This window comes from Rhizobium sp. KDH_Rht_773_N (assembly GCF_052946295.1).
In genome coordinates, this window is sequence record NZ_JBRFNB010000002.1 from 340746 (window position 1) to 398416 (window position 57671).

50 protein-coding genes, 1 pseudogene, 1 CRISPR repeat array and 1 riboswitch (1 of these 53 only partly in view) are annotated in these 57671 nt (G+C 61.6%); of the genes and pseudogenes, 18 read left to right on the plus strand and 33 right to left on the minus strand.

Annotated elements, in window-relative coordinates:
• Both ACU8HS_RS23520 and ACU8HS_RS23525 read right to left on the minus strand, forming a co-directional pair.
• A protein-coding gene (locus ACU8HS_RS23520) for a TenA family protein (protein WP_447016312.1) crosses the window boundary here: on the minus strand, window positions 1–371 show its 5' portion. The gene continues 274 nt to the left of window position 1, outside the view; only the first 371 of its 645 coding nucleotides appear in the window; it begins with the start codon at window positions 369–371; its stop codon lies off the left edge, out of view.
• Between the two features lie 5 nt (window positions 372–376).
• Window positions 377–1219: a BtpA/SgcQ family protein gene (locus ACU8HS_RS23525; protein ID WP_447016313.1), complete on the minus strand. Its 843-nt coding sequence runs from the start codon at window positions 1217–1219 to the stop codon at window positions 377–379.
• Window positions 1220–1244: 25 nt separating this feature from the next.
• On the opposite strand from ACU8HS_RS23525, the gene ACU8HS_RS23530 reads away from it, so the two are divergent.
• The gene (locus ACU8HS_RS23530; RefSeq protein ID WP_447016314.1) at window positions 1245–2147 is read left to right on the plus strand and encodes a PfkB family carbohydrate kinase; all 903 of its coding nucleotides are present in this window, start codon (window positions 1245–1247) and stop codon (window positions 2145–2147) included.
• 3 nt (window positions 2148–2150) lie between these two features.
• Here ACU8HS_RS23530 and ACU8HS_RS23535 read toward each other — a convergent pair whose 3' ends face one another.
• The 13 genes from ACU8HS_RS23535 to cas3 form a co-directional block, all read right to left on the minus strand.
• Window positions 2151–2921, minus strand: coding sequence for a glutamine amidotransferase (locus tag ACU8HS_RS23535; protein ID WP_447016315.1), 771 nt, complete (start codon window positions 2919–2921; stop codon window positions 2151–2153).
• 29 nt (window positions 2922–2950) lie between these two features.
• A complete protein-coding gene (locus ACU8HS_RS23540) occupies window positions 2951–4021 on the minus strand; it encodes a phosphotriesterase family protein (protein ID WP_447016316.1) in 1071 nt (356 codons plus the stop codon).
• Complete coding sequence (locus ACU8HS_RS23545; RefSeq protein ID WP_447016317.1) at window positions 4021–5025, minus strand: ABC transporter permease; 1005 nt, start codon at window positions 5023–5025, stop codon at window positions 4021–4023. The genes ACU8HS_RS23540 and ACU8HS_RS23545 overlap by 1 nt, the downstream gene beginning before the upstream one ends.
• Window positions 5022–5831 (minus strand): ATP-binding cassette domain-containing protein, encoded by an 810-nt coding sequence (locus tag ACU8HS_RS23550; RefSeq protein WP_447016318.1) that lies wholly within the window; start codon window positions 5829–5831, stop codon window positions 5022–5024. The genes ACU8HS_RS23545 and ACU8HS_RS23550 overlap by 4 nt, the downstream gene beginning before the upstream one ends.
• Window positions 5828–6778 carry an ABC transporter substrate-binding protein gene (locus ACU8HS_RS23555; RefSeq protein ID WP_447016319.1) on the minus strand — a complete coding sequence of 317 codons (951 nt, stop codon included), beginning with the start codon at window positions 6776–6778 and terminating at the stop codon, window positions 5828–5830. Before ACU8HS_RS23555 ends, ACU8HS_RS23550 begins: the two co-directional genes overlap by 4 nt.
• Window positions 6779–6797: 19 nt before the next feature.
• The gene (locus ACU8HS_RS23560) at window positions 6798–7835 is read right to left on the minus strand and encodes a LacI family DNA-binding transcriptional regulator (RefSeq protein ID WP_447016320.1); all 1038 of its coding nucleotides are present in this window, start codon (window positions 7833–7835) and stop codon (window positions 6798–6800) included.
• Between the two features lie 512 nt (window positions 7836–8347).
• A CRISPR array of direct repeats spans window positions 8348–12566; the repeat unit is 32 nt; unit sequence GTTTCGATCCACGCCTCCGCGAGGGAGGCGAC.
• Window positions 12567–12772: 206 nt separating this feature from the next.
• Window positions 12773–13063 (minus strand): CRISPR-associated endonuclease Cas2, encoded by a 291-nt coding sequence (gene cas2, locus ACU8HS_RS23565; protein WP_447016321.1) that lies wholly within the window; start codon window positions 13061–13063, stop codon window positions 12773–12775.
• A gap of 8 nt (window positions 13064–13071) precedes the next feature.
• A complete protein-coding gene (cas1c, locus tag ACU8HS_RS23570; RefSeq protein ID WP_447016322.1) occupies window positions 13072–14106 on the minus strand; it encodes a type I-C CRISPR-associated endonuclease Cas1c in 1035 nt (344 codons plus the stop codon).
• On the minus strand, window positions 14103–14801 hold the full coding sequence (gene cas4 / locus ACU8HS_RS23575) for a CRISPR-associated protein Cas4 (protein WP_447016323.1): 699 nt from the start codon (window positions 14799–14801) through the stop codon (window positions 14103–14105). Before cas4 ends, cas1c begins: the two co-directional genes overlap by 4 nt.
• Window positions 14802–14804: 3 nt before the next feature.
• Window positions 14805–15767 (minus strand): type I-C CRISPR-associated protein Cas7/Csd2, encoded by a 963-nt coding sequence (cas7c, locus tag ACU8HS_RS23580; RefSeq protein ID WP_447016324.1) that lies wholly within the window; start codon window positions 15765–15767, stop codon window positions 14805–14807.
• Window positions 15764–17524 carry a type I-C CRISPR-associated protein Cas8c/Csd1 gene (cas8c, locus tag ACU8HS_RS23585; protein WP_447016325.1) on the minus strand — a complete coding sequence of 587 codons (1761 nt, stop codon included), beginning with the start codon at window positions 17522–17524 and terminating at the stop codon, window positions 15764–15766. Before cas8c ends, cas7c begins: the two co-directional genes overlap by 4 nt.
• Window positions 17521–18219, minus strand: a complete 699-nt coding sequence (gene cas5c, locus ACU8HS_RS23590) for a type I-C CRISPR-associated protein Cas5c (protein ID WP_447016326.1) — start codon at window positions 18217–18219, stop codon at window positions 17521–17523. Before cas5c ends, cas8c begins: the two co-directional genes overlap by 4 nt.
• Window positions 18220–18524: 305 nt before the next feature.
• Window positions 18525–20813, minus strand: coding sequence for a CRISPR-associated helicase Cas3' (gene cas3, locus ACU8HS_RS23595; protein WP_447016327.1), 2289 nt, complete (start codon window positions 20811–20813; stop codon window positions 18525–18527).
• A gap of 537 nt (window positions 20814–21350) precedes the next feature.
• On the opposite strand from cas3, the pseudogene ACU8HS_RS23600 reads away from it, so the two are divergent.
• Window positions 21351–21602 (plus strand): annotated as a pseudogene (locus tag ACU8HS_RS23600) (MOFRL family protein); the annotation flags it as partial.
• Between the two features lie 34 nt (window positions 21603–21636).
• Here the strand turns inward: ACU8HS_RS23600 and ACU8HS_RS23605 are convergent.
• Window positions 21637–22494, minus strand: a complete 858-nt coding sequence (locus ACU8HS_RS23605; protein ID WP_447016328.1) for an urea carboxylase-associated family protein — start codon at window positions 22492–22494, stop codon at window positions 21637–21639.
• A 143-nt stretch (window positions 22495–22637) separates the two neighbouring features.
• On the opposite strand from ACU8HS_RS23605, the gene ACU8HS_RS23610 reads away from it, so the two are divergent.
• Window positions 22638–23507 (plus strand): LysR substrate-binding domain-containing protein, encoded by an 870-nt coding sequence (locus tag ACU8HS_RS23610; protein WP_112758268.1) that lies wholly within the window; start codon window positions 22638–22640, stop codon window positions 23505–23507.
• A gap of 8 nt (window positions 23508–23515) precedes the next feature.
• Here the strand turns inward: ACU8HS_RS23610 and ACU8HS_RS23615 are convergent, their stop codons facing one another.
• Both ACU8HS_RS23615 and ACU8HS_RS23620 read right to left on the minus strand, forming a co-directional pair.
• Complete coding sequence (locus tag ACU8HS_RS23615) at window positions 23516–24022, minus strand: diguanylate cyclase domain-containing protein (RefSeq protein ID WP_447016329.1); 507 nt, start codon at window positions 24020–24022, stop codon at window positions 23516–23518.
• A gap of 84 nt (window positions 24023–24106) precedes the next feature.
• Complete coding sequence (locus tag ACU8HS_RS23620; RefSeq protein ID WP_447016330.1) at window positions 24107–25090, minus strand: PAS domain-containing protein; 984 nt, start codon at window positions 25088–25090, stop codon at window positions 24107–24109.
• 425 nt (window positions 25091–25515) lie between these two features.
• Here ACU8HS_RS23620 and ACU8HS_RS23625 point away from each other — a divergent pair, with 425 nt between their 5' ends.
• From ACU8HS_RS23625 to ACU8HS_RS23645, 5 genes are all read left to right on the plus strand, one after another.
• Window positions 25516–26541 carry an ABC transporter substrate-binding protein gene (locus ACU8HS_RS23625; RefSeq protein WP_447016331.1) on the plus strand — a complete coding sequence of 342 codons (1026 nt, stop codon included), beginning with the start codon at window positions 25516–25518 and terminating at the stop codon, window positions 26539–26541.
• 37 nt (window positions 26542–26578) lie between these two features.
• Window positions 26579–27457 (plus strand): ABC transporter permease, encoded by an 879-nt coding sequence (locus tag ACU8HS_RS23630; protein WP_447016332.1) that lies wholly within the window; start codon window positions 26579–26581, stop codon window positions 27455–27457.
• Window positions 27433–28173, plus strand: a complete 741-nt coding sequence (locus ACU8HS_RS23635) for an ABC transporter ATP-binding protein (protein WP_112755151.1) — start codon at window positions 27433–27435, stop codon at window positions 28171–28173. Before ACU8HS_RS23630 ends, ACU8HS_RS23635 begins: the two co-directional genes overlap by 25 nt.
• A gap of 20 nt (window positions 28174–28193) precedes the next feature.
• On the plus strand, window positions 28194–29570 hold the full coding sequence (locus tag ACU8HS_RS23640; RefSeq protein WP_112755149.1) for an LLM class flavin-dependent oxidoreductase: 1377 nt from the start codon (window positions 28194–28196) through the stop codon (window positions 29568–29570).
• 94 nt (window positions 29571–29664) lie between these two features.
• The gene (locus tag ACU8HS_RS23645; protein ID WP_447016333.1) at window positions 29665–30738 is read left to right on the plus strand and encodes an LLM class flavin-dependent oxidoreductase; all 1074 of its coding nucleotides are present in this window, start codon (window positions 29665–29667) and stop codon (window positions 30736–30738) included.
• 68 nt (window positions 30739–30806) lie between these two features.
• Here the strand turns inward: ACU8HS_RS23645 and ACU8HS_RS23650 are convergent, their stop codons facing one another.
• Both ACU8HS_RS23650 and ACU8HS_RS23655 read right to left on the minus strand, forming a co-directional pair.
• Window positions 30807–32396, minus strand: a complete 1590-nt coding sequence (locus ACU8HS_RS23650) for a DHA2 family efflux MFS transporter permease subunit (protein ID WP_113497332.1) — start codon at window positions 32394–32396, stop codon at window positions 30807–30809.
• A 23-nt stretch (window positions 32397–32419) separates the two neighbouring features.
• A complete protein-coding gene (locus tag ACU8HS_RS23655) occupies window positions 32420–33628 on the minus strand; it encodes an HlyD family secretion protein (protein ID WP_447016334.1) in 1209 nt (402 codons plus the stop codon).
• A 135-nt stretch (window positions 33629–33763) separates the two neighbouring features.
• Here ACU8HS_RS23655 and ACU8HS_RS23660 point away from each other — a divergent pair, with 135 nt between their 5' ends.
• Entirely contained in the window at window positions 33764–34411 is a 648-nt protein-coding gene (locus ACU8HS_RS23660; protein ID WP_112570577.1) for a TetR/AcrR family transcriptional regulator, read from the plus strand.
• A gap of 151 nt (window positions 34412–34562) precedes the next feature.
• Here ACU8HS_RS23660 and gfa read toward each other — a convergent pair whose 3' ends face one another.
• The 5 genes from gfa to hppD all read right to left on the minus strand — a co-directional run bounded on the left by gfa (window position 34563) and on the right by hppD (window position 39584).
• Window positions 34563–35135 carry an S-(hydroxymethyl)glutathione synthase gene (gene gfa, locus ACU8HS_RS23665; RefSeq protein WP_112570579.1) on the minus strand — a complete coding sequence of 191 codons (573 nt, stop codon included), beginning with the start codon at window positions 35133–35135 and terminating at the stop codon, window positions 34563–34565.
• 208 nt (window positions 35136–35343) lie between these two features.
• Window positions 35344–35976 (minus strand): maleylacetoacetate isomerase, encoded by a 633-nt coding sequence (maiA, locus tag ACU8HS_RS23670; protein WP_113413318.1) that lies wholly within the window; start codon window positions 35974–35976, stop codon window positions 35344–35346.
• Window positions 35969–36997, minus strand: a complete 1029-nt coding sequence (locus ACU8HS_RS23675) for a fumarylacetoacetate hydrolase family protein (protein WP_113413319.1) — start codon at window positions 36995–36997, stop codon at window positions 35969–35971. Before ACU8HS_RS23675 ends, maiA begins: the two co-directional genes overlap by 8 nt.
• A gap of 47 nt (window positions 36998–37044) precedes the next feature.
• Window positions 37045–38406: a homogentisate 1,2-dioxygenase gene (hmgA, locus tag ACU8HS_RS23680; protein WP_112570582.1), complete on the minus strand. Its 1362-nt coding sequence runs from the start codon at window positions 38404–38406 to the stop codon at window positions 37045–37047.
• Window positions 38407–38474: 68 nt separating this feature from the next.
• The gene (gene hppD, locus ACU8HS_RS23685; protein WP_447016335.1) at window positions 38475–39584 is read right to left on the minus strand and encodes a 4-hydroxyphenylpyruvate dioxygenase; all 1110 of its coding nucleotides are present in this window, start codon (window positions 39582–39584) and stop codon (window positions 38475–38477) included.
• 128 nt (window positions 39585–39712) lie between these two features.
• Here hppD and ACU8HS_RS23690 point away from each other — a divergent pair, with 128 nt between their 5' ends.
• On the plus strand, window positions 39713–40213 hold the full coding sequence (locus ACU8HS_RS23690) for an Lrp/AsnC family transcriptional regulator (protein WP_112755135.1): 501 nt from the start codon (window positions 39713–39715) through the stop codon (window positions 40211–40213).
• Between the two features lie 28 nt (window positions 40214–40241).
• Here the strand turns inward: ACU8HS_RS23690 and ACU8HS_RS23695 are convergent, their stop codons facing one another.
• Entirely contained in the window at window positions 40242–40703 is a 462-nt protein-coding gene (locus ACU8HS_RS23695) for an Lrp/AsnC family transcriptional regulator (protein ID WP_112703350.1), read from the minus strand.
• Window positions 40704–40822: 119 nt separating this feature from the next.
• Here ACU8HS_RS23695 and ACU8HS_RS23700 point away from each other — a divergent pair, with 119 nt between their 5' ends.
• Entirely contained in the window at window positions 40823–41614 is a 792-nt protein-coding gene (locus tag ACU8HS_RS23700; protein ID WP_112570586.1) for a phenylalanine 4-monooxygenase, read from the plus strand.
• A 38-nt stretch (window positions 41615–41652) separates the two neighbouring features.
• Here the strand turns inward: ACU8HS_RS23700 and ACU8HS_RS23705 are convergent, their stop codons facing one another.
• Genes ACU8HS_RS23705 through ACU8HS_RS23725 form a run of 5 tightly spaced genes read right to left on the minus strand, consistent with a single transcriptional unit; the run spans window position 41653 to window position 48190 of the window.
• Entirely contained in the window at window positions 41653–43269 is a 1617-nt protein-coding gene (locus tag ACU8HS_RS23705) for an ABC transporter substrate-binding protein (RefSeq protein ID WP_112755133.1), read from the minus strand.
• 32 nt (window positions 43270–43301) lie between these two features.
• Entirely contained in the window at window positions 43302–44414 is a 1113-nt protein-coding gene (locus ACU8HS_RS23710) for a mandelate racemase/muconate lactonizing enzyme family protein (RefSeq protein WP_447016336.1), read from the minus strand.
• Window positions 44415–44436: 22 nt separating this feature from the next.
• A complete protein-coding gene (locus tag ACU8HS_RS23715) occupies window positions 44437–45915 on the minus strand; it encodes an NAD-dependent succinate-semialdehyde dehydrogenase (protein ID WP_447016337.1) in 1479 nt (492 codons plus the stop codon).
• A 2-nt stretch (window positions 45916–45917) separates the two neighbouring features.
• On the minus strand, window positions 45918–47168 hold the full coding sequence (locus tag ACU8HS_RS23720; RefSeq protein WP_377312693.1) for an iron-containing alcohol dehydrogenase: 1251 nt from the start codon (window positions 47166–47168) through the stop codon (window positions 45918–45920).
• A gap of 20 nt (window positions 47169–47188) precedes the next feature.
• A complete protein-coding gene (locus ACU8HS_RS23725; protein ID WP_447016338.1) occupies window positions 47189–48190 on the minus strand; it encodes an Ldh family oxidoreductase in 1002 nt (333 codons plus the stop codon).
• An 83-nt stretch (window positions 48191–48273) separates the two neighbouring features.
• Here ACU8HS_RS23725 and ACU8HS_RS23730 point away from each other — a divergent pair, with 83 nt between their 5' ends.
• The gene (locus ACU8HS_RS23730; protein ID WP_113497351.1) at window positions 48274–48972 is read left to right on the plus strand and encodes a GntR family transcriptional regulator; all 699 of its coding nucleotides are present in this window, start codon (window positions 48274–48276) and stop codon (window positions 48970–48972) included.
• Window positions 48973–48994: 22 nt separating this feature from the next.
• Here ACU8HS_RS23730 and ACU8HS_RS23735 read toward each other — a convergent pair whose 3' ends face one another.
• Window positions 48995–50020, minus strand: coding sequence for a substrate-binding domain-containing protein (locus tag ACU8HS_RS23735; protein ID WP_112703345.1), 1026 nt, complete (start codon window positions 50018–50020; stop codon window positions 48995–48997).
• Between the two features lie 302 nt (window positions 50021–50322).
• On the opposite strand from ACU8HS_RS23735, the gene ACU8HS_RS23740 reads away from it, so the two are divergent.
• The 6 genes from ACU8HS_RS23740 to ACU8HS_RS23765 all read left to right on the plus strand — a co-directional run bounded on the left by ACU8HS_RS23740 (window position 50323) and on the right by ACU8HS_RS23765 (window position 56524).
• Window positions 50323–51588, plus strand: coding sequence for an ABC transporter substrate-binding protein (locus ACU8HS_RS23740; protein WP_112570601.1), 1266 nt, complete (start codon window positions 50323–50325; stop codon window positions 51586–51588).
• Window positions 51589–51673: 85 nt separating this feature from the next.
• Window positions 51674–52660 (plus strand): carbohydrate ABC transporter permease, encoded by a 987-nt coding sequence (locus tag ACU8HS_RS23745; protein WP_112570603.1) that lies wholly within the window; start codon window positions 51674–51676, stop codon window positions 52658–52660.
• Window positions 52660–53490 (plus strand): carbohydrate ABC transporter permease, encoded by an 831-nt coding sequence (locus ACU8HS_RS23750; protein WP_447016339.1) that lies wholly within the window; start codon window positions 52660–52662, stop codon window positions 53488–53490. Before ACU8HS_RS23745 ends, ACU8HS_RS23750 begins: the two co-directional genes overlap by 1 nt.
• Before the next feature lie 12 nt (window positions 53491–53502).
• Window positions 53503–54531, plus strand: a complete 1029-nt coding sequence (locus tag ACU8HS_RS23755; RefSeq protein WP_447016340.1) for an ABC transporter ATP-binding protein — start codon at window positions 53503–53505, stop codon at window positions 54529–54531.
• A 74-nt stretch (window positions 54532–54605) separates the two neighbouring features.
• Complete coding sequence (locus ACU8HS_RS23760; RefSeq protein ID WP_447016341.1) at window positions 54606–55391, plus strand: ThuA domain-containing protein; 786 nt, start codon at window positions 54606–54608, stop codon at window positions 55389–55391.
• A gap of 11 nt (window positions 55392–55402) precedes the next feature.
• Window positions 55403–56524, plus strand: coding sequence for a Gfo/Idh/MocA family protein (locus tag ACU8HS_RS23765; protein WP_447016342.1), 1122 nt, complete (start codon window positions 55403–55405; stop codon window positions 56522–56524).
• Between the two features lie 60 nt (window positions 56525–56584).
• Here the strand turns inward: ACU8HS_RS23765 and ribB are convergent, their stop codons facing one another.
• Entirely contained in the window at window positions 56585–57211 is a 627-nt protein-coding gene (gene ribB / locus ACU8HS_RS23770; RefSeq protein WP_112759157.1) for a 3,4-dihydroxy-2-butanone-4-phosphate synthase, read from the minus strand.
• 115 nt (window positions 57212–57326) lie between these two features.
• Window positions 57327–57472: riboswitch (FMN riboswitch) on the minus strand.
• Window positions 57473–57671: the final 199 nt, after the last annotated feature.

Sequence of the window (57671 nt, forward strand, 5' to 3'; positions counted from 1 at the left end):
CCGCCGTCGCGAGCAATTGCCAGCATGCCTTCGCGGAAGGAAGCGACATCGGCCCGACCGGTATCATAGCGGGAGGGATCTATGCCGCGTACTGCAAATGTCTTTTCGAAATAGGCGACCTGCCGGTTTGCAAGCGCATCCAGAACGCCGATCAGCCAACGCTTCTGGGCGATGGTTTCGGCTTTGGCTGTGGCGTAGGAGAAGATCGCGATCGCCGTGTCGACGAAGGCCCCTTCGAAGACCAGGTATCGCTCGAACGTCTCGTTCGAAAGGCGGTCAGCCTTGATATCCTCGACGAAACGATGGTTCACCATGGCTTCGAAGACCTTACGGTTTTCGTCGAGCATCTGTTGCGAGAGGCTCCAGCCCATGATCGCTACACCTCCAGGCCGGGTTTTGCAGCTTCGACGAAGGCTGCCACGCGTGCCGGCTCCACGGGGTTCCACCAGACGCCGCCTTCCTTGAGCGAGGAGGCGACGATGACGCCGTTGGTGCGCTTCAAGATATCGACGATGTTGTCCTTGGTCACGCCGGAGCCGACGAGCAGCGGCAGATGGGTGGCGGCGCCGATTTCCTCGATCTCTTCCATCGTTGCGCTGTTGCCCGTTCTCTGACCGGTGGCGATTACCACATCCGCATCGAAGAATGCGAGATCGCGGGTCAATTCGTCGATCGTGCGATCGGCAGTGATGGCATGCGCGCCATGCTTCACATGGCTGTCTGCAAACACCTTGACATGCTCGGCGCGCAGAGCCGAGCGATAGCGCATCGCCTCGGCGGCCCGACCTTCCATGAAGCCTTCATTGGCGACATAGGCGTTCGCCCACTGGTTGACGCGGATGAAGCGCGCACCGCCTGCCATTGCGATTGCGAAGGCCGGAATCGGTGCATTGGCAAGCACGTTGATCCCGAGTGGCACGCCGGCGGCGCGCGCGATGCGGTCGGTCACGACCGACATGAAGGCTGCGGTCTCGTGGCCGATATCCTCGGGCTTGGAAAAGGGGATATCGCCGTGATTTTCCACGATCAATCCGTGGATGCCGCCTTTGACGAGCGCGTCCGCGTCACGCATGCACGCATCGTAGATCGTCTCCATCGCCGCGCTGCGGTAGCGTGGGGCACCCGGGAAAGGCGGGCAATGGATCATTCCGATCAACGCCTTGTCAGTGCCAAATATTTCCCGTATGGCGCTTGTGGCCTTATCCGATATCTGCTGCATTTTCTTTCCTTTCTGAAAGCCAGCCATGCGTGCCTATGTCATCGGTAACGTCGCCGTCGACGAAACCATTTCCGTAATGTCCATGCCCGAAGCCGGTGCCTCGATCCTCGGTCGGGAGGAGACCCGCGACCTTGGCGGCAAGGGCGCCAATCAGGCCGTCGTGATGGGCCGCACGGGCCTTCCCACCACACTCGTCACGGCTGTCGGCGAGGATTTCCGCGCCCAGACGATCCGCGACCAGCTTGCCGGCGAGGCATTGGATGCCCGTCTGTTGGGCAGCCCGAACCGGACCAGCGATTTCTCCATCATCTTCACCACGCCGGACGGCGAAAACGCCATCGTCACCACGACGGAATCGGCCGAAGCCTTGACCCTGTCGGAGGCGCTTGCCCCGCTTGGCGATGCCGTCAGCGGCGACCTCGTCGTGCTGCAGGGCAATCTCAGCGAAGACGTCACCCGCGGCATTCTCGCCGAAGCCAGACACCGTGGCCTCAAAACCGCCTTCAATCCCTCGCCGCTGCGCCCCTACTTTGCCGAACTCTGGCCGCTTATCGACGTCGCCTTTCTCAACAGGGGCGAGGCTGAAAGCCTGACCGGTTCCTCCGGCGAGGCCGCCATCCGCCGCCTGGCGGAAGCCGGAGTGTCACAGACCGTCCTGACGCTCGGTGGCAGCGGCGCTATCCTTGCAAGCGGACACGAAGTGCTTGCAACCGTTCCCGCCCGTGCCACAGAGGTCGTTGACACGACCGGCGCCGGCGACACGTTCATGGCGGTGGCACTTGCCTCGGCCGCGCTCCGCTCCACCGCACTCGACGCCAAAGCCATCCATCACGCAACCGCGGCCGCCGCCATCACCGTCAGCCGCCGGGGCACGCGCTCGGCCTTTCCGAGCAGGGCAGAACTCGCCGGCATCCTTGCCGGCGAGTAACGGCTATTTCGCCTCCGTCAGCCAGCCGAGGATGTTCTTCCAGAGGCGCCCGTAGCCCTCCCATTCGCAGAAGGCGGGTGAAAGCCAGTGCGGACCGATATCGGACGTCCATGCGGCTGTCCTGCCCTTGCCGAAGCGGCCAGTCACCAGGAGCGGGTGACCGCCCTCCTCTTCAGGCAGGCGAGCGATGACTTCCACATCGTCACGCTCGCGCACGTCCACCTCGTTGACGCCAAGAAGCAGTGGCCATTCGCCTGAGAGGCCGGCGACGGTCTCGTGACCGGACTTGACGAGGACAGGTGTCGTACCTTCGGGGACTTCGACCCGGTCGTCATAGGGAAGGCAGGTGACGGGCAGAACATCCTCGACCGGCGTGCGGCGCCAGCGCGCCTTGCCATCGATACCCTGAAAGGAAAAATAGCCGCCGACCATCAAGAGGCCGCCCCCCTTCTCGACCCAGGCCTTGATAAGTTTCAGGCGGTTCGGAACGGTCTTCGACTGCAGCCAGACCGCAGGCGGAAGAAGCAGCGAATTGGCGCCGATATCAGACAGGATGATCGCGTCATAGGCATCGAGCCTGGCGATATCGAAAGGGAATTGTTCAACCGCTTCGTGGGCCGGCATGTAGGTGAGATCGAACGCGCTACCCTTGAGCGCCTTGACGAGCGGTTCGGCGCCGAGATGGAAGGTGACGCTGCCGAACTGATCGAAGCCCTTGTAATGCGTAGCCGAGCTGACCCAGCTTTCGCCGACGAGAAGAACCTTCTTTGTCATGATGTTTCCATTTCTTTTTATGTCTGCAGTCAGGCGCTCGCCTGAAAGACCGATTGCGGATTGGCGCGCATGAAAATATCGAGCGTCGCGTCATCAAGTCCGTGACGCTTCAGGCGCGGCAGGAAGTGACGCAGGATGTAAGCGTAGCCGTTGCCCCCGTAATACTTGAGCATCATCTTCAGGAACACGTCGTGGGACAGGAGAAGACGGTCGGTATGTCCCATCTCGACCAGCTTGACGAGCGCACGCGCCGCTTCCTCGTCGCTCGGGCATTGCACCTGCTGGTCCGCATAGAAGAAATCCATGCCGATCATGTCATATTCGAGAAATGCGCCGCGAGCGGCGAGTTCCGACTGGTAGGCGAGATCGTCATGTGAGGGGTTCATGTGGCAGAGCACCGTGTGCCTGAGATCGCCGCCTTCGGAGGCGATGACATCCAGAACCCTGTGCCCAAGGCGGAACCAGCCCGGAAGATGGACCATCAGGGGCAGGCCGGTGCGTACCTGTGCCTGTGCGGCACCCCGCAGCGATTTTTCCTCCTCCGCAGTGAAATCCGACGATACCCCGATCTCGCCGATCAGGCCGATCCTGACATCGGTGCCATCAGCGCCGATTACCGCCTCAGACACGATCTCATCGGCGATCTGCCCAACCGACATGCTGGCAACCTTTTGCGGATGCGAGGAGCCGAGATAGAAGCCGGCTCCCATGACGATATTCAGTCCCGTCGCCTTCGATATTCGTCGCAGGGCGAGCGGATCGCGACCGATGCCCTGGCATGTCGGCTCGACGACCGTCTGGCCGCCAAGGCCAGCAAAATCCTTGAGCTCAGTGACAGCAAGCTTCTCGTCGTCGAGCGTGATGTTGTGCCTGTTGACGAAAGGATCCTGCCTGAGTTCACTGAGGATTTCCATGCAGACGAAACCTTCGGCAAGATATTGCCGTTCGGGTTCCTTCGGCGCGTGCCACCAGCAACGGCAATCATTGAGGATATGCTCGTGCATCAGCGTGATGCCGATGTCCGACACCGGTATCGGCCCCTGGACCGTCATCACATTGCCGGAGCGTAGGTGACCGGGCGATAGCTCGTTTGCCGCCATCAGCTCTTCCTCCTGGCTGCCAAGCGGAAATTGGCGGTGAAGATGCGGGTATTCAGCCAGATGGCGATCAGGATGATCGCACCGGTGACGATCTGGGTGAAGAAGGGTGAGATATGCATTAATATCAGGCCGTTGCCGATGACGGCAATAGTCATGGTGCCGAGAACGGTCCCGATCATGGTGCCGCGCCCGCCCATCAGCGAGGTGCCGCCGAGCACGACGGCCGCGATGACCTGCAATTCGAAGCCGACGGCCGCATTTGACGAGCCGGAGCCGAGACGCGCTGCGATCAAAAGGCCTGCCAGCGCCGAGGCGACCCCGGATACGAGGTAGACCGAGGCGACGATCCATTTTGCGGGCATGCCGACCCGGCGTGCGGCCTCCATGTTGGACCCGACCGCCACGATCTGCCGTCCGTATTTGGTAACGGCCATCACGACATATCCGACGATCGCGACCAGGATTGCGATGAGCGCCGGAACAGGAAAGCCGGCCAGTTCGCCGCGTCCCAGATAGAAGAAGCCGGGCTCGTTGTTGATCGGGATGGAATAGCCCTGTGTCAGATAGAGCGCCACGCCGCGCAGGATGGAAAGCCCGGCAAGGGTTACGATGAAGGCGGGAATATTCTGATAGGCAATGAACCAGCCCTGAAGAAGGCCGACAATGCCGCCGAGGGCAAGCATGCCGAGGCAGACGACCGGCCAGGGAATGCCGGTGGCGAGCGCAATGGCGGCAACGGCATTGATCAGCGCCAGCATCGAGCCGACCGACAGATCAATGCCACCGGTTACGATGACGAGCGTCATGGCGACCGCAACGGCGAGGATGGGCGCAGCCTGACGCACGATGTTCAGGATGTTTCCTGCCGTCATGAAGGTGGTGGTCGTCAGCGAAAAGAAGACGAGGCATGCCAGAAAAAAGAAGGCAATCGACAGCACCTGGGCGTTTTCGCTCAGGAAGTCGGCCATCGGCGAGCCCTTGGCGCGTTCGGTGTAGACGGTCAATGTCTTTCTCCCCCGACGATGAGCTTGACGAGATCCTCGAGATTGGTCCTGGCGATATCGCGCTCGGCGACCTTCGTACCCTCGTACATGACGGCGATCCGGTCGCAGACCCGGAACAAGTCCTGAAGACGGTGGGTGATGAGGACGACGGAAACGCCCTTTGCCTTCACCCGGTTGATCAAAGCGAGCACGGCTTCGACTTCGGCGACCGCGAGAGCCGAGGTCGGCTCGTCCATGATCAGGACCTTGGGGTTAAACGATGCGGCTCGGGCGATCGCAATCGCCTGGCGCTGGCCACCTGACAGCTTCTCCACCTTGGCGGAGAGGCGCGGGATGCGGATCTCGAGGGCGTCCAGCATCCTGCGCGCCTCGTTCATCATTTTCTGACGGTCGAGAAACGGACCTCTGGTGAGCTCACGCCCGAGAAACAGATTGCCAACAACATCGATGTGATCGCACAGGCTCAGATCCTGGAAAACCATTTCGATATTGCGATCACGAGCATCCGCAGGCCCGGAAAAGCGAACCTCTTCGCCGTTGAGCGAAATTGTCCCCTCGTCCGGCAGATAGGTTCCGGAAATGATCTTGGTCAGCGTCGACTTGCCGGCAGCGTTATCGCCGACGAGACCGAGGCACTCGCCCGGGAAGAGATCGAGGTCAACGCCGCGCAGCGCCTGATGCGAACCGAAGGTCTTGCGAATACCGCGAAGCGAGACGGCAGGTATTCGCGCGGACGAGCCGGAGGAATGCGGGGAGGCTTGCGCCTCCCCGGCTCCGGCATAAACAGGCCGGTTGTCACTCATCATTTGAAGACGGCCCGGTACGGCTCGACATTGGCCTTCGTCACGATCGTGATCGGGACGGAGATGCTTTTTTCGACGCTCTGACCTGCGGTCAGCTTGGCGAGCGCCTCGACCGCCGCCTTGCCTTCACCGGCCGGATCCTGCTGAACGACAGCAACGACATAGCCATCGTCGATGCCGGAGATCGCCTGCGCGGTCAGATCCCAGCCGAAGACCTTGATGCTGTCCTGCTTGCCTTGGCTCTGAACGGCGGCGATCGCGCCAAGGAGAGCTGGCTCGCCGGTTGCGTAGATCGCCGTCATGTCTGGATTGCCGGTGATGAGGTTTTCGGCCGCGGCAAGTGCGTTGTCCTGAATATTCTGGCCGTCGACGACCCCTGATGTCTCGATGCCGTCGCTCTTGATGGCATCCTCGAAGCCTTTCTGGCGAAGGTTCTGAATGTAGGAGTTCAACGCACCGACAATGCCGACCTTGGCCTTGCCGCCCATGTTCTTCTTCACATAGTCGAGAAAATAGACGCCCATGTCGGTGCCGGCCTTGCCGTTGTCGACACCGATCTGCGACTTCTGAGGGCCGTCCGGCAGGACCGCGTCGATGGCAACGACCGGAATGCCGGCATCCGACGCCTGCTTGACGGCCGGCATGATGCCGTTGACGTCGATCGCCACGACGATCAGGCCATCGACCTTCTGCTGGATGTAGTTTTCGATGGCGCTGTTCTGGGCGGAAGCGTCATTGTTGGCGTTGAAGATGACCAGCTTGTCACCGGATGCATCGGCCGCCTTCTGGGCACCTTCGTTGATCTGGTTGAAGAAAAGCGCCTGCTGGTTGATCTGCACAAGCGCATAGGTCTTGCCGGCGGCCTGGGCAAGAGACGCTCCGAGTGTGGCGCCGGCGAGCGCGGTAAAGGCAAGAGCGGCTGTAAACGCCCGACGTTTGATCTGTTTCATGTTCTCATCCTCTGGTTCGTTATCGTTGCTTTTTATGGGTCGTCGGCGGCGCAACGGAGTTCCGCACGACGATTTCGACTGGCACGAGTTCCTCGGTGGCGAGCGATTTGCTCTCCTGCCAGTTTGTTTCGAGAAGAAGAGCCAGGGCGCGACGGCCGATGGCACGCACCGGTTGCCTGATCGCGGTCAAAGGAGGCGCAAAGAGGTGAAGCGGACTGACGTCGTCAAAGCCTATGATCGACAGGTCATCAGGGATCGAGATCCCCCTTTCCCGAAGGACTTCGATCATGCCAATTGCGATTTCATCGGAGCTGGCAAAGACGGCCGTCGCCGGCATGCCTTCGTCCAGGAACCGGTGTGCCATATCGCGCCCGCAGGCAATCGTATACTCGCCGCTGTAGCGTCTGATTGATATGTCGTCGCCAAAGCGTTCTCGCAGCCCTTCGCGCAATCCGTTGAAACGCCGCTGGGTACTGATCATGGCGTCAGGGCCACCGACGTAGAGCACCTGACGATGGCCAAATTCAGCCAGATGACGGCCCGCCAGATGCCCCCCTTGGAAGTTGTCGCAGAAGAGCTTGGGAACAGCGGCAAGCGGTACGTCTTCGTCGACGACAATGACTTTGCCGGTCCGATTGATAAGAGCCGCCAGATCGCCGCTATCGGGATGGTTGGTAACGAATACCAGCCCATCGACGTGATTGTGCTCAATCAGCTTGAGATAGGCGACTTCGCGACCGGTCCTGTTGAGCGTCGCATAGAGTGAAACGGCAAGACCTCGATCATTCGCCTCCTCCTCCACAGCCGCCACCATGGTCGCAAAGAACGGGTTGGCAATATCGGGAACGACGAGGCCGATCGTGTCGGAACGACCGCGGCTCAATCGACGCGCATGAGGGTTCGGCTGGTATTTAAGCGAGGCGATCGCATTTTCGATGCGCTGCTTGGTGAGAGCGGGGAGATCCAGTGATCCATTCAGCATGCGCGAGACCGTCGTCACCGAGACGCCGGCGGCTTTCGCCACATCCTTCAATCCTGGGGTCCGATCTTGCGCCATTGAGCTTGTAAACCGCTTTAGTAAACCGCTTTACTCAGCCTTTCCGACCAAGGAGAAACTGTCAAGAGCCTCGGCGAAGGTTTCTCCAATCGACCCTCGCAAAAATCTTGCATTCTCGGATTTCGTCGGAACCGAAAGTGAACAGCCGAGGGCGCCACCGGCAAAATCGTGTCCGTATTGCAAAGTCGTCGCCGTCACAATCGATGATGATCCCGGCGACGATATCGCGGACCGCTTCGACACCATCGTCGGCAAGAGTGCCGCGGATCGGTGCAAGGCAGCGGCGGCTCAACGGGTTTCTGAAGCGGCGCTGGAGCCTCCAACAGCGAGGACTTCTGTGGCGCCCCAAGAAAGTAAGCGACTTCCTCAGCCTGGCGTGCAGCTGGCCGTGCGGGCTGGATAGACATTGCCGCAGTATTCGGCCTGCGTTTGATGATCTGTGCTGGCTTTGGCACGCCTCCGCTGGGGAGGCGACGCCGCCCCGCCGTTGCCGCGGTGCCAGCCATGCTAGAGTTTCGATCCACGCCTCCGTGAGGGAGGCGACCGCCATCCTTGACGGCCTTGGCCTGCTGCTGCTGTTTCGATCCACGCCTCCGCGAGGGAGGCGACCCGCGGCCGCAAAGCCGCACGGTGATGATGCGCAGTTTCGATCCACGCCTCCGCGAGGGAGGCGACGGATCCCCGAAGGCCCTGCTGCGCCAGTCAGGGTGTTTCGATCCACGCCTCCGCGAGGGAGGCGACCGAAGCCTGGGCCAATCGCATTGCCGGGTGGGCGTTTCGATCCACGCCTCCGCGAGGGAGGCGACACGGCAACGCTGTTCGCGAACGATCAGCGCGTTATTGTTTCGATCCACGCCTCCGCGAGGGAGGCGACACCGCCTGGGCCTTTTTCATTGCGCATATTGGCGTTTCGATCCACGCCTCCGCGAGGGAGGCGACCACCGGCAATACCGTCTTCGGCTCGCAGCTTATTGTTTCGATCCACGCCTCCGCGAGGGAGGCGACTTGACACGTCATCCCAGTCCGGAACGACGTACTTGTTTCGATCCACGCCTCCGCGAGGGAGGCGACCCTCATTTCGCGGCCCCCCTCTCTCCAAGGTGACGTTTCGATCCACGCCTCCGCGAGGGAGGCGACTGATATTGTCGACCTGGGCGGTGGCGTCAGTGCGTTTCGATCCACGCCTCCGCGAGGGAGGCGACCAAGGCCTCCGGGCCACCAAATAAGGCAGGCCCCGTTTCGATCCACGCCTCCGCGAGGGAGGCGACCACTCATTCGCTCCTGTTTTGGTCGAGTGTCAGTGTTTCGATCCACGCCTCCGCGAGGGAGGCGACCGATCCGCCGCGCAGGCCGAGGTCGTTAAGCAAACGTTTCGATCCACGCCTCCGCGAGGGAGGCGACACGTTGCCAGTCGCGATATTGCGGATGGCATAGATGTTTCGATCCACGCCTCCGCGAGGGAGGCGACAAGGTCACGCGCATATAGGCGGCGTCGTCTCTCAGTTTCGATCCACGCCTCCGCGAGGGAGGCGACGCATCAATCCCGGCAAGCGGTCGGACGAGACGCAGTTTCGATCCACGCCTCCGCGAGGGAGGCGACCCATCGGCAACGATCTTGACGCCCAGGGCGCGGGTGTTTCGATCCACGCCTCCGCGAGGGAGGCGACGAGTACCGGCCGGTGAAGATCCCGGCAAACCTGCTGTTTCGATCCACGCCTCCGCGAGGGAGGCGACCGTCCGCTCTGTTGCCAACCGCACCGCCGATCTTGTTTCGATCCACGCCTCCGCGAGGGAGGCGACGGCTTTCCATCCCGCCAACGCGGTCGCAAACGGTGTTTCGATCCACGCCTCCGCGAGGGAGGCGACTGCTGGTGGATCTGCCCCGCCGGCCGCGCAAGAAGTTTCGATCCACGCCTCCGCGAGGGAGGCGACTTTGGCTTTCGCCTTGGCGATGCGGCTGGTGTGTTTCGATCCACGCCTCCGCGAGGGAGGCGACAGCTGCCAAGATCCACGGTCTTCGTCAACGCGGTGTTTCGATCCACGCCTCCGCGAGGGAGGCGACGCTTTTTCTCTTCCGGCTTTTCTTCCGGCTTGGCCGAGTTTCGATCCACGCCTCCGCGAGGGAGGCGACGAGTGGTTGCGTCTGGCGTCCTTCTCGGCTGCGTCGTTTCGATCCACGCCTCCGCGAGGGAGGCGACACTGCCCGACTGGCTGCAGGGAGCTATTGCTTCGCTGTTTCGATCCACGCCTCCGCGAGGGAGGCGACACCCGCGTCTGTTTTTCTTTCGGCGGCTCGGGAGCGTTTCGATCCACGCCTCCGCGAGGGAGGCGACCGACGGCAAAGCCGGAGACGCCTGCACCGAGAAGGTTTCGATCCACGCCTCCGCGAGGGAGGCGACGCCCGAACTCGGTTTTTATCGTATTGGATATAAAGTTTCGATCCACGCCTCCGCGAGGGAGGCGACGATTTCGCCGGCCGGCGCGCGATCCTCGTAAAGACGTTTCGATCCACGCCTCCGCGAGGGAGGCGACGGGATCGACCCGACCGCACCGGCGACCATCGTATTGTTTCGATCCACGCCTCCGCGAGGGAGGCGACATCGGCGCGGCGATCGAGGCGGCGCGCCTCGGCACGTTTCGATCCACGCCTCCGCGAGGGAGGCGACGCCTCGATATCCTCTTTCGATGGTGTCTTGGCTTGGTTTCGATCCACGCCTCCGCGAGGGAGGCGACACGGTGGGCCGGTAATCCCGGACCACAAAATAAGAGTTTCGATCCACGCCTCCGCGAGGGAGGCGACACTTCCGCCTCATCCGACTTATGCATGATCTGGTTTCGATCCACGCCTCCGCGAGGGAGGCGACGGTTCGTAGGAGCCTACGTCGCGGCGTTTTACGCGTTTCGATCCACGCCTCCGCGAGGGAGGCGACGCTGCGGATATGCGGCCTCGATCATTTCGTAGTAGTTTCGATCCACGCCTCCGCGAGGGAGGCGACCGTGGATCGCGTTTGAGCTTTTCCTGACGCGGGAACGTTTCGATCCACGCCTCCGCGAGGGAGGCGACAGGGCTGGGTGGATACGGCGATAGCCAACACCTTGTTTCGATCCACGCCTCCGCGAGGGAGGCGACAGGATGATTTCTACTGCAATCTGCGCCAGGGCGGCGTTTCGATCCACGCCTCCGCGAGGGAGGCGACAAGGTCCCGGTTGGTGGCCGGACAGCCTTGCAAGGTTTCGATCCACGCCTCCGCGAGGGAGGCGACCAGTAGCCGAGATCGGCGGCGGCGTCGGCAACGTTGTTTCGATCCACGCCTCCGCGAGGGAGGCGACGCAAGGCGAGTAGGCCGAAAGCGCCCATTATGGCGTTTCGATCCACGCCTCCGCGAGGGAGGCGACAAGGTTATCGGCGACCTGCAGAACGACCGCGAAAAGTTTCGATCCACGCCTCCGCGAGGGAGGCGACATGTATTCCCTGTCTCGCTCCTTCAGGGTGCGGATGTTTCGATCCACGCCTCCGCGAGGGAGGCGACTGCGTTTCAGCCCATGTCCAGAGCGGCCTTGCCTTCGGTTTCGATCCACGCCTCCGCGAGGGAGGCGACTTCCACGATCCGCGCCGATTTGGTCAGGTCGCAGCAGTTTCGATCCACGCCTCCGCGAGGGAGGCGACTCCGGCTTGATAAAGCCGTCGTGGCCCGTCATCTGTTTCGATCCACGCCTCCGCGAGGGAGGCGACTCCGGGCAATGCTCATGATAGCGCTCGACCATGCCGTTTCGATCCACGCCTCCGCGAGGGAGGCGACCGCTCACGTTTGCAGCGCCTGTCGTTGAGCGACAGTTTCGATCCACGCCTCCGCGAGGGAGGCGACGGCATCTATGCGCTTATGTCGCCATTCGTCAGTGTTTCGATCCACGCCTCCGCGAGGGAGGCGACTTGCGCTGCTAGCCGGCTGGAAAGAATGGCTCGGGAGTTTCGATCCACGCCTCCGCGAGGGAGGCGACCAACCAGGATATCACGGCGCGCTCCATGCCGCTGTTTCGATCCACGCCTCCGCGAGGGAGGCGACCCGCAGACGCCGCACGGTACGCCGCATGGGCCGCCGTTTCGATCCACGCCTCCGCGAGGGAGGCGACCCACGCCACGCGGTGAGCGACACCGCTTATTAGAGGTTTCGATCCACGCCTCCGCGAGGGAGGCGACAAGTGGTCAGGCGTATCGCCAGCCTCTCCGCAGTAGTTTCGATCCACGCCTCCGCGAGGGAGGCGACTTCACGAAATTGAGCTGGAATATTCCGCATGGAGGTTTCGATCCACGCCTCCGCGAGGGAGGCGACGTCCTGATCTTGAGGCACTTGCTGGCGTAATGCGGGTTTCGATCCACGCCTCCGCGAGGGAGGCGACGCCCGCGTCTGTTTTTCTTTCGGCGGCTCGGGAGCGTTTCGATCCACGCCTCCGCGAGGGAGGCGACAGGGGACCGCCATGCTGAAGGTATCCTATCACCCTGTTTCGATCCACGCCTCCGCGAGGGAGGCGACCTCCGCATTCGTTCTCGCGGCTATGTCGGCATGGTTTCGATCCACGCCTCCGCGAGGGAGGCGACGCGCGCAAAGGAGTGTCAAGGATGAGTAGGCTCAAGTTTCGATCCACGCCTCCGCGAGGGAGGCGACGAGGCCGGACAGGACGGCGGCGGCGAGCATGAACCGTTTCGATCCACGCCTCCGCGAGGGAGGCGACTGTCCCACAGCTAATTGGTTGCGGCGCTTCGGAAAAGACCCAATCTTTCGCGAAGCCATCCTGAAATCCCGGGCAGCAACGGCAATGGCCCGACGGCGACGGAAAACAAGTAAACAATGTCAAAGAGCTGCGGACGGTGCGAACCTGGCAGGGTTGGACAGCACGCTTGCGGTTCGCACCGGAATGTCGAAGGGATATGCCATGTTTCAGACGATCAGCGTTCCACCGAGATCGGTGGTGGGCTTTGCGCCGACATGCTCTACCTTTCGCTGCCAGTTGGAGCCGAGATAGTAGTATCGGAGGCTGTCGATTTGCGGATTGATGATACTTTCGAGCCGGGTCTTCAGTTTGACCCATTGCGCTGGATCGACTTCGATTTCGAAAACGGAATACTGCACCCGCTGGCCGTAGTCACGGCAAGCCTTCGCCACGCCGCGCAGGCGTGCTGCGCCCTTGCCCTCGATCGTGTTGACGTCATAAGTAACCAGAACAAGCATCGCGGGTCCTATTTCCAGAGCCAGGGCGGATAGGCATCGAGATCGCCGCGCAGATGCCGCGCCAGCATCTGCGCCTGCAGGTAAGGTGTCAGCCCCAGCGGCGCCTTTTCCTCCAGGAAGGGATGCAGCCGTTCGTCCTTCTTGCGCTCCTGCCATGCCGTCAGTACCAGCTTGCGGGCATCGTCCGACATCATCACGGCACCGCCGTCGCGGATCTCGAAATCCCTGGCCCGCAATTGCCTGCGGTTGATCAGCGACAGCGCCAACCGGTCGGCCATGACCGGGCGCATCTCCTCCATGAGGTCGAGCGCCAGGCTCGGACGGCCGGGTCGGTCACGATGCAGGAAACCAACGGCCGGGTCGAGGCCGACGCTCTCACAGGCGCTGCGGCAATCATGGGTCAAAAGCGTGTAGAGAAACGATAGGAGTGCGTTGACGGGATCGAGCGGCGGGCGGCGGGAGCGACCCTTCCAGCGCATTTCCGCATCTGGGGAACGGATCAGGTGATTGAAGACCGAGAAATAGAGATTGGCCGCCTCGCCTTCCGAACCACGCAAAGCATCGAGCGTCTCGTCGGAAAGTTCGACGCGGCGGACGATGCGCGCCAGCCGCTCCGTCACCGCGACGATCGCCGCCCTGTCCATGTCCGAAAATTCCGGACCATAGTCGCGGAGCGACCGCATCAGCACGGAACGCTGGTTGGCGATCTTGCCGATGACGATCGAGCGAACGATTTCCTCTGGCCGGTCGGAGGCGCGATATTGCGCCCTGCGCAGCAGCACATTGCCGGTGACGGGTCCTTCGATGCGCGCCTGGAAGCGGCCGTTGCGATCGAGAAGCACGATGGTGATGCCGCCCGCCGCACAGGCGGCCATCAGGGCCGGGGACACGAAGATCGCGCCAAAGACGGCGACCGATGCCAGCATATGCAGCGGCACACGGGCACGTTCCGCTCCCTCCACCTCAGCCACCAGATTTTCGCCATCCTTGCGCAGCGAGGCGTTTTCGGTGGTGACGTAAAGCGTGTTGAGGAGCTTCTTCACGGCACCGCCTCCTCCGCCAGCAACTTCTCCAGCATTCGGCTGCGCCAGACCTTCACGGGCCGCGCCACCGCATCGGGTCGACAGAGTTCCAGAAGCGAGCAAGCGCGACAACGTTCGCGTCGCACCGTGGGTGGCGGCGTGTCGCGGCTGTCGAAGACCACCTGCAGATCGGCGATCACCTGTTCGGTCAGGTGCCGCAGATTCGCATCGAAAGGAATGGTGAGACGGCGCTTGGTTTCGGCATAAAACAGCGCACCTTCCGGCACCGCGCTACTCGTCATTTCCTCTAGACAGAGCGCCTGGGCGCAGAGCTGCACTTCGTCGGCGCGATGCAGTTTCGGCTTGCCGCGCTTATATTCGATCGGAAAGGGCGTCTCAGCCGCCCCCTCATCGTCGGCCGCCGGGTGAAACTCTACGAGATCGGCCACACCGGAAATGTTCAGCCGCTGCGAGGCAACTGGCAGCGCCATGACGCGGCGCACACCGCGTGCCTTTCGCGCGCCGCCCTTGTCGGCCACTGCATGCAGCACATTGCCCTCGGCCGTGAACCGATTGTCGGCCCAGACCCGCTCCACATGGATCAGCGCTGCCTGTCGTAGACAATACACGGCGTGCTGAAGGGCGGACAACGGAATAGGTTCACCCCTCTCCTCGATCGCATTGTCGTCTCCGGCATTCTCCTCGGCCGGCTGCATGGGTCAGATTTCACAGGGATAAAGCACGTCGATGCCTTTTTCCTTCAGGCCGGTCTCATTGACCTCGATAATGTAGTCGCCAAACTTGCGTGCCGGCGGCATGTTGCCGAGCCCCTTGTCGTCGATCTCGCGGAATTTGCCGTCGATATTGCGGCCGATCTTCACGCGGTCGAACAGCTGTCCGGCCGGCGCGTTGCCGAGCGGGTTCTCGTGTTTGAAGACGATCAGCCTGCGGGTGGTCATCTCGCCGCGGGCGGCAGCACGGTCATGTTCGAACATGGTGCCGAGTGCCTCGAACAAGAGGTCCAGATCACTTTCCGAAAAGCCGGTGCGCTCGGCGAACTTGGCCGAAATGAAGCCGTGCGCGACATAAAGGCCATAGGGCACGATATGCTTGCGGCCCATGGTGCGATTGTCGGTACGATCGTCGCTGTCATCACCCTCAGCCTTCTGCTTCTTTTCCGCCTCGTTGGTGGCTGCCATACGGGTGATCGAGATTTCCAACGGCATGATCGGCTCGACCGAGGTGGCAAAGGTCATCTGTACCGGACCCTTGACCTGGCCGGCGTTGATGCCGGTGGACATGACCGCGCCGAAGGTGCGCACATCGAAGAAATTGCGGCACATGAAATCACGCAGTTGTCCGGCCTCTGCATCGTCCTTGGGATTGAGCTTGGTTTCCCTGCCGACCTTCGGGTCATCCGGTCGTAGCGCCTTGTAGGCCTGACGGTGCTTTTCGTTGAGGATCGCGCCTTCCTGAACGTAGATGTGAAACCCGTCCTGCTTCTCGCGGGCAAGCTCCACGTAGTTGCGGATCTTGCGCTTGAGGCTAACGTCGGAGACAAGGCCCTTGTTGGTTTCCGGATCGAGACGCGGCAGGTTGCCAGCGTCGGGATCGCCGTTCGGATTGCCATTGGTCACGTCGAAGATCAGAACGAAATCATAACGGTTGGCAAGCGTGGTCATTCTGCGGTCTCCCCTGAAACCTCGGTTTTCCTGGACTTAAAAAATTCGCTGCGTTGGTGGTAATAACCGAGACCGAACAGAGCCTGCTCCTCGGCGGAAAGCGACGTCGGAAACGGGTCGTCTTCCGGGCTCATGACAGCCATGATTTCGCTGACCTGTTTCTCGAGATTGATCTTCCGGCCAGGCGATTGCTTGCCGATCTTCGAAAGATGGTTGGCAGAACCGGTCTCCAGCATTGCGAAGACCTTGCGAGGTTGTGCGGAGGCCGAGCCGTAAAATTTGTCCTTGATGGTGGCATTGACCTTCGCGCCAAGCGCTGCCGTCTGAATCTGCTCGTAAGTGGCAAACAATCGCCCGAGCAAATAGCCTTTATTCCTGCTGTCCGGGTCAAGCGCCACGGGAGCCTCCGTTTTGAAGTTGCGAACCAGAAGTGCCTTCAGGATGCCGACGCGAAGTGCGTTGATCTCGCCATCGGCGCGAATGCGGGTCAACACGGCCGCCATCAACGTCAGCGGATAGCGGGTTCCGGCAAGGATGGCGCGCATCCATTCGCCCGCCAGATTAGGCGCCACGTTTTCACGTTTTCCCAAAACCGCAGTTTCACCGAGGTAGCGCCATAGCGGCGGATAACCCTCGCGCGGTGGCGGTTCGATCTGCATATCGGCGATATATTGCTGGTAGTTTTTCGCGAGCACACCGAAATCGTCCTCGAAATAGAAACGGATCGACAGGCGGGCTGCATTGGGTGCCAGACCGAGCACGTAGAAGCGAACCCCTTCCGCCAGATCCGGTGCAAAGCTTGCGACCTGCCGCCCTTCCCGGATTTTCTGAAGAATATCGCCGACCTTGTCTGCCTGCATGTTCTCATCGATGCCGGTTGCCGGTCCTTCCAGCATCAGCCCGAAAAGCTGCTCGGCCACCCCAGCTGCCTCCGAATGCGCTTGCGAGGCATCGGCCCAGAACACCGTTGACGCATCACCGATCTGGATGCGATGGCCGCTGTCGCGTTCGAGGAAACGGTTGAGAGCGGTGGTGTATTTGGCTGCGGCCAGTTCCGAGACAGGCGCGTTATCTCCCTGCTCATGGCCGTAGGATGTGAAGGCGTCGAGATTGAAGGAAACGAGTGCCGCCCCGGACGACTGTGCGCCCCAGACACCCTTGATAGAGGGATGCAGCCGCGCTATCGGGCCGGGTTGTCCTGTGACAAGGCAAATCTGATCTTCAATATTGTCCTTGGCCGACAGACTTGCCCAGAGATCCCTTGCCGCCGGTCGATCATGAAGGCGGACATCTAGCCGGCGATCGTCTTCGAGAGAAAAGACGACGTTCTGGTCCTTCATGTCCTCCTGCCACAGCGGCGGGACAAACTGATCCGTAGTCCAGTTGCGCAGGAACAACAGCAGCGCCTTGAGCCCCGCATCCTCCGTGCCGGCGAGATCAGTTTCATGGCGCGAAACGAAGGCAGCATGCTCATCGGCCGTTCGCTTGCCCTCGCCCGCCGTCACACCAAGCACGTAGGATGTCTTGTCCCAGAGAAAATTCGGTGCGATGCCGGCAGTGCGCTTCACCGGTTGCGGCACGAGCATCATCCGGGCAGTCTTTTTCTTGCCGCTCACATCGCGGATGTCGGAGACGCTCGCGACGCTGCCGTCGGCATTCAGCGAGACCAGGACACCAATCTTTTCCGTCGAGAACCCAAACGGGGATGCATCGGGCAGCCGGTCATAAGCCCTTGCCAGCGAAGCGAGAATGCTCATCGGCGGATCTCCGGTGAATGGGGCGGCGGAATGCGGACGACGCCATCCCTGAGCACGGCGCGGAAGAACATTGAGGGGCGGCCCCTGGCCTGATGATCGATGTCCCACAGCATGAAGCCGAGATCTCGCGGCTCGCCATAGCCGAGGCTTGCCGTTCTGTGCTCGGGTTTCGGCTCCGGCAGCGGCTCATTCGGCGGCAACAGTTCGAAATGGGCAGCGAACTCCCGCGTGCCGAGGCAAGGCTGGTTGAAACACTGGCCGCGCTCAGCGCGCCGATTGAATATGTCGAGATGTTTGCCCTCGCTGTCATCCGGTCCGGCCTTTTCTGTCAATTCGAAATGCGCCTCGATCACATAGGCCGGCTTGACGAGAACGGTGGACGCGCGCTGCTGGCGGTCCTCGTCGACCAGCAATTGCAGATCCTCCAGATCGCCGCGCCGCATGGCGCTCTTGATCTTGCCCGCCGGCGCCTTGCCACCCACCTCGTTGCGGCGGATGGACTGAAAACGGATCGGCTCCAGAACATGGATGACATCGACAACCCAGCGGATCGCCGGCTTCCAATGGATCGCTTCGAGTATGCCGCGGATCGCCGAGGGCGTCGGAACATCGTAACTGACCCGCTCGACCTTCATTTCCGGCCGCGTGAACAGGGCGTAATCGCCTGAGATTTTTAGGCGGATTCCATAAGGCAAGATCTAACTCCCCTCATCGCGAAATTCTATTACTTCTCTCTACAAAAATCTGCGCTGGTTGACAACCGAATTTCTGGATCTAGTATGTGCTAGCGAAACGAGGAGAAGCATTTTATGCGCCACCGTCGATATGCCCTCCGGGTGAGAATTGGCCCGCTCAAAATCGAAATTGAACTGCTGCTTGAACCCATATAGTTGCCTATCCGTCGCCTCCTTTTCGGTGGCGTGGATCGAAACTCTCTTCAAAAATCTGACATCAATTTTTCTGTGCGGCGATGGTCTTCAGCGCAAGCCCATCGCCGCGGTCAAATTATCAGGCTGTCCAAGGCGAGATCATCCGCGTCCTCCCACAGCAACCCAACATCCTCCCGATACATGCTGTCAGTCTGTAATATCGCGAACTGATCGCCGCGAATCTCCGGGTTCAGGAATGCCACATGCCCGTTCGCAATCATCAGACTGCGCGCCGCTTCCGTCACCTGCACAACGTATGTTTGCAATTCTCGCGCAATTCGCCCAGATGGAATTTCGGCTATCCGCAGTTTATCCACAGCCTCCTGCGCAGTGGCGTCGCGGGCGATGATCACCGGCAGCATGTTGCTTTCGATCATGCGGAAATCCGCAGCCACGCTTCGATATTGAAAGTCGCTGCCTGTGCTGCCGGGCCTCAATCCGTTGAGGTCGATCTTGAACCGATCGACGATGTCTTTGCTGTCCAGCCCCTTCCTGCCCGCACGCCAATAAACCTCGCCGAAATAGTCTTCGATGGCCGCCGGCGCGAGCAGGTCGTCTGCGTGTTTCTCGACCATCCGCCCCATGTCGCCGATCAGTCCCTTGATCTCGGATGGCGGCGGGTAGTCTGGTGCGGAAAACACCGTCACGATGCTGGCCTCCACCGGCCTTCTGCCTTCGCGATTGCATCGCCCCGCTGCTTGCGCAATGGAATCCAACCCCGCCTGTGCCCGCCACACGCGCGGGAAATCCATATCGACGCCGGCCTCGATCAGGCTGGTGGCGATCACCCGACAGGGTCTTCCATGGTTGAGGCGATCGCGCACATCCGCCAGGATGCCCCGCCGGTGCGCCGCATATTGCCGCGTTGTCAGGTGGACCATGCCCTCCAGTCCCGCCGCCTCGGCCTCACGAAACAGTTCCAGTGCGTGTTTGCGGCTATTGACGATCACGAGGGCCTGCGGCTCGGCATCCAACGCGGCGACGAGATCGGCATTCGTCATGTCTTCCACGCGTCTGATCGTCACCCGCTTCAACCTGCGAGCCAACTCGAGCGGATCCGGCGCCAGTTCGCGGCCTTCAAGCTTCAATCCAGCCGCATGCTTAGGAGTCCCAGGCCTGCCATCGGCGAAATTCCGCTCGTCCAGTGCCGGTTGCGTCGCCGTGCAGAGCACGATCGTGCATTTGTAGTTGCGCGCCAACTCGTCCAGCGCACGTACCGCCGGGGAGAGCAGATGCCGCGGGATGGTCTGCGCCTCGTCGAGAATGATTACCGATCCCGCGATATTGTGCAGCTTTCGCGCCCGCGAGGTCTTGGCCGCGAACAGGCTTTCGAAAAGCTGTACATTGGTGGTAACGACGACCGGCGCCGCCCAGTCTTCCATGGCGAGCTTCAGCTTATCGCGACTCTCGTGCCTTTCCCTTGTGTCGGACTTCTCCTCGTCGATTGCCGAATGATGTTCGAGCACGTGATCTTCGCCGAGAATGTCGCGGAAGATCGCCGCCGTCTGGTCGATGATCGAAGTGAAAGCGATGGCGTAAATGATCCGGTTGTGTCCATGCAGCCGGGCATGGTCCAGCGCGAAGGCCAGCGACGCCAGCGTCTTGCCGCCGCCGGTCGGTACGGTCAGGGTGAACAGGCCGGGCTTTGCCACCGCTCTTGCGCGGACATGGGAGAGGATGTCGGCCCGCAGTCGGTTCAGCTCGGTGACAGCCTCACCCTTAGCCGCGATATGGTCCTCGAAGCCGGCGAGAAAGGCCGGCAGAAGCGCTTGCAGCGGCTGCCAGTTCCGGTCGGCGTCCCGCCCTTCGAGTTCTGCATAGAACCGTTCGGTATCCTTGAAATCGGCGTCCACCAGACACGAGAACAGCATTCGCCCGCAAAACGCCAGCTGGAAGGCCAGACGGTCCTTGTCCCAGGAAAAGGCCGGCGCGAGACCGGAAAGATCAGCGGTCAGTTCGGTTTTCCAGACCGAATCGAGGGTCGTCTCGTCAAAACCGGCGATACGGTCCGTTAACGATGCCTCACTGCCGCGCATGTCCGGAAGACCGGCGTGATGACCGAGGATGACATAGGCAATCAGTTCCGCCATATGGCGATCCGCTGCGCCGATCGCCTGTAATGCCTGCCAGCCGCCCGCCGTCGAATGATCGACCGAGATAGTCGCACCGGTCAAACGTTTCTGGAACGCGCCTGTATATTTGCCGAGATCGTGGAACAGCCCTGCCAGATAGGCCGCTTTCTCAAGCCCGAGCGAGGCGGCCATGCCCGCCGCAAGCGCTGCTACCTGCTCCAGATGCGCTTTGAGCAATTGCCAGTCGCGCGCGTCGCCGGCTTTGCCGGAATGTGCGTAAAATTTCATAGAGTTCCCCTTACCGCATCCTACCCAAAGCGAAACGCCACTCAAAAGACCCTTGTGTATCGGCGAGCAGCCTCACGCCCATGCCGGCACTGGCTGCCACTGGCCTAACATTACAATCGCGTTTTGTGCATTGCCTGAATCTCTAGGCCTCCGTGTCGGCCGGCAACGTACCGGTTCGGCGGGCAAGTTCACCAATTCCCAGATCGGCGTCTTCGCATCATATGTCTCCCGCCGTGGTCATGCCTTCATCGATCGGGCGCCGTCCTCGCACGACGGCGCATTGAACCTTCATCCGTCAGTGTATGGGTCGTTGTGGCAACGGGCGCACCAAGCCGCAGCAAGTCATGCGCGTCCAAAATCAAAAATGCAACTGCAGTTCCAACGCCTCTAAGACCTTTCCCGAAACCAGGCATCGCAAGCCGCGCTGTGGCTGACGAGTTCAGCGAGATCGCGCTCTCAACTGCCGACACCGAGAACCGCGCCCGTTGTCGTGTGGTTACATTGTTGCACGACAAATTCTATGCCAATATGCTGGAACAGGCGATCGACGGTGACGGCGCCATCCATGCGCTCGCCGCCGACACCGACGGCATCGACGGTTCGGAAAACAACGCCGGTGCGTTTGCCGACGGCGGCACCGTCAAACGGCTGCGCGCCGCCGGCTTCGATCCTCGCCGCCTTCTCGACGGCAATGACAGTTATTCCGGCTTCAAGGCGATTGGAGACCTCTTCGAAACCGGCCCGACCGGTACCAATGTCAATGATTTCAGGGCGATCCTGATCCTGTGAGCGCGCCTTTGAAGGGCCGGCGCGGCCCGGCGTTTCAGCGATGCGTTTTCGGATAGGGATTTGGCTCCGGCGGCGTCCAGCTGGCGAGCGTCACGGGATCGGGCTTCCATATCTCGACCTTCAATGGATAGCAGGCGGCCGCATCGCTGGAATGGCTTGCCCCGCAATCACCGCCCGGGCAGGCCGACAGGGCGCCGAGGAGATCGATCTCCGCAAAGAATTCGATGAAATCTCCAGGCCTGACGGGGCTGGCCTTCATGAAATACTGGTGCGTGTCCCTGGTGAAGCCGGTGCACATGAAGACGTTGAGCACATCATGCACATGCATTTCGGCCTGCTCCAGCGGCAGGCCGCTCCCGGCAGCGAGCGCCCGCGTCAGGTTCGAATGGCAGCAATGATGGTAATCCGTGCCCTTCAACAGCCGGTTCGTATAGGGATCGCACCGCGTGCCGATGACGTCATGGACGCCGGCGCCGTCATCATCCCATCCATACCAGCCGAGACTGTCATAGGTGATGGTCGCCATGGGGCGCAGATATGGCAGCGTGCTCCAGAGACGATCGCCGACACCGACATGGGTCGCGTGCAAGGCCCGTGTCTTGCCGCTGAAAAACCGCTCGGTGAGATCGGCCGCATTCCACAGATTGAGATCGCCGACCTGCGGTCCGTCGATGCTGACGATACGGAAGAAATGCCCCCGCGGAACGTGGAAGCTGGCTGCCTCGCGCGGCGGCACGATTACCTCGCCGACCTTCGTCAGCGTTTGGCGGGCAGCCTCCAGCAGTCCGAGATCGGCGGAAGGCAGCGTTTCGACGGGATAGACGACCACGGGCGGTACCGACCGCCGTTCGGCTGCGTCTGAAGGAATGGGCACGACCGGCTGCTTCGACATCCTGATATTCCGCTCCGCTGGCGATCTTCGGGTACTCGCCCCGCGACACGCGCTAAATCGGCAGGCACTCTTAGCGAGGCTGCGCCTTTGGGCAACCGAGATGATTCTTGCTCTATGGGCAAGTTTTGCTTAGTCATCCCGGCATGAGAAACTTTCCCCTCGCATCCTTGCGGGCATTCGAAGCGGCCGCGCGCCACGAAAGCTTCGTCAGAGCGGCTGCCGAGCTGAACCTGAAGCCTGCCGGCATCAGCCAGCATGTGAGGGCAATGGAGAACTGGCTCCGCATCCCCCTGTTTCGGCGTCATAGCCGGGGCGTGACGCTGACGGCCGCAGGCCGGGAATTCGGCGCGGCCGTCACGCACGCGCTGGGGCATATCGAGGTCGCCGCCGGGCAGTTGCGGCTTGAGGCAAACAGCCGCCCCGTCAGCGTTGCATGCATTCCCTCCATGGCCGTGCGATGGCTCATCCCGCAGCTGCCGAGGCTGAGAACCGCTTATCCGGATATCAGGATCAACATCGTCTACGCGCTCGATGCCAAGACGCCGGAAGCGGCAGGTGCCGATCTCCTGATCTGCCACGGCGTACGGCCAGGCTCCGGCGCCATCAAGCTCCTGGACGCCGAGACCAGGCCAACCTGTTCGGCGGAATTCCTCGCCCGGCACGGTCCCTTTCACAAGCCTGCCGACCTGCTTGCCTGCGAAATCTTGCACGACGAGACGACCGATGCGTGGGCGCGCTGGTTCGACGGCGCCGGTATCCGTTCCGCGCCGAAGGCCGGGCCGGTTTTTGCCGACTTCAATCTGATGATCGGCTCATTGATCGGCGGCCAGGGTGTCGGCCTTTGCCCGACCGCACTGATTGCGGAGGAGATCGCGGCAGGTTCGCTCGTTTCCCTTTTCGAGCGGGCCTGCGACATGGACAAGGCCTACTGGCTCATCGAGGCAAAGGGGCTCTCACGCGAGGCAAGGACGCTTCGCGACTGGCTGCTTGGCGCAAGGCAGGAAGAGCGCTGACGGGCAGATCAGGCCTTGGCCCGCTTCGGCACAGGCAGATCCCGGGATGCCATGCGCCAGGTGTTGCGACCATCGGCCTTGGCGCGATAGAGCGCCCGGTCCGCCTCCTGCATGAGCGCTTCGCCGTCCGCTCCCTCAGACGTGGCAATGCCGATGCTGACGCCAAGGCGGATGGCAAGCCCGTTGATGACAAAAGGCTGTTCGAAGGCGCCGATGCAGCGCTCGGCAAGATCAGTCGCCTCGGCTCCCTCTCCCGCCATGAGGATTGCGAATTCATCGCCCCCAAGGCGAGCGACGAGATGGCCGCGTGCATGCATCAGCAGCCGGGCAGCGACATTTTTCAGCACTTCATCACCGGCGGCATGGCCGAACGTGTCGTTGACGGGCTTGAACCCGTCCAGGTCCAGGCAGCAGATGATGACCTTTTCCCGCTCCTTCGATGCGAGTGACTTTTCGAGCGCCTTGTAGAATTGCATCCTGTTCGGCAGGCCGGTGAGAATGTCGTGATGTGCCAAACGATTGGCTTCAGCCTCGGCAAGAACTCTGTCGCTGACATCGGCTACCGTCAGCAGCAGCCGATGGTCGGCGCCCTCGTGAAGCTAACGCACATAGATCAGCACGTGACGCTCCGATCCGTCCCGCGTGGTCTGGCGCCAGATCGTGCGCGCATCACGGTCGTCGTCGAGGCGAAGGAGTGCCCTCTCGAATGCCCGAAATTCGCCATCGGCATGCATGTCGCATGCTCGCTTCGACAGCAGTGCTGCAGCTTCGAATCCGTAGAAATCGACAGCCGCCCGGTTGGCCTGAAGAATGGCGAGGCTGCCGCCATCGCACAAAAGCATGGGCATGGGATTGGCGTCGAAGAGCTGGCGAAGCCAGTCTTCCCGCTGCTTGAGGCCGGTAATGTCGATGCGCATGCCGATCGCGCCGCCGTCGGGCGTGCGCCTGTCGTCGTGGCGCAACCACCGGCCGTCCCGCAATTGCTGTTCCTCTTGCGAAACCGGCTGGCGGAATTTCTGCATGCGGGCGGCGAGCCACGCTTCCTTGTCGTCGACGAGCTCGCGCATCCCGTCTCCGGCGAGACTGGTCCTCAAAATGTCCTCGAAGGCGACGCCGGGCCTGAGATGCTCGGCTATGTCGGCATAAAGCTCGGCATATTTCTGGTTCCAGAGCACATAGCGGTCGTTGGCGTCGAACACGCAGACCGCTTCCGGCAGCATCTCGATGACATAACGCAGGCGCAGATTGGCCTCTCGCGCCGCGTAACCTGCCGGACGCTCGTCATCGACGGGCTCGAGGAAAGCCGCTGTGACCGTCTGCGCGCCGGCCGGCCAGTTCATCACCCGCAGACGGCATGGCCGGCGATGGCCGGAACGATCGTGGATGACGGTGGTGGAGAAGCCTGGGAGCAACGGCCATTCCGGCATGAGTTCGGCAATATCGGCGCCGTCAAACCGGTCTTCGAGGCGGAGGAAACGCCTGGCTTCGGGATTGGCAAGAATAACGTGGCCGGCGGCATCGAGAACGAGCACCGCCATCGGGCACGCCTCCAGGAATGCAAGGATCTCGGCACCAAGCATCATCAGCCCAACCGTCAAGTCGCTTCAGCAGATCTTTCGGATGTGACTTTAACAGCGGAACGTAAAGGAATGTAACCCAGTCTCGCAGTGTGAGAATTTCATACACATCCAGAAGCAAAACAGGGTTTCTCGAAAGTTAAGAGACGATCCGGCGAAAATATCCTGCAACGAAATGGCTTCGGCATCGTATCGGTTTCACTGCTCCGGCTACGATCACATGACACGTCAGGGCGCGTGTTCTCACCCATATGGGAAGTCACCATGCCCTCAACCGGCAAGACGCGAGCCGGTCGCGCCGGCACAATTGGTAGGATTTTTCATGAACCGGCAAACGAAAGAAATAAATAGTCTATAGATTTTATAGAGAATTCGACACCCTTCCTGTCATCGCTTCCTGACAATGCAACCTCAAACGGGAAACATCGACGATGACATTGGCAAAGACATTGGGAACGGCTGTGCTCGGCCTCATCTCCCTCGGCATGTTCAGCACCGTGGCAGCGGCCGGGACGAGCGCACCGCTGCTCGACAAGGTGCCATCGGGGACGGTACTGACGATCGGCGATCCGGTAACGCAGAAGGCTCTTGAGGTCTCGGGCCTCATCAAGGAACTCACTTTCGAGGTCAAATGGGCCAATCTCAGCGGCGGCCCGCAGACCTCCGAAGCGTTCCGCGCGCATGCACTCGATGTCGGCTCCGTGGCCGAAATCCCGTCGATCTTCGCCACCTGGAACAATCTTCCCGTCCGCAACATCGCCTATCGCGAACGCAAGGACCCGATTGCCAATCCGATTTACCGCTTCGGCATCGCACCCGGTGTCGAGGTCAAGTCGCTCGCGGATTTCCGCGGCAAGCGCATCGCCTTCAGCCCCGGCCAGGCCCAGGGCACGCTCGTGCTTCGCGCGCTTCACGCCGCGGGGCTAACAAAGAAGGACGCCACGCTGGTCGAACTGCCGAGTACCGGCGATGTCTATCCAAAGGCGCTCGCCAGCAAGCAGGTCGATATTGCGCCGCTCGGCGGCGTCAATATCCGCCGCTATATCAGCCAGTACGGGTCCGACGGCGCAAGCCTCGTCGAGCACGGCCTGCGTGACGATCCCTCCCATCTCTATGCGCCGCAATGGGTGCTCGACGATCCGGCCAAAGCAGCAGCCCTTGCCGAATATGTCCGCCTCTGGGCACGCGCAACGGAATGGATCGATCAGAATCCCGAGATCTGGATCAAGGAATATTACATCGGCCAGCAGGGCCTGAGCCGCGAGGATGCCGAATTTCTCACCAAGCTCGCAGGCACCCAGGTCATCCCCGACAGCTGGGCGGATGTGAAGAAGCGCCATCAGGAAACGATCAACCTGTTGGCCGACGAGCTTGGCTACAAGCCCTTCGACGTCGAACAGATCTTCGACAATCGCTTTGAAAAAATCGCCGCCGGCGCCCTGACAAGAAGCCAGTGAGCGCACGGGTCCCATCGCGAAGAGAGGAGATCGCAACATGGCAACCACCTGGGATGCAGATCACGTCAAGACATCGTCGATATCGCGGCGATTGGGCGCCGGCGTGACAACCGCCGCAAGGCCAAGAGCTTCCCGCGCCCGTCGCAGGCTCGGCCCCGGACGCGAGATACCCTTCGGGCTGCAGATCGGCCCAGCCCTGCTGGTACTGGCCTGGGTTGCCGGATCGGCATTCGGATGGATCGACCCGCGCATTCTTTCGGCGCCCTGGACGGTCGTCGAGGCCTTCGGACGGCTGATCGCCGAGGGCCGGCTGCAGGACAATTTCGTCACGTCCGCGACACGCGCGCTGCTTGGGCTCAGCATCGGTCTCGTGATCGGCACGGCTCTGGCGGTCGTCGCCGGCCTGTCCCGCATCGGTGAGGCCCTGATCGACGGGCCGATCCAGATCAAACGCGCCATCCCGACGCTGGCGCTGATCCCGCTTTTCATCCTGTGGTTCGGGATCGGTGAAGGCATGAAGGTCACCACGATCGTGCTTGCCGTCATCATCCCCATCTACATCCACACGCACAATGCCTTGCGCAGCATCGACAGCCGTTATGTCGAGCTCGCCGAGACGCTGCGCATGAGCCAGAAGGACTTCATCTTCCAGGTCGTGCTGCCCGGCGCCCTGCCCGGCTTCCTCCTCGGCCTGCGCTTTGCCGTCACGCTCTGCTGGGTGTCGCTGGTCGTGGTCGAACAGATCAACTCCACCAGCGGCCTCGGTTACATGATCGATCTGGCCCGCACCTACGGCCAGACCGACGTCATCCTCGTCGGCCTCGTGGTCTATGTGCTGCTCGGCCTCGTCTCGGACGGCCTCGTCCGCCTCATCGAACGGAGGGTCCTGTCATGGCGCCGCACTCTGGCCAACTGAAGCCTGCCGTCCACGTTGAAAATCTCGTGCGGCGTTTTGCAACGAAGACGATCCTGGACGGCGTGGAACTCGATATCGGTGAGGGCGAGTTCGTGGCCCTGCTCGGAAAAAGCGGATCGGGCAAGAGCACGTTCCTGAAAGCCCTTGCCGGCCTCGACCACGAGGTCGAGGGAACCGGTACGCTCGAGACGCCGGAAAGGCTTTCGGTCGTCTTTCAGGACGCCCGCCTCCTGCCCTGGCGCACGGTCATTCAAAACGTCACGCTCGGCCTGCCCGGTAAAACCGAACAGGAAGCCGGACGCAAAGCACTCGCCGAAGTCGGTCTCGAGGGACGGGAAGCCGCCTGGCCGAACCAGCTTTCCGGCGGCGAACAGCAGCGGGTGGCGCTTGCCCGATCGCTGGTGCGGGAGCCGGCGCTGCTGCTGGCCGACGAACCCTTCGGTGCGCTCGACGCGCTGACCCGGCTGAAGATGCATGACCTCCTGCGGGAACTTTGCGCGAAACACCGTCCCGCCGTTCTGCTCGTCACCCATGACGTCGATGAGGCCATCTCGCTTGCCGACCGGATCCTGGTGCTCGACGAGGGACGGTTCGCGGAGGATCTGCGCGTTGACCTGCCGGTACCGCGCGATCACGGCGATCCGCGCTTCGCGCAGATCCGGACCCGTCTTCTGAGCCGGCTCGGGGTCGATGCCCCCGGCCGCCACGCCGCCTGAAACCAACGGAGATCGTCATCATGGCTAGTCGAAAAAGACAGATACGGCTTGGCGCGTTCATCATGGCTACGGGCCATCATGTCGCCGCCTGGCGCCACCCGGATGCCCAGGCCGATGCCGGCCTCAACATCGATCACTATCGCGAACTTGCGCAGACCGCCGAACGCGGCAAGTTCGATCTCGTCTTCGTTGCCGACAGTCCGGCCGGCTGGGAACGGGCGAAAGATCCGGAAGCGCTGCGCCGCACGGCGCAAGGCGCCCATTTCGAGCCGGTCACGCTATGGGCGGCGCTCTCGCAGGTAACAAGCCGTATCGGCTTTGTCGCGACCGCGTCGACCACCTATGAAGATCCCTATCTGCTTGCCCGCAAATTCGCCTCGCTCGACTATATTTCCAAGGGGCGCGCGGCCTGGAACGTCGTGACCACGGGGGCCGACGTCTCCCGGAATTTCTCGATCCCCGGTCATCCGGCCCATGCAGACCGTTATGCCCGCGCCGAGGAATTTGTCGATCTGGTGAAGGGCCTTTGGGATTCCTACGAGGACGACGCCTTCATCCGTGACAAGGAAAGCGGCGTCTACCTCGACCCCGACAAGGTGCATCAGGTAAACCACAAGGGACAGTTCTTCACCGTCAGCGGCCCCTTGAATGTCGGGCGTCCGATCCAGGGCTATCCCGTCATCGTCCAGGCCGGCGCCTCGGAGCCGGGGCGCGAACTGGCAGCGCGCACCGCCGAGATGATCTTTACCGCCAACCAGACACTGGAAGACGCTCAGGAATTTTACTCCGACGTCAAGGGACGTCTTGCCCGCTACGGCCGCAGCCCGGACGACCTGCTGATCAGCCCCGGCATCTTCCCGGTTCTTGGCGGCACGGAGGCGGAAGCCAAGGCGAATTACGACTATATCCAGTCGCTCGTTCACCCCTCCGTCGCCTGGAATATCCTGCAGCGCCACTACAAGGGCGTCGATCTTTCCGGCTATTCGCTCGACGACCCGGCGCCGCCGCTGCCGGACAATACCGAGCTCAACAAGAGCCGCCTCAAGCTTGTTACCGATCTGGTCTCGCGCAACAACATGACGTTGCGCGAATTCTACCTGGCGGTCGCCACCGCCCGCGGCCACCGCACGGTGGTCGGCACGCCGGAACAGGTGGCGGATGCAATGCAGGAATGGTTCGACAATGGTGCGGCCGACGCCTTCAATATCATGCCGCCGATCCTGCCGACGGGGCTGACGGATTTTGTCGATCAGGTCGTGCCGATCCTGCGCAAGCGGGGCCTTTTCCGCGAGGAATACGAGGGCACGACACTGCGCGAAAATCTCGGCCTCCGTCGCCCGCCGAATGGCCTGGCGCTCAAGGCCCGACGCGACGAAGCGACCCGGGCGGTCGGGTAATCCGCCGAAAGAGATAGGGAGTGGCCGGGTTTGCTGGAAGACCCGGCCGTCCCATCCCTGACAATCCGATCACAGACAACCGCAGGCGCATCGCATGAGCAGCAATCCGGAATTCCTCTGGTACATCCCCAATGCCGTCAAACCCGGCCATCGCGGCGATTCCGCCGTCGAAAACCACAACAGCCTGGAGACGCTGACGAGCCACGCCAGGGCGCTCGAAGAACATGGCTGGAAAGGCGCGCTCATCGGCACCGGCTGGGGCCGCCCGGACACCTTTACTGTGGCGACCGCGCTTGCGGCGCGGACGACGCGCTTCGAGCCGCTGATCGCGATCCGGCCGGGCTACTGGCGGCCGGCAAATTTCGCTTCGGCGGCGGCCTCCCTCGACCATCTCACCGGCGGACGCGTGCGGGTCAACATCGTCTCCGGCAAGGACAATCTTGCTGCCTATGGCGACAGTGAGGGCGATCAGGCGCACCGCTATGCGCGCACCAAGGAGTTCATGCGGCTGGTGCGCAGGCTGTGGACCGAGGAAAACGTCACCTTTGCAGGCGAGCATTTCGGGGTCGCCGAATCCACCGTCCTGCCGCGCATCGCAGCTCGTGGCGACCGCCTGCACCCCAAGCTTTATTTCGGCGGCGCATCGGAAGCGGCCGAGCGCGTCTCGGCTACCGAAGCCGACGTGCAGCTCTTCTGGGGAGAGCCGCTGGATGGCGTGCGCGAGCGCATCGATCGCCTCAAACGGCTGAGCCGCGACCTCGACCGCGATCTGCCGCCGCTTCAATTCGGATTGAGAATTACGACGCTGGTGCGTGACACGACAGAACAGGCCTGGGCCGATGCCGAAGCCAAGGTTGCCGAAATGGCGGCCAGCAGCGGTGAAGGCTGGCATGATCATAAGCGCGCCGTTGCCGTCGGCCAGCAACGCCTGTTCGATCTGCACCAGCGCGGCGAAGTGCTCGATGACAATCTCTATACCACGCCCGGCAAATTCGGTGGGGGTGGTGCGGGCACGACATGGCTGGTCGGCTCCGCCCAAGATGTCGCCCGCTCGCTGCGCAAATATCAGGCGCTTGGCATCACCCATTTCGTGCTGTCGGACACGCCCTATCTCTCGGAAATCAAGCGGCAGGGTACGCAGCTGCTGCCGCTTCTGAAGACTGCGTGACGCATTGAAAACGTAAAGGAATACAGGCTCCAGGCGCCTGTATTCCTGTCTCACATCGATCCGGAATGTTAGTGAGCGCCCGCGCCACCGCCGGCCTGCGGCTTCCTCGTGAAAAGCAGGGCAAGCGCTGCCAGCGCCAGTACCACGCCGATCACGGCAAACGTATCGCTGAAGCCCATGATGAGGGCCTGCTTCTTCACGATCTGGCCGAGAGCCACGACCGCCTTTTGCGAGGCAACCGCAGGATCGGTGACGCCGTGCTGGGTGAAATAGCCGGTGAGCTGGGTCAGGCGGTCGCGCACCTCGTCCCGGGTCAGCGTGATCGACTGGCCGATGATGTTCGAATGGAACTGCTCGCGCTTCGTGAGGATGGTGCCGAGCGAAGCGGTACCGACTGCGCCGCCGAGGTTGCGCAGCATATTGGTAAGGCCGGAGGCAGCCGCGGCGTCTGCCGGTGCGATGCCAGCCGTGGTGATCGCGGTGATCGGCGTCAGCACTAGGGCTTGGCCGATGGCACGCACGATATTCGGGATCCAGAACTGGTCGCCGGCATTGTTGGCCGAAAGGGCGATGTTCATGAAGCAGCTGATCGCGAAGATCGAGATGCCGAGAAAGCCGATATAGCGGGCGTCGAAACGCTTCATCAGCACCGGCACAAGCGGAATGAGCAGGAGTTGCGGCAGACCCGTCCAGGCCAATACGTTGCCGATTTGCTCGGCATTGTAGCGCTGCACCTGTCCGAGATATTGCGGCAGGATGTAGACCGTACCGAAGAGTGCGACACCAACCAGTACGTTGACCAGCACGCCGATGCCGAAGTTGCGCTGTGTCAGCAGCCGCAGCTTGACCAGCGGCTTCTTCACCGTCAGCTCGATCCAGATGAAGGCGGCGAGGAAGACGAAGGCGACGATGCTGAGCTTGACGATGAAAGGCGAGGAGAACCAGTCGTCCTTATTGCCCTCTTCAAGCACGGTCTGCAGCGCCGACAGGCCGATCGCCATGGTGATGATGCCGGCCCAGTCGCCTTCCTTCAGAAGGCGGAGCTGCATCGGCTGCTTGTCGAGCGTCAGCGCAAGGGCCGCAGCCATGATGAGGCTCGGGATGGTGTTGATGAAGAAGATCGTCTGCCAGCCGTAATTTTCCGTCAGATAACCGCCGATCGTCGGGCCGATGGCCGGGGCGAACGTGACCGAGAGAGCGAAGATGGCAAGGCCGAGCGGCTGCTGGTTCTTCGGCAGCTTGGTCAGCACCATGGTGAAGGCCATCGGGATGAGCACGCCGCCGGCAAAGCCCTGCAGACCGCGCAGCAGGATCATCGTGCCGAGATCGTGCGCGAAGGCGCAGGCCATCGAGAAAAGCGGGAACAGGATGGAATTGACGAGGATGTAGCGGCGGAAGGAGAAGACATTGCTGAAATAGGCCGTCAGGGGAATGACGACGATCTCGCCGATCAGGTAGGACGTGGAAATCCAGGCGCCGTTATCGACGCCCGTGCCGATGCCGCCCTCGATATCCAGAAGCGAGGCATTGGTGATCTGAATATTGAGGATCGCCATAAAGGCGCCGATCATGCCGGCGAGAACGGCGATCCAATCCCTGGTGCTGGCGCTGGCACGCGGCTGCGGTATGGCGCCTGATGTTGCTGCGATAGCGGACATGACACGATCTCCTGCCCTTTCGCTCAATTGCTGGCGGCATCGGCCTTGGTGTCGATGCTCGGCTGGACGGACATACCGGGGCGCAAATCGCCCTTTTCGGCCGCATCGCCATCAAGAACGATCTTCACCGGAATGCGCTGGACGACCTTGGTAAAGTTGCCGGTGGCATTGTCGGGCGGCAGCAGCGCAAATTCCTGGCCGCTGGCCGGCGACAGGCTGTCGACATGGCCGTGATAGGTGCGGCCCGGGAACATATCGACCTCGATGGCGACAGGCTGGCCGGCATGCACATCGGTCAGCTGCGTTTCCTTGTAGTTGGCGACGATATAGGCGGCCGTCGTCGGTACCACGGCCATCAGCTGGGTGCCGGCCTGGACATACTGGCCGACACGCAGCGTGCGGTTGCCGACGGTGCCGTCGACCGGCGCAATGATGGTCGCATAGGAGAGATTGAGCTCGGCCTGCCGCGCGACCGCCTGGTCATGGGCAAGCGTCGCCTTGGCCTGGGCAAGCTCGGCGTTCAGAAGATCGACCTGCTTGGTGGCGGCGTCGAGGGCCGCCGTGTCGCGAACGATCGTCGCCTGAGCGGCCGCAATCGCGGAAGCCGCCTGCTGGGCCGTCTGGACCGGGGCGTAACCGCTGGTGGCGAGGTTGGTGTAGCGCTTGTTGTTCTGCTCGGCGAAGGTCTCGTTGGCCTTGTCGACATCGAGCGTGGCGCGAGCGGCCGCGATGGTCGACTGCTGAATATCGAGCGAAGCCTGTTTGGCATTCACGGTCGCTTGCGCGGCGGCGACATCGGCCTTTGCCTGATCGAGCGCCGTGCGGAAATCGCGGTCATCGATCCGGGCGAGCGGCTGGCCGGCCTTGACCGGTTCGTTGTCGCTGACAAGAACTTCGGCAAGATAGCCCGATACCTTCGGCGCGACCGTCGTGCTGTCTGCCTTGACATAGGCATCGTCGGTCGAAACCTCGAAGCGGCCGACCGTCCAGTAATTGTGGCCGTAGTAGGCAGCGGCAGCGATGATGGCGATGGCGGCGGCCCCAAGCAGCAGCGAACGGCCGCCGCGCCTGCGCACTGGAGCCTCTGGGGCGGGGGCTGCGACAGCGGGATCGGCGACATGCGGCGTCTTGCCGACATCGAGCGTTGCGGGCGAGGCATCGGCCGGCGCTGCGGCGGTCGATCCATCGGCCGGAGCGTTGCTGTTCAGGGCATGCAGTGTCTTGACGGACATCGTCTCTCTCCTGGTGGAAGGTCGCTGTCGTCTTGGCCGCGGCCTTGAAATCCGGTTCAAGCTCATTTAGGAAACTTGATGTTTTCCAACATATGAACTAAAAAAGAGAAGTCAACAGGAATTTGGAAAATCAAAATGGTCCAAAATCACAAAATCGAGAAGAAGCCGCGTGGCAGGCCGCAGGTGCGTTGTGATGAGGATACGCGCAGCGTGCTGATCGAGGCGGCCAACAAGCAGTTTCACGAGAACGGCTACGCCGCTGTCAGCATCGCCGCGATCGCACAGGAAGCCGGCGTTTCGACCAAGACGCTCTATCGCCTGTTTCCGACGAAAGCGGATCTGTTTTCCGAAATGGTCTCGGATCGCACCGGGCGCTTTCTGCTGGCGCTCGATCCCGGCAGCCTGGCGACGGCCGAACTCCGCCAGGGGCTGGAGCGCATGCTGATGGCCTATGGCATGCTGACGCTTTCGCAGGACACGATCACGATTACCCGCCTCGTCATCGGCGAATCCGATCGCTTTCCCGAGCTCGCCACCTCCTTCTACGAGAAGGCGATCATGCGCACCAACGCATCGATGGAAAACTGGCTGCGCCGGCAGGTGGAACGCGGGCTGATCGCGCTCGAGGACCCGCACGCCGCCTGCGGCATGCTGCGCGGCATGATGGTCATGGAGCCCCAACGCGCCGCGATGCTGCGCCAGCTGCCGCCGCCCAATATCGAAGAGATCGCCGCAAGGGCGAGAATGTGCGCGGATATTTTCCTCAAGGGATGTGCCGCTTAGGGTCATGGGAAACATGTCCGGCGAAAGATGCGCTCGGCTGGGAATGCCAGGCATTTTCCGCTGGCGGCAGAGACAGAACGATCATGGAAGCTCTATCGCGCCGGAACACCGCCGCGCCGATCGCGGCGGCGTCAGGCGAAATCGCGCCCGATCAGGCCGCAAGAACCCCCGCCTTTTTCGCCGTCCAGGTGGCGATGAGATCCATCAGCCCGGGCGAAAGGCAATCGTAAGGTTCGAGCCCAACTTCCTTGAGACGCGAGCGTACGGCGCCCATCTTCCCCGGATCGTAACCACTTTCGATGATCGACGATACGAAGGCGGCAAAGCCGGGTGCTGCCCAGCCTTTCTCCTGGAACCGTTCGGGATGGACGAAGGACAGGCCCTGGAAGGCATGGTCGCGCTCGACAGGCCCGTACATATGGACCCCGCAATCCTTGCAGGCATGACGCTGGATCAGTGCGGACGCATCGACGACCGCCAGCTTGCTTCCGTTCTCCAGAACCTCGATATTGGCCGTTGGCGCCACGGCAACCACGGAAAAGACCGCGCCCTTCGGCTTCCAGCATTTGGTGCAGCCGCAGGCGTGATTGTGGGCAATGTCGCCCTTGACGCGGACCTTCACCGGATTGCTCGCGCAATTGCACACCAGCGTACCACCGGCAAATGCCGCATCGGTCGCCCGGTATCCTGAATCCACGATCGGGTGGATCGCTACATTGTTCATGCGTTGTCTCCTTCCCTTTCTGGGCCGGGGCGGGATGCCGCGGCCAAGCCCTCAGCCGTCGCGCAAACCGCTCCACGGCCGGCGCGAGACCTCCTCCTGGGTGCAGTATATCACCACGCCGCCGATATCGTGCGCTCCTCTTCTGCCCATGCAATGGGCTCAGGCGCGAGTAGTGCCCTGCCTTTCACGTCGCGATTTCCGGTTTGTGCTAAGGTTTCACGCGGTCAGGATGGGCGGCCTGGAAGGCCGGCAGTTCGGCGCATCTGCCGTCGATTGCGACGATGCGCCTGAAATCGGCCATGTCCACGCCCCAGCGGCGGGCGTTGTAGACCTGCGGAACGAGACAAAGGTCGGCCATCGTCGGCCGGTCCCCGAAGCTGAACGCTTCATCGACGCCGCCGATCATCGCTTCCAGCCTGCGAAGCCCGTCCGTGATGAAATGCTTCATCCATGCCTCGCGGGCGTCAGCCTTGTCCGTTAGGTTCGTCAGATGCGCCACGACATGCATGTTGCATATCGGATGAATGTCCATTGCGACCGCATAGGCGAGGGCGCGCACTTTCTGACGATCGTCTATATCGGCCGGCAGCAATCCGCATCCCGGCCGAAGCTCGGCCAGATGCTCGACGATCGCCAGCGACTGGGTCAGAATTTTGCCGTCGATCACCAGTGTCGGCACGAACCCTTGCGGGTTGAGCGCCAGATATTCCGGCTTCCTGTGCGCTCCCTCCAGCAGGTTGACGGACACCGTCTTGTAGTCGACCGCCAGGAGATTGAGCGCGATGCGGACCCGATAACTCGCCGATGACCTCCAGTAGTCGTAGAGAACGACATTATTCACTGCTCTCTGCCTTCCGGTATTTTTCGACGGTCTGCTCGATCGCTCCGAAGATCGAACGGCCGGCGCGATCCTTCATCTCGATGCGCACCTGATCCCCGAACTTCAAGAACGGCGTCTTCGGCGAACCGGTTTCGATCGTCTCGATCATGCGGATCTCGGCAATGCACGAGTAGCCGTCTCCCCCGTCTTCGATCGCCCTGCCCGCTCCACCATCCAGCTTGTTGGAAACCGTTCCCGAACCGATGATCGTCCCTGCCGCCAGATTGCGGGTCTTGGCGGCATGAGCGATGAGCTGGCCGAAATCGAACGTCATGTCGATGCCGGCATTCGCCTTGCCGAATGCCCTGCCGTTCAGGCTCACAAGCAGCGGCAGAGACACTTTGCCGTCATGCCACGACGCTCCAAGCTCGTCCGGCGTCACCGCGACCGGAGAAAATGCCGATGCCGGCTTGGACTGGAAGAAGCCAAATCCCTTTGCCAGTTCGTCCGGTATGAGACCGCGCAGCGACACGTCGTTGACGAGCATCACGAGACGGATGGCCTCGCGCCCTGCCTGCGCACCGGAACCCATGGCAACGTCGCCGGTGATGACGGCAACCTCGCCCTCCATGTCGATCCCACAGGTCTCGTCAGCCGCCAGGATCGGGTCTCGCGGCGCGAGGAAACCGTCCGAACCGCCTTGATACATCAGCGGATCGGTCCAGAAGCTCGCCGGCATCTCGGCGCCCCGCGCCCTGCGCACCAATTCAACATGGTTGAGATAGGCCGAGCCGTCGGCCCATTGGTAGGCCCGCGGCAAAGGCGATGCCGCGTCGTGCTCGTGAAACCGGATCGTCGGCTGGGCTCCGGTCTCGATACTTTCGGCAACCTGCGCCAGTCTTGGAGCCACCCGCTCCCAGTCGTCCAGCGCCGCCTGCAACGTGCGGGCAATGTGAGCGACGTCACAACAGCGGGTAAGGTCACGGGAGACGACAACGAGCCGGCCGTCCCTCGTGGAGTCTTTTAACGTTGCAAGTTTCATATCCCATTCCCGCGCCAGAGGTGTCGGACGATCTTCCGTTCATTCCGTCATTTGATGCCGGGGGTTCCGTCGAACTTGCGTTCCAGGCCGTCCCAGCACTCGAGGTAATCATCCTGCAGCGTTTCAAGCTCGGCGGCATATCTCGTCAGTTGCTGCGGGTAGCGGGTCTCGAACATGAAGGCCATGGTGTCATCCAGCTTCACGGGCTTGAGTTCGGAATTGGATGCCTTTTCGAAGGCGAGCGCATCCGGCCCGTGGGGAAGCATCATGTTATGCAGGCTCATGCCGCCGGGGACGAAGCCCTCTTCCTTGGCATCATACCGGCCATGGATCAGCCCCATGAATTCGCTCATGATGTTGCGGTGGTACCAGGGCGGCCGGAAAGTATGCTCGGCCACCAGCCAGCGGGGCGGAAAGATCACGAAATCGACATTCGCCGTACCCGCATCCTCGGTCGGGGCGGTCAGGACCGAAAAAATCGACGGATCGGGATGATCGAAGCGGATCGCGCCGACGGGAGAAAACGTCCGCAGATCATATTTGAACGGGGCGTAGTTGCCGTGCCAGGCCACGACGTCAAGCGGCGAGTGGCCGATATCGGTGACGTAGAATTTTCCGCACCACTTCACATGGACGCGGCAAGGCTTTTCCTTGTCTTCGAAGGCGGCAACGGGTGTCTTGAAGTCGCGCGGGTTTGCCAGGCAGTTCGCGCCGATGGGACCGCGGTCCGGCAGCGTGAATTTCGCACCGTAATTTTCGCATATATATCCGCGCCAGACAGTCTGCTCGCCGCCTCTGAGAATCTTGAACATCATGCCGCGGGGTATGAGGCAGATTTCCAGGGGCTCCACGTCCATGATGCCCATTTCGGTAAACACCCTGATGGCGCCAAGCTGCGGCACGATCAGCAGTTCGCCGTCGGCGTTGAAGAAGTAGTCGTCGACCATGTCCTCGTTGAAGGCGTAAGCATGTGCTGACATTCCCACCTGCGTCGTGACATCGCCTGCCGTCGTCATTGTCCGCACCCCCTGCAGAAACGTCAGCGTCTCGGTCGGCGCGGGGATGGGGCTCCAGCGAAGCTGGCCCAGAGGAAGCGAATGCTCGTCCAGGCAAGGCGCGGTCTTCCAGTGCGGATAGGACATATTCGTGAAGCGGCGGGTGTGGCGCACGCTCGGGCGAATGCGATAGAGCCAGGATCTTTCATTCGTCCCGCGCGGCGCAGTGAAGGGCGAGCCGGAAAGCTGCTCGGCATAAAGGCCGTAGTTGCATTTCTGAGGGCTGTTCTGGCCCTGGGGCAAAGCGCCGGGAAGTGACTCCGTCTCGAAGTCGTTGCCGAAGCCCGGCATATATTTCAGCTTGTTTGCCGTCGCAGCTTCAGCCTCCGACGTCTGGATCGATGCCTGGTCCATTGCGCAATTCCTCCCCGAAAACGCTACGGCGCCTCGCGCCTTTCAAAGGCGCGCGGCGGCCCCGGAGTTTACTCCGCCGCAGTGTGGATGACACCACGCTTGATTTGATCGGCTTCGATCGACTCGAAGAGCGCACGGAAATTGCCCTCCCCGAAGCCCTCGTCGCCCTTGCGCTGGATGAATTCGAAGAAGATGGGGCCGATGACGGTCTTGGAGAAGATCTGGAGCAGGATTTTCGTCATGCCGCCATTCACCACGCCTTCGCCATCGATCAGGATACCGTGCCTCTTCATGCGTTCGACAGGTTCGCTATGACCGTTCACGCGCTCATAGGACATGTCGTAATAGGTTTCCGGCGGTCCCGGCATGAAGCGCAGACCGTTGTCGGCGAGCCTGTCGGTGGCCTCGTAAATATCTTCCGTGCCAACGGCGATATGCTGGATACCCTCGCCTCCGTATTTCTTCAGATATTCCTCGATCTGGCTCGTGTCGTCCTTCGATTCATTCAGCGGAATGCGGATCTTGCCGCAGGGCGAGGTGATGGCGCGGCTCACCAGACCGGTGATGCGCCCATCGATATCGAAGAAGTGGATCTGCTTGAAATTGAACAGGTTTCTGTAGAAATCCCACCACTTGACCATGTTGCCGCGGAAGACGTTGTGGGTGAGATGGTCGAGATAGTAGAAACCGATGCCCTGAGGATGCGGGTTGCGCTCGCCCAGCCAGTCGAACTCGGCATCGTATGCCGATCCCTTTGCGCCATAGGTATCGACGAAGTAGAGCAGCGAGCCGCCGATGCCGACGATCGCCGGGACGTCGAGCGCCTTGTCGTCCCCCTCATAGGGAACGGCGCCTTTCGACACGGCGTGATCGAAGGCATGTCCGGCATCGACCACCCGCCATGCCATCGATGGAGCACAGGGACCATGGGCCGCGACGAAACGCGCGGCATGGCTGCCGGCTTGCGCATTCAGGACATAGTTGATGTCGCCCTGGCGCCAGACGGTGATGTCTTTCGTCTTGTGCCTGGCGACCGGGACATAGCCCATGCGGGTGAAGAGCTCGCGCAGCTTGTCGGGCTCGGGATGGGCGAATTCAACAAATTCGAAGCCGTCGGTGCCGGCCGGGTTGTCGGCCGTAATTTCCGAAGGCGGCGCATCGTGCGGAAAAGGACCCATTTTCTCCTCCTGGGAATTGAACTTCGCCAGTGCAAAGTGTGGCCCAAAACGCATGCAAAGTTCTTGCATTCTTCATGTTCCAGGAAGAGACTATGCACGGTCCGTGAGCGTTTTGGAGATTTTGTGCAATGGATGAACAGCTCGACAAACTGGATTTGCGCCTGCTCCAGGAACTTCAAAAAGACGGCCGGTTGACGAATAACGAACTGGGGGAGCGGATCGCGCTTTCCCCCTCGCAATGCTCGCGCCGGCGCACGAGACTGGAGGCAGAGGGATATATTCGCAGCTACAGGGCCTATCTGGATCAACGGAAGCTGGGGCTGGATATGCTCGTGGTCATTTCCGTCACGCTGGCGACCCACAACAGGGACAATGCCCGCCGGTTTTCGCAACTGATCAATGGCCTTCCGGAAGTTCTCGAAGCCTATGCACTGACGGGTGAAATGGACTATCACCTGAAAGTGGCCACCCGCGGGCTCGCCGACCTCTCGAAATTCGTCAACGACGTTCTCCTGCCCCACGAGTCGGTGCAGCATGTGAAGACGTCGATCGTTCTCGATACGCTCAAGACATTCGAAGGCTTTCCGGTCTCCGTGCCGGGGCATTGGCATGGCGACGGCCCGCGGTGATGCCAGCGTCGGGGCTCGCAACGGACATCTAGATCGGCAGTTCGGTCGAGAATTTCAGCTCGCGCAGCACAAAGCTCGATACGACCGTACGCACATGGGGGTTGCGCATGAGGTAGCGGGTCATGAAGGCTTCGTAGCTTTCCACGTCCCTCGCCCGGATCTTCAGCATATAGTCGAAAGCGCCCGACAGGGCGTAGCACTCCATGATCTCCGGCCGCTCCAGCACCACAGAAGCGAAGGACGCGACCGCCTCTTCGTGATGATCCTCCAGCGTCACATGGGCGATCACGCAGAGCTTGAGATCGAGCTTTCCGGGATCGAGCAGCGTCACACGCTTGCGGATAACGCCGTCGGCTTCCAGTTCCTGGAGCTTCCGCCAGGCCGAGCTTTGCGACATGCCGGCCTTTTCCGCCAGGTCGGCCAGCGAAAGGCTGCCGTCCGCCTGGATGAGCTGCAGAAGCTTGCGGCGAAAATTCCCGGGTTCTTTCATTTCATGCGCCAAATTCGGGAAGATTTGCCACCACTATGGCAATAGCCAGCACGAAAGAAAAGAAAATCCTCGAAATGCGGGGGATAATGGCAGAAACGCCATCCCGGGAGGATCAGACCATGACCAAGGAAAGCAGCTACACCGCCAAACTGCCCGGCCCGGACGGTCTGTACGACTATACTCCCGAAGAGGACGCGATCTGGGGTGAGCTTTACCAGCGTCAGATGAAGCTGCTCGCCGACACGGCCTGCCGCGAATATCTGGACGGCGTCAAAATGCTGGGCCTCAGGCCCGACAAGGTGCCTCAGCTTCTCGATGTGAACAGACGCCTGAACGAAACCACCGGCTTCGGCGTCGAGGGCGTGCCCGCGCTCATCCCGCCCTCACGCTTTTACGAACTTCTGTCGCAAGGCAAGTTCCCGCTCGCAACCTTCCTGCGCCGTCGCGAGCATATTGACTATATCGAGGAACCGGACCTGTTCCATGAAGTCTTTGGCCATTGCCCGATGCTGACCAACCAGAGCTACGCCAATTTCGTCCGCCATTTCGGCGAAACCGCAATGCGCCTCGGCAAAGGCTATTCATGGCATCTGTTCCGCATCTTCTGGTTTACCGTCGAATTCGGCCTGATCAATACGCCGCAGGGCCGCCGCTGCTTCGGCGCAGGGATTGTCTCATCGCCGAGCGAGGCAAAGGCGGCAATGGAAGGCACTGCCTGCGAATTTCGGCCGTTCGATCTCATGACCGTGCTCAGAACACCGTACCGGATCGATATCCTCCAGCCGATCTACTACGTCATAGACAGCTTCGCCGATCTTGAAGCGATCGTGGAGCAGGATATCGGCGATGCGATCCTGAAGGCGAAATCGCTGGGTGATTTCGCCCCCAGTTTCGAAGCCAAGGCTTCATGAGCCGCTGACGATATCGCGATCGCGGCGGCGAGTTTGCCTCAAGCGATACGTTTGGCCTTTGCAAGCGACCAATAGGCCGGTCCCGACTCGACCTTGTACCCGATATCGACACGCGGGTTCCTGGCGATCACGTAAGACAATGCGATGATCCCGAGCAGCGGCAGGTCCGTCAGTATCTTCTTCTCGGCCTCCTGAATGATGGCAATGCGCTTGTCGAAATCGGGCTCGTTCTGTGCCTTGGCAAGAAGCGCATCGATGCCGGGGATGGCAACGCCGTAATGGCTGTAGTTGCCGCCACCCTTGCCGTCGGCCTTGACCTCCGCGGAGGCGGCAAGCTGGGTTGCAAGGGTCAGCGTCGGAACCGGCGGGAAGCTTGAGGAGTAGAGAGCAAGTGCGTTCTTGTCCTGGCGATTGTCGGAATGGAACGTCGTGTGGTCGATGATCTTGAGATCGAGCGTGATACCCGCCGTGCGCAGCTGTTCCTGGATCATCAGCATGATCGAGGCATAGTCTTCGCGCTGGCTGACATAACAGGGAATTGTGACGCCGCCGGGAAAGCCCGCTTCGGCCAGCAGGGCCTTGGCTTTTGCCGGATCCGGCTTGTATTGCAATTCAGGAGGCAGATCCTCGACCTTTACGGAACCTGCAAACTGCGAAGCGATGACACCCACCATGGGGCTTGCGATGCCCTGGAAGGCGGCGGCAATCGCCGCGTTGTCGATAGCGTAACGGATCGCCTGGCGGACTTTCAGATTGTCCAGCGGTTTGCGCGTCAGGTTGATGTTCAACGTGTTGTGCGAACCGGGGGCCGTCGCATCGAAGATCGTATCCGACGAACGCTGCTTCATCGTCTCGATCCAGCCCGGGGCGCGCACGCCTTCGATCATGTCCACCTGCCCGGCAGCGAAGGCGAGCGTCCGCGCCGTCGTATCGGCAATGAAGGTGATACGCAGGTTCGGCGTTGCCGGCGGTCCGTCGAAATGTTCCGCAAAGGCGGTCAGAAGCAGCCCGTCATTGGCGTCAAAGGATTGAAGCTGAAACGGACCGGTGCCGATCGCGTCGGTATTGAACCCCTCGCCTTTTTCCTCGAAAGCTTTCTTCGACATGATCGAGACGCTGAGCGTGGAGGCACAGCTTCCGTTGAAGAGCGGATCAGGGCTCTTCAGCGTGAAGCGGACGGTCATGGGATCGACGGCTTCACAGCTGGCGATATTGGCATAGATCACCTTGTTGGCCGTCACCTGCTTCGGATCGAGCTGCCGCTGAAAGGTGAAGACGACATCATCGGCCGTGACCTCGCCGTAGTTCTTGTGAAACTTGACGCCCTTGCGGATCTTGTAGGTCCAGGTCTTGGCATCCGCCGACGATTCCCAGCTCTCGGCAATGCTCGGCAGGAACTCGTCCGGCTTGACGGCCCAACGCCCCTCCGGCGGTTTGACCAGCGTATCGAAAAGCTGGTTGATCGCCCAGTTGTCACCGCCATTCAGGCCGGTCTGCTGCGGATTGAGGCCAACCGGCGCGCGGGACGCCAGCGCGATGGAAATCGTATCTCCATCGCCCGCCTCGGCGAGGTCCAGGCCGATTGCGGACGCCACGGCCGCCGTCGTAACGGCAAGTCCGGACTGAATCAGAAACTCTCTGCGTGATGCGCTCATTTCCTTCCTCCCAAGGACAGTGTTGCGACGGACTAATGCTGGATCGCGATCTTGCGCCGCTCCAGTTCGGCCGCATCGAATTCCATTCCGAGGCCGGGCGACTGCGGCAGTTCGAACCGGCCGTTCTTTGGCTCCGATGGATTGACGAACACGGAAGCTCCTCTCTCCCAGTTGTCCGCCAGTTCCACCGGCTTGGCCAAATGCATGATCGTGCTGAGCACGTGAATGTTGGCGAGATGTCCGATTGTCGGCTGCGTCTGGTGCGGGACGAGCTCGACGCCGGCGGCATGCGCGATAGCCGCGCATTTCATGATGCCGGTTATGCCGCCCATCTTGACGATGTCGGGCTGGACCATGCGCACGCCGGCATCGATGAGATCGCGCAGCGCCTGCAAGGTGTAGGTCTGCTCACCGGCCGACACGGTGATATCGAGCCGTTGCGCCACTTCGCCCATGGCGCGCACATTGTAATGTTGCACCGGCTCCTCGAACCAGGTGTAGCCCAGATCCTCCAAGGCCCGGCCGACGCGCATGGCGCCACCGACGGAGTAGCCGTTATTGGCATCGAAACCGAGGACGAAATCGTCGCCGAGCAGCTTTCGCACGGCTTTCGCCTTGGCGATATCGCCCGGAATATCGACATCCTGGCGGCTGCGATCGCCATCCCAGCGGATCTTGACGGCGGCGGGGTTTTCCCTGGCCACGCGCCTTTCAACGACGCGAACCACCTCGTCGACCGTTCGTGCCGCATTGCCGCCGATCGAGGAGTAGCAGGTAAGGCTGGTTTTCCAGGCGCCGCCGAGCAATTTGTAGACGGGCTGGTTGAACAGCTTTCCCTTCAGGTCCCAGAGCGCGATGTCAAGTGCGGCAAGGGCGGCGGTCGTGATCCCCTCCGGTCCGAGCTTTACACAGCGATGAAACAGGTCGTCGAGCAGGACGACGTGATCAAGAACGTCCTTGCCGATCAGAAACCGCGCCATGTCGCGCGCGATGACCACGAGCGAAGCATAGCCGCCCTGCATGGGCGAGGCCTCGCCCATGCCGAATGCGCCGTCCTCCGTTTCAATACGGACGAAGGCACTCTTCGACGCATTTGGACCATCGCCCAGCGCCAGCTGGAACGGTTCGATTTTTGTGATCTTCAATATTTCCTCCCAATGCTTTCAGTCACCATGTGACGGCGATGTATTTCGTCTCCGAAAATTCCAGAATGCCGTGGTGGGCGCCTTCGCGCCCGAGGCCGCTCTGCTTGACCCCGCCGAAAGGGGCGGCCGGATCGGATACAAGGCCGCGATTCAGGCCGACCATCCCGGCTTCGAGCCTTTCGGAAACCCTGAGCCCGCGCGCGAGGTCGCGGGTGTAGACGTAGGAAATCAGCCCATATTCGGTATCGTTCGCAGCGGCGATTACCTCTTCCTCCGACGTGAAAGTGGTCAGTGCGGCAATCGGCCCGAAGATCTCCTCGCGGACGATCCTGGCGTCGGCGGTCACATCGCGGATGACGGTTGGCGGGAAATAGTAGCCATCCCTTTCCAGCAGCTTGCCGCCGGTCAGCACCTTGGCGCCGCGTCCGGCAGCCTCGGCAACGAGATCGTCGATGCGCTCGAGCGCTTTCCGATTGATGACCGGACCGCACTGCGTGGCCTTGTCATAGCCGGCTCCCACGGTCATGGCGCCCATGCGCGCCGCAAGTTTTGCGGAAAATTCATCGACCACATCGGCGTGAACGTAGAAGCGGTTTGCCGCCGTGCACGCCTCGCCGCCATTGCGCATCTTGGCGACCATCGCCCCCTCGATCGCCGCATCGATGTCGGCATCGTCAAAGACGATGAAGGGGGCGTTGCCGCCAAGCTCCATCGAGCAGGAAATCACGGTATCGGCCGCCTCATGCAGCAGCTTGCGGCCGACCTCCGTGGAGCCCGTGAAGGAGAGTTTGCGCACGCGCGGATCGTGCAGCATCCTGCTGACGACTGGACCCGATTGTTGCGTGGTGATCACGTTGACCACGCCATCAGGCACGCCGGCTTCGGCATAGAGGGCTGCCAGAGCATAGGCCGTCAGCGGGGTTTCGGTCGCCGGCTTCAAGACGCAGGTGCAGCCGGCGGCAAGCGCCGGGGCAATCTTGCGCGTCGCCATGGCGGCTGGAAAATTCCAGGGCGTGACGAGAACGGCGACACCGATCGGCTGATGCTGGACGATGATCTTGCTGGCGCCTGACGGCGCCGTCGAGATTTCACCGTTGAGCCGCACGGCCTCTTCCGAAAACCAGCGAAAGAATTCGGCCGCATAGGCGACCTCGCCATGGGCATCGGCCAGGGTCTTACCGTTTTCCAGGCTGATCAGTTCGGCAAGCATCTCCTTGCGCTCGATCATCAGCTCGAAACAGCGCCTGAGAATTTCCGAACGCCTGCGCGGCGCCGTCGCCGCCCAGGACGGCCCGGCCGCATGTGCTGCCGATACGGCATCCACGGCATCGTCGATCGACGCGTCGGCAACAGCCGCGATGACGGAACCGGTCGAGGGATCGATCACATCGAGCCGCTTGCCTGTCGCTCCGCTACGCCATTTGCCGTTGATGAACAGGTCCGTCGGGACCAGGCGCAGATCGAACCCGATCTGGGGGGGGAATTTCTCCATGAGGGTCATGGTCAGCTTGCCTTCCTTGAGCGTGAATGAGCCCTCAGAGCATCGCGATTGCCGCCAAAGGCGGCTTCCACGAGGACTGTCATGGACGCAAGATCCAGGGGCCGGGGGTTGTTCTTGATGAGCCGGGCGCTTCCCATCGCCTGCTCGGCCACCTGCGGTAACTGGTCCTTGCCGATTCCGAGATCGGCGATCGTCGCTGGAATGCCGATGCTGGCAAAAAGTGCCGCCACCGCATCGATGGTGGCGTCGGCCTGCTGTTCGGCCGAGCGCCCGCCGATGTCGAGCCCCATCGCCTGGCCGATTTCGCCGATCTCCGCTTCGCAATGGTTTCGATTGAACTCCATGACATAGGGCATCATCACGGCAACGCCCGCACCATGAGCGGTATGCGTCATCGCCCCGACCGGATACTGCACGGCATGCGCAGCGGCGGTTCCGGCGACGCCGAAGGCAAGGCCGGCTGCGGTTGCGCCGAACATTAGGCGTTGACGCGCCTCGATATCCCGGCCGTTGTCATAGGCGCGCTTCAGGCTGGCGCAGATGTGTGAAATCGCCAGCAGGGCATAATGATCGCTGAGCGCATTCTTGCCGAGGAACACATGCTCGTGGACGATACTGCCGGTCGGTTCGCGGCGGACGGTCGTGAAGGCTTCGATTGCATGCGTCAGTGCATCCGCACCTGAAACCGCGGTCAGGCCCGGCGGGCAGGAATAGGTCAGCTCGGGATCGCAGATTGCCGTGTGGCAGATGAGATGCGGACTTGCGATACCGACCTTGATGGCGCGGTCAGGATCGGTGATGACGGCAACGGGCGTCACCTCCGAGCCGGTACCGGCAGTCGTGGGCAGCAGCAGGAGCGGCAGGACCGGACCGGGAACCTTGAACTCGCCGTAATAGTCCGAAGCGCGCCCGCCATGCGTCAGAAGCAGCGCTGCGACCTTGGCCGCGTCCAGGCAGCTGCCGCCGCCAATGCCGATCACCATGTCGGCGCCAAAAGCGGCTCCCGCTTCCAGCGCACTGTTTATGCAGTCGAGCGGCAGCTCGGCGATCGTCCGGTCGAAGACTTTGACGTCGACGCCGGCCCTCCTCAAGCCGTCGACAATTGCCTGAAAATCAGCTTGCGCACTGAACCGTTCGTCGGTCACGACAAGCGCCCTGCGGCCGAGCGTTGCCGCATAGCCGGGTAACGCGGCCCGTTGGCCTGCGCCGAAAACCAGGTTGCGTGTGGATCGCAAAGTACCAAAAAGCGACAAATTCCTTCTCTCCGATTTTGCTAGGCCGTTTCGCAGCAGGCGAGCGCCTGCAGGCGGTTCCAGACTTCGTCGGCGATCGGGATTCCCTCGCTCAATCGCCTGTCGCGACAGGCTCTTCCACGCTCGCCGGGGATGAGGACCTCATCGAAGCCTTCCGCCGGAGGCAGACGGCGGATCGCCTCCAGATAGTCCTGCAGATCGCGCCTTGGACCGTCGATGACGATGAAGACGTCACCCTTGTTGCAGACATTGGTATCGTCGAGGGTTCCGCGAACGTCCCGTCCGAGGGCCGCCCCGGAAAGACTGCCGACGATCAGCTCGAATGCCAGGCCCAGCGCGTAACCCTTGGCCTGCCCGAAGGGACCGATTGCCCCCTGCTTTGCGGCATTCGCATCCGTGGTCGGGTTGCCGGCGCTGTCGATCGCCCAGCCGAGAGGGATTGGTTGCCCGCGATTGGCATGATCGTGGATCTCGCCCATGGAGACGACGCTGGTCGCCGTGTCCATCATGAAAGGCGCGCCGCCGGTCGGAATGCCAATGGCAATCGGATTTGTCCCGAGCATCGCCATCCTGCCGCCCCAGGGGTGGACAAGCGCTTCGCTGGTGGAAAGAGCAATGATCGTAAAACCTGCTTCCGCCACGCGCTCTGCATACCATCCGAGCATGCCGACATGGTTTGAATTGGTGATCGCCGCGAGTGCGACGCCGTTTTCGCGGGCACGGGGCTTCAAAACCTCAAGCGCCTGATTGGCAACGACAGGACCCAGCCCACGCTCTCCATCGACGGCAAGGAAGCTCGGCGACCGCCAGACATGCCGCCCCGTCGCGCCGGGATCGCTGACGCCGTTCCGGATCCTGTGCACGATGCGCTCAAGCCGCAAGAGACCATGAGAAGAGACGCCCCGCAGGTCCGCCTCCATCAGCAGATCAATCTGCTGCCGCCGGTGCTCGCCGCCGACACCCGCCCGCCGGAGCACCTCCTCCGCGACACGTCTCAGCACATTCGCCTGGACAATAACCACAATATAAAATCCGATCGGATATCTGATTGCGATGGGCGGACTATGCTGATAAGAAGTTTGGGCGTCAAGGAGCAATTTTTAGAATGACAAGAGAGCTGAAAGGTGTGGGAACGGGTGAGCAGGGTCTTCTTCGCCGGCCGCCCCGGCTCGGAGACGAAGTCTACAACGCGATCTATTCGCAGTTGATGTCTCTAAAAATTCCGCCGGGCGGAAGGGTATCCGTGGATAGTCTCGTGCGCGAACTCGGGGTTTCGCAGACGCCGATCCGGGAAGCGCTTTCACGCCTCGAGGCGCAGGGGCTCGTCATCAAGACGCACCTGATCGGCTATAGCGCAGCGCCGCAACTGAACCAGAAGAGGCTGGAGCAGCTTTACGAATTGCGGCTGCTCGTCGAGCCCTTCGCTGCCGCCAGGGCGGCTGAAGCCATGTCCGAGGAGGCGATCGCTTCCCTCGAAGCAATCGATATCGAAATGCGCTCCGTTCGCAATGACGATGCCAGACTGGCCTACGGCCAGTTTGCGCAGAGCGACGGAGCGTTTCATGACCTGATTGCGCTTGGAAGTGGCAATGCGCTCATCCACGAGACACTTGGCCGGCTGCACACGCATGTGCATCTTTTCCGGCTCTACTTTCATTCCCGCGCGACAAGCGAAGCCAATGCCGAACACGCATTGATCATCAGGGCGATCAAGGCAAGAGACCCGGCAGGCGCCGAAAGCGCAATGCGCGAGCACATACTGCGCTCGCGAACGCGCTTCATGGCGATCTTCCAGGGCGGCTGAACGGCTGCTCCGCCGCCATCGCTCACGTCTGCGGCATGCGCACCGGGCCGGTGGACTCGCGCAGGATAAGCTCTACCGGCCACAATTCATGTATCTCCGTCGGCGAGCGCCCGGCCAGGAGCTGCAGGACGAGATCGGCGCAGCGCGTGCCGGCGGCCCGCATCGACGACCGGGTCGCCGACAGCGACGGGGCCATGTTGTCGGCCGTCAGATAGGGAAAAACGTCATCGTGAGCGATAACCGAGACATCCCTGCCGATCTGCAGCCCCAGGGAGCGCGCAGCCCGGTAAATGCCGAGCGCCGTCATCATCGATCCCGCGACGAACGCGGTCGGCCGCTTCGGTTGTTCGAGAAATGAGCGCGCGAAGCGGAAGCCGAGTTCATCGGTGAAGTTGCCGTTGGCGATGAGTTGCGGATCGACTTCGATCCCGCGGCTCTGCAGGGCGCTGCGGTAGCCGATATCGCGATGCAGCGCATAGGTCGCGCCCTCGCGGCCGTTGATCATCGCAATCCTTGTATGACCGAGATCGATCAGATGCGACGTCGCCCGGCGTACCGCCCCCTCGTTGTCGATATCAAGCCAGGGATGCGGCACGTCGATGTCCGAACGGCCGTGAACGAGGAACGGCATTCCCAGCTCGTGCAGCAAGGCGATGCGCTGGTCATTGGGACGAGGCGAATGCACGATGATCGCATCCACCCGCTGACTTTCCGCCAGCCGCCTGTAGAGCTGCATCTCGGCATCATGTTCGGGATTGGCCATCGGTATGACCAGAATATCGGTGTCTTCCGTGATAAGACGTTCCGCCATTCCGGCCATGAATTCCGCGAAATGAAACTCGCCGGCGCGCCCCATGACGACGCCAATGGCGCCAACGCGGCCCGTTTTCAGCCTGACCGCATTGACGTTCGGCCGGTAGCCCAACCGCACCGCCTCCTGGACGACGCGGGCGCGCGTCACCTCGCTGACCTCTGGATAGCCGCTGAGCGCACGACTGACGGTCGTCGGGGACAGTCCAAGTTGTTTTGCGAATTCCTTGAGTTTCATTGACCGAAATAACTTTCATCGCCTGCGCTGCCGGGCATCTATACCATCGGCGCCGCGAATTCCACATTTTAAGCCGTCGACTATATTTTCTCAAATCGATTTCAATTTTGGCGCCGGCCAAGATAAGCAAATCCGCAGTTACAGAACCGCTTACATTCGCGACGCACATTGATTTTAAACAATATTTCTTACTTACGCACAGACGCAGATCCCATCTGAAGCCCTCCCTTGACATGGTATGGAGCTTCTGACAGTTTTTCATCAGCCAAATCGATTTCAATTTGGTCCTTTGGGAGGAGAAAATGAAGTTTTGTTTCACAGCGGCCGCCGTCGCGGCCGCGCTTATTGGCGCGACCGTACCGTCCTACGCCGCCGAGATCAGCATATCGGCAAGTTCCACCGGCAAGAACCTTGAGCTATTCCGCAAGCAGCTCGATGTTTTCGAGAAGGCGACCGGCAACAAGGTCAAGATCGTGACCATGCCGTCCTCGTCGACGGAACAGTTTTCGCAGTACCGGCTGTGGCTCGCAGCCGGCAACACGGATGTCGATGTCTACCAGACCGACGTCATCTGGGCGCCGCAGCTGGCCGACCAGTTCGTCGACCTGAAGGATGCCACGAAGGATGTCGTTGGCGACTTCTTCCCGGCAATCGTCGCCTCCCAGACCGTCAACGGTCGCCTCGTCGCGTTGCCGCTCTATACGGACGCGCCGGCTCTCTTCTACCGCAAGGACCTGCTTGAGAAATACGGCAAGCAGCCGCCGAAGACCTGGGACGAGATGGAGGCAACCGCCAAGGAAATCCAGGAAAAGGAACGCGCCGCCGGCCAGAAGGACCTGTGGGGCTACGTCTTCCAGGGCAACGCCTATGAGGGCCTGACCTGCGATGCGCTTGAATGGGTCAAGTCCTCGGGCGGCGGCCAGATCATCGAGACCGACGGCACGATTTCGATCAACAACGAGAAGGCAGCGGCAGCGCTCAATCGCGCCAAGGGCTGGGTCGGCACGATTTCGCCGAGCGGCGTGCTTGCCTATCAGGAAGAAGAATCCCGCGGCGTCTGGCAGACCGGCAACGCCGTCTTCATGCGCAACTGGCCCTATGCCTACGCGCTGGGCAACGGCGCCGACAGCCCGGTCAAGGGCAAGTTCGACGTGACCACGCTTCCCGTTGCCGCAGAAGGCGACAAGCCCTCCTCCACGCTGGGCGGCTGGAACCTCGCCGTCTCGAAATACTCGAAGAACCCGGATGCGGCGATCGAACTCGTCAAGTTCCTGACGTCGAAGGACAGCCAGAAGCAGCGCGCCATCGAGCTTTCCAACCTGCCGACCCTCTCGGCGCTTTACGACGACAAGGACATTGCCGCCGCGCAGCCGTTCATGCCGAACTGGAAGCCGATCTTCGAAAACGCCGTGCCGCGCCCGTCGGCGGTTGCCAAGGTCAAATATAACGAAGTTTCCGCCAAGTTCTGGACCGCCGTCCACAATACGCTCTCCGGCAACGGTACGGCCGAAGAAAACCTTGAGCTTCTCGAAGCCGATCTGACGACGCTGCAAGGCAGCGGCTGGTAACAGATCGAAGCGGCAGCGGCGGAATCCACCGTGGCTGCCGCTTTCGATAACGCCGTCGTCGATCGTCTCATGAAGCGGATATTCCATGAGTGAAGTTGCAGTTTCCCAAAATCTGAGCACAGGCGCGCGCACCAAAGCGATCTCTTCGGATCTGCGCTCGGAACGCGTCCGTTCCGCCTGGATCTTCCTGGCTCCGACCCTGCTGATCCTGGCCATCGTTGCCGGCTGGCCGCTGTTTCGCACCATATATTTCAGCTTCACCAATGCGTCGCTGACGAACCTCGGCGATGCCCGGTTCGTCGGTTTCGACAATTACCTCTCCTGGGTCACGCTGAAGAGCGGCCGCACGATCTACAGAGGATTGCTGGCCGATCCCGCATGGTGGGGGGCGGTCTGGAACACGGCGAAGTTCACGCTGTTGTCGGTGACGATCGAAACCGCGCTCGGCCTTATCGTTGCCCTTGTACTGAACGCGCAATTCGTCGGCCGCGGCATCGTTCGTGCCGCCATCCTTATTCCCTGGGCGATCCCGACGATCGTCTCGGCGAAAATGTGGGCCTGGATGCTCAATGACCAGTTCGGCATCCTCAACGACATGTTTCTGAGCCTCGGGCTCATCAGCCAGAAGATTGCGTGGACGGCAGATCCCAATACCGCGATGATCGCCGTTCTGATCGTCGATGTCTGGAAGACGACGCCCTTCATGGCGCTGCTGATCCTTGCCGCCCTGCAGATGGTTCCAGCCGATATTTACGAAGCCGCAAAGATCGACGGCGTCAACCCCATCAAGGTGTTCTGGCGTCTGACCCTGCCGCTGATCCGCCCGGCCATCATGGTCGCGGTGATTTTCCGCATGCTCGATGCCATGCGCATCTTCGACCTGATCTACGTGCTGACGCCGAACAACGCCCAGACCAAAACCATGTCGGTCATGGCGCGCGAGAACCTCTTCGACTTCGACAAGTTCGCCTATGGCGCAACCGCCTCTACCGTCCTCTTTCTCATCATCGCGTCGGTCACCGTGCTCTACATCTGGCTCGGCCGCGTCAATCTCGGCGGAGGCGAACGCTGATGCTGCTTACAGCCACCAAGAATACGCTCTTCTATCTTCTGGTCGCGGTCATCGTCGTCATCGCGGTCTTCCCTTTCTACTACGCGATTCTCACGAGCTTCAAAGCCGGCACGGCTCTCTTCGAGGTCACCTACTGGCCGACCTCGATCTCGCTGGAAAATTATAGCGGCGTGTTGACGACAGGCAGTTTCATCCGCAGCCTCGGCAATTCGCTGTTCATCGCATGCCTCGTGGTTGCCGCTTCGCTGCTGCTTGCCGTCACCGCATCCTACGCGCTTGCCCGCGTGCATTTCCGGGGTCGCGCGCTCCTGATGCTGACCATCCTCTCGGTTTCGATGTTTCCGCAGATTGCGGTGCTCGCAGGGCTCTTTGAACTCATTCGCTGGATCGGCATCTTCAACACGCCGTTCGCCCTGATCTTCTCCTACATGATTTTCACCCTGCCCTTCACGGTCTGGGTGCTGACCACATTCATGCGGGATCTGCCGGTCGAGATCGAGGAAGCTGCGATCGTCGACGGCGCATCACCCTGGGTCGTCATCACGAAAGTCTTCATGCCGCTGATGTGGCCGGCCCTTGTCACCACCGGGCTGCTTGCCTTCATCACGGCCTGGAACGAATTCCTGTTTGCCCTGACGTTCACCTCGTCGGACGCTCAGCGGACGGTGCCGGTGGCGATCGCCCTGCTCTCGGGCGGCAGCCAGTTCGAGATCCCCTGGGGCAACATCATGGCGGCATCGGTCATCGTCACCGTACCCGTCGTCGTCCTTGTTCTTATTTTTCAACGCCGGATCATTTCCGGGCTGACCGCCGGCGGCGTCAAAGGCTGAGGAAAGCGAGATATGGCACAGATCAGACTAGACAATATCCGCAAGAGCTTCGGCGCGTTCGAAGTCATCAAGGGCGTGACAATGGACATCCGCAGAGGCGAGTTCATGGTTTTCGTCGGCCCGTCCGGTTGCGGCAAGTCCACCTTGCTGCGCCTGATCTCGGGGCTGGAGGACATCAGTTCAGGCACGCTCTCCTTCGATGGCGAGCCCGTCAATCGTCTTTCCCCGTCGAAGCGCGGCATCGCCATGGTCTTCCAGTCCTATGCGCTCTATCCGCATATGACGGTCTTCGACAACATGGCCTTCGGCATGAAGCTCTCCGGCCGCACCAGGGAGGAATGCAAGGCGCGAGTCGAGCAGGCGGCCGGCATGCTGCAGCTCTCGCCCTATCTGGAGCGCCTGCCGCGCCAGCTTTCGGGCGGCCAGCGCCAGCGCGTCGCCATCGGGCGCGCCATCGTTCGGGACCCGAGGGTCTTCCTCTTTGACGAACCCCTGTCCAATCTGGACGCGGCCCTGCGCGTCGCCACGCGCCTGGAGATCGCCAAGCTTCACCGCAGCATGCACGACACGACGATGATCTACGTCACCCATGATCAGGTCGAGGCCATGACGCTTGCCGACCGTATCTGCGTGCTGCGCGACGGCGTCGTCGAACAGGTCGGAACGCCGATCGAACTTTACGAGACCCCGAATTCCGTCTTCGTCGCCGGCTTCATCGGCTCGCCGAAGATGAATTTCCTCTCCGGGCCGTTCGCGGCTCCCTACAATGCCCACACGATCGGGGTACGGGCCGAACATATCGAGTTTGCAGATCGGGAACCCGCCTGGACCGGCACCGTTATCCACTCGGAGATCCTTGGCTCGGATAGTTTTGTCTATCTCGACATCGGCTCGGACGAGCCGCTCGTCGTTCGCGAAACCGGCGTATCGAGCCACCAGCCCGGCCAGCGGCTGGGCGTGTCGCCGGTCGGAGATCGCGTTCACCGTTTCGACCAATCCGGACGCGCCCTCGAAAGGGTTCCCTTCAAGGGCGCAGCCTGACCAGCCACCAAACAAACAGGACCCGACCGTCTCCCACCGGTTCGGGTCCGCCAATCGCATGAAGGAGCAGAAATTTGCCTATTCGCACCGTCGTCTGGGGTGAGAACATCCATGAGAATACCAATGCCATCGTCCGCGAGATCTATCCCGAGGGCATGCACACGACCATTGCCAAGGCGCTGAACGGCGACCCGGCGATTTCGGCGACCACGGCCACGCTGCAGGAGCCGGAGCACGGTCTTTCCGAAGCCCGGCTTGCCGAGACCGACGTCCTGACCTGGTGGGGCCACAAGGACCACGGCGCGGTTTCCGACGTCGTCGTCGAGCGCGTCGCCAAACGGGTCTGGGAGGGCATGGGCCTGCTGGTGCTGCATTCGGGCCATTTCTCCAAGATCTTCAAACGGCTGATGGGCACGCCCTGCGCGCTGAAATGGCGCGAGGCGGGCGAGCGCGAGCGGCTGTGGACGATCAACCAGCGCCACCCGATCGCCGCCGGCCTCGGCGAGCATTTCGAGCTGGAAAACGAGGAAATGTACGGCGAGCAGTTTTCCGTACCGGAGCCCCTGGAGACGGTGTTCATCTCCTGGTTCCAGGGCGGCGAGGTGTTCCGCTCGGGCCTGACCTGGCGGCGTGGTGCCGGCAATATCTTCTATTTCCGCCCCGGCCACGAGACCTATCCGACCTATCACGATGCCAACGTGCAGAAGGTGCTGATCAACGGGGTGAAGTGGGCCTATAACCCGGTGGGCGCATTGAAGAGCATTACCGACGCCCCAAATGTGCCGGTAGAAAAAGCCCTGGAGCCGATCGTCGAACGCGGCCCGAGACTGCACCAGGCCGGCGAAGCCGGTTACCGCTGAGGAGAAGAGCAATGCGTCTACTTGTTCTCGGCACAGGCGTCATGGCGAAAAGCCAGGTTGCCAACTTCCTCGCCATCGACGGCGTGGACGTGGTCGGCGCCGTCGATACGGATCGGACCCGGCTCGATGAATTCGCCGATCATTTCAGCATCGAAAAACGCTTCGCCACGCTCGACGAGGCGATCGCATGGGGCAAGTTCGATGCCGCCACAAACGTCACGCCCGACCGTGTCCACCATGCGACGAGCCTCGCGCTGATCGCGGCCGGCAAACATGTCTTCTGCGAAAAGCCGCTGGCGGAAAACTATGCGCATGCGCTGGAGATGACGGAAGCGGCGGAAGCGGCCGGCGTCATCAACATGGTCAACCTCACCTACCGCAACGTGGCACCGCTGCAGCGGGCGCGCGAAATGGTGCTGGCCGGCGAACTTGGCACGATCCGCCATGTGGAAGCGTCCTACCTGCAGAGCTGGCTGGTCTCGCGCGCCTGGGGCGACTGGCGCACGGAATCACGCTGGCTATGGCGGCTTTCCACCGGCCACGGCTCGAACGGCGTGCTCGGCGATGTCGGCATCCACATTCTCGATTTCGCCGCCTATGGCGCGGCCACCGATATCGACCATGTGTTTGCGCGGCTGAAGACCTTCAACAAGGCGCCGGGCGGGCAGATCGGCGAATATCTGCTCGATGCCAACGACAGTTTCACCATGTCGGTGGATTTCGCCAACGGCGCGCTCGGCGTCATTCACGCGACGCGCTGGGCGACCGGCCATCTCAACGAGCTGAAGCTGCGTATCTACGGCGAGAAGGGCAGTCTCGAAGTCAACCACCGCCCCGACGGTTCGGACCTTCGCGGCTGTTTCGGCGAGGACATCGAAAGCGCCACCTGGCGCGACATCGCCGTGCCGGCCGTGCCGACCAACTACCAGCGCTTTGCCGAAGCGGTCAGGACCGGCAAGCAGGACGACCCCACTTTCCGCCATGCCGCCAATCTGCAGAAGGTCATCGATCTCGCGATCGTGTCGGAGAAAGAACGCCGGGAGCTCAATCTGCTGGCCTCCGATAACCCGGAGGGCAGCGCCCAGGAAAACAGGGCCGACGATCAGGGGCCGGCACTCGCACTCGTCGTCTGACGGCGGCAATATGGAAGGCCCGCGCAACCGGGCCTTCTTCGCGCCTATGATCCAGGCAACTTAGGCAGCCTTAACGGGTACGCCCGGGCCGCGATAGGCAATGAGATCCTCGATCGTGATCAGGTGGAGGCCGTGCCGTTCGGCAAACTGCTCGAGTTCGGGCAGGCGCGCCATCGTGCCGTCATCATTGGCGACTTCGCAGATGACGCCCGACGGCGACAGACCGGCAAGCCGTGCGAGATCCACGGCCGCCTCGGTATGGCCGGGGCGCGAAAGCACGCCGTTCGGATGCGCGCGCAGCGGAAAAATATGGCCCGGCCGCGCAAAATCCTCGGGGCGGGAATTCTCGCCGATGAGCGCACGAACCGTCGCGGCGCGGTCGGCCGCGGAAATGCCGGTCGTCGTTTCGGGAATATAATCAACCGACACGGTGAAGGCGGTTCGCAACAGTTCGGTATTGTTGGGCACCATCTGCGGGATCTGCAGTTCGTCCAGCCGCTCGCCTTCCATGGCCACACAGATGAGGCCACGGGCATAATTCATCATGAAGGCGATCGCCTGCGGGGTGATCGCCTCGGATGCGATGACGAGGTCGCCCTCGTTTTCCCGGTCGCGATCATCGACGACGACCACGATCTCGCCTCGCGCAATCGCGGCGATTGCGTCTTCGATTTTGGAAATTGCCATCTTCTCTGCCTTTCAAGGGTTAGCCGCGTGAGCGGCATTCATGGCTGTAGAAAGCCACCATTTTCCCTTGGGCGAACAAGCATGCGAAACGCCGCGTGCCGCGCGGCGCCCTCTGCGTTGCTCTCTTCCATCCGGACTGTGACCGTCGGCTCCGGCATCTCACCGGATCTGCTGACCCTTCGCTTTTCGCGAAGGCGCTCGCGGGCTCCGAGTTGCCTCGATACCGCCGGTGGGGAATTGCACCCCGCCCTGAGAACATTCGTTAGATAGATGATGAAGCCCTTGTCCTGCAAGAGGTTGGGTGCGGATCATCCCGCGGGAATTGGCTCGCAGGAGTGAAAGCACCGTTCCCTTTTGTCGAACAGCATCATGGCATGATCGGGCCGAAGCCGGGGACATCGTGGGCACCGGCGTCATCGCGCCGGCCAGTAGCTACAGCGAGATCAGGCGCCCGATCGAT

Coding starts and splice junctions, on each gene's coding strand:
- ACU8HS_RS23690 (WP_112755135.1), top strand. CDS start 39,713: ATGGATGAACAGCTCGACAAACTGGATTTGCGCCTGCTCCAGGAACTT.
- ACU8HS_RS23660 (WP_112570577.1), top strand. CDS start 33,764: ATGGTCCAAAATCACAAAATCGAGAAGAAGCCGCGTGGCAGGCCGCAG.
- ACU8HS_RS23695 (WP_112703350.1), bottom strand. CDS start 40,703: ATGAAAGAACCCGGGAATTTTCGCCGCAAGCTTCTGCAGCTCATCCAG.
- ACU8HS_RS23675 (WP_113413319.1), bottom strand. CDS start 36,997: ATGAAACTTGCAACGTTAAAAGACTCCACGAGGGACGGCCGGCTCGTT.
- cas7c (WP_447016324.1), bottom strand. CDS start 15,767: ATGACCACGCTTGCCAACCGTTATGATTTCGTTCTGATCTTCGACGTG.
- ACU8HS_RS23620 (WP_447016330.1), bottom strand. CDS start 25,090: ATGATGCTTGGTGCCGAGATCCTTGCATTCCTGGAGGCGTGCCCGATG.
- ACU8HS_RS23745 (WP_112570603.1), top strand. CDS start 51,674: ATGAGTGAAGTTGCAGTTTCCCAAAATCTGAGCACAGGCGCGCGCACC.
- ACU8HS_RS23535 (WP_447016315.1), bottom strand. CDS start 2,921: ATGACAAAGAAGGTTCTTCTCGTCGGCGAAAGCTGGGTCAGCTCGGCT.
- ACU8HS_RS23715 (WP_447016337.1), bottom strand. CDS start 45,915: ATGACCCTCATGGAGAAATTCCCCCCCCAGATCGGGTTCGATCTGCGC.
- ACU8HS_RS23640 (WP_112755149.1), top strand. CDS start 28,194: ATGGCTAGTCGAAAAAGACAGATACGGCTTGGCGCGTTCATCATGGCT.
- ACU8HS_RS23650 (WP_113497332.1), bottom strand. CDS start 32,396: ATGTCCGCTATCGCAGCAACATCAGGCGCCATACCGCAGCCGCGTGCC.
- ACU8HS_RS23730 (WP_113497351.1), top strand. CDS start 48,274: ATGACAAGAGAGCTGAAAGGTGTGGGAACGGGTGAGCAGGGTCTTCTT.
- hmgA (WP_112570582.1), bottom strand. CDS start 38,406: ATGGACCAGGCATCGATCCAGACGTCGGAGGCTGAAGCTGCGACGGCA.
- ACU8HS_RS23625 (WP_447016331.1), top strand. CDS start 25,516: ATGACATTGGCAAAGACATTGGGAACGGCTGTGCTCGGCCTCATCTCC.
- hppD (WP_447016335.1), bottom strand. CDS start 39,584: ATGGGTCCTTTTCCGCACGATGCGCCGCCTTCGGAAATTACGGCCGAC.
- ACU8HS_RS23525 (WP_447016313.1), bottom strand. CDS start 1,219: ATGCAGCAGATATCGGATAAGGCCACAAGCGCCATACGGGAAATATTT.
- ACU8HS_RS23605 (WP_447016328.1), bottom strand. CDS start 22,494: ATGTCGAAGCAGCCGGTCGTGCCCATTCCTTCAGACGCAGCCGAACGG.
- ACU8HS_RS23755 (WP_447016340.1), top strand. CDS start 53,503: ATGGCACAGATCAGACTAGACAATATCCGCAAGAGCTTCGGCGCGTTC.
- ACU8HS_RS23610 (WP_112758268.1), top strand. CDS start 22,638: ATGAGAAACTTTCCCCTCGCATCCTTGCGGGCATTCGAAGCGGCCGCG.
- cas3 (WP_447016327.1), bottom strand. CDS start 20,813: ATGAAATTTTACGCACATTCCGGCAAAGCCGGCGACGCGCGCGACTGG.
- ACU8HS_RS23750 (WP_447016339.1), top strand. CDS start 52,660: ATGCTGCTTACAGCCACCAAGAATACGCTCTTCTATCTTCTGGTCGCG.
- ACU8HS_RS23765 (WP_447016342.1), top strand. CDS start 55,403: ATGCGTCTACTTGTTCTCGGCACAGGCGTCATGGCGAAAAGCCAGGTT.
- ACU8HS_RS23630 (WP_447016332.1), top strand. CDS start 26,579: ATGGCAACCACCTGGGATGCAGATCACGTCAAGACATCGTCGATATCG.
- ACU8HS_RS23645 (WP_447016333.1), top strand. CDS start 29,665: ATGAGCAGCAATCCGGAATTCCTCTGGTACATCCCCAATGCCGTCAAA.
- cas4 (WP_447016323.1), bottom strand. CDS start 14,801: ATGCAGCCGGCCGAGGAGAATGCCGGAGACGACAATGCGATCGAGGAG.
- ACU8HS_RS23530 (WP_447016314.1), top strand. CDS start 1,245: ATGCGTGCCTATGTCATCGGTAACGTCGCCGTCGACGAAACCATTTCC.
- ACU8HS_RS23555 (WP_447016319.1), bottom strand. CDS start 6,778: ATGAAACAGATCAAACGTCGGGCGTTTACAGCCGCTCTTGCCTTTACC.
- ACU8HS_RS23540 (WP_447016316.1), bottom strand. CDS start 4,021: ATGGCGGCAAACGAGCTATCGCCCGGTCACCTACGCTCCGGCAATGTG.
- ACU8HS_RS23700 (WP_112570586.1), top strand. CDS start 40,823: ATGACCAAGGAAAGCAGCTACACCGCCAAACTGCCCGGCCCGGACGGT.
- gfa (WP_112570579.1), bottom strand. CDS start 35,135: ATGAACAATGTAGCGATCCACCCGATCGTGGATTCAGGATACCGGGCG.
- ACU8HS_RS23705 (WP_112755133.1), bottom strand. CDS start 43,269: ATGAGCGCATCACGCAGAGAGTTTCTGATTCAGTCCGGACTTGCCGTT.
- ACU8HS_RS23635 (WP_112755151.1), top strand. CDS start 27,433: ATGGCGCCGCACTCTGGCCAACTGAAGCCTGCCGTCCACGTTGAAAAT.
- ribB (WP_112759157.1), bottom strand. CDS start 57,211: ATGGCAATTTCCAAAATCGAAGACGCAATCGCCGCGATTGCGCGAGGC.
- ACU8HS_RS23550 (WP_447016318.1), bottom strand. CDS start 5,831: ATGATGAGTGACAACCGGCCTGTTTATGCCGGAGCCGGGGAGGCGCAA.
- ACU8HS_RS23740 (WP_112570601.1), top strand. CDS start 50,323: ATGAAGTTTTGTTTCACAGCGGCCGCCGTCGCGGCCGCGCTTATTGGC.
- cas2 (WP_447016321.1), bottom strand. CDS start 13,063: ATGCTTGTTCTGGTTACTTATGACGTCAACACGATCGAGGGCAAGGGC.
- ACU8HS_RS23560 (WP_447016320.1), bottom strand. CDS start 7,835: ATGGCGCAAGATCGGACCCCAGGATTGAAGGATGTGGCGAAAGCCGCC.
- ACU8HS_RS23735 (WP_112703345.1), bottom strand. CDS start 50,020: ATGAAACTCAAGGAATTCGCAAAACAACTTGGACTGTCCCCGACGACC.
- ACU8HS_RS23655 (WP_447016334.1), bottom strand. CDS start 33,628: ATGTCCGTCAAGACACTGCATGCCCTGAACAGCAACGCTCCGGCCGAT.
- cas8c (WP_447016325.1), bottom strand. CDS start 17,524: ATGAGCATTCTCGCTTCGCTGGCAAGGGCTTATGACCGGCTGCCCGAT.